A 55,910-nucleotide genomic window follows, 5' to 3' on the forward strand; every position below is an offset into this window, starting at 1 on the left:
TGTGCGAAGGTGGCGGAATTGGTAGACGCGCTAGCTTCAGGTGTTAGTGCCCCCCGGGTGTGAGGGTTCGAGTCCCTCTCTTCGCACCATGCTTTATCAGACAGCATGTAAATCCAGACTGATAACCCGATGTGCGAAGGTGGCGGAATTGGTAGACGCGCTAGCTTCAGGTGTTAGTGCCCCCCGGGTGTGAGGGTTCGAGTCCCTCTCTTCGCACCATGCTTCTGGCATGTAAAACGCAGAAAATGCGCTCCAACCGCATTTAAAAACCAGCTGGAGAAAATCAGTGTGCGAAGGTGGCGGAATTGGTAGACGCGCTAGCTTCAGGTGTTAGTGTCCCACGGATGTGAGGGTTCGAGTCCCTCTCTTCGCACCATTCATTATGCAAAAGGCCCATCACGAAAGTGACGGGCCTTTTGTTTTTACCCCTTGTTATGACTATGCTTTTGACGACTCACCGCCCATCGTCATGCCAAGGAATACATATGATACTGGATACCGACATTCACAACTTCTACGAGCATCTGGTGCTCAAGGAGATTGAGAAGCAGGGGCTCAGCCAGACGCTGAGCGCCAACCAGATGGCCGATCTCTGCTGCCTGACCCTGAACCAGCTCCCCTCCCACTATATTCGCCACGACGTCGACATGATCTACTTCCTGACCGATGCCAAGCGCAACGAGATGGAAAAGAACGTCATCACCTCCCTCAAACAGGCGCTGGAAAAGGTGCAGAGCGCACCGGCCACCTCGTCATAACCAGGGCTGCTGCCAGACAAGGGCCGCCACTCCGGTCATGCCGGCCACCGGCAACAGGATCAGCGCTGGTCTCAGCCTGGGTTCGAACATGACCCAGGCGGCCAGCAAGAAGCCCAGACTCCATACCCCGTACTCCCTCTCCTGACCCCAGATCAGGATGGCCAGCAGCCCGATCAGCAGCATGGCCCTCACTATCCATCTCATGACACACTCCCCGCCAACAACTGATAACAATTATCATTTGTATTTTGGGAGTATGCAATCGGACTTTCCTATCGGAGTCGAATGTCCCGTCGGGGCAGACAGAGCACTCAAAAACGGGTTATGAGATCAACTAAATTGTAAGTTTTTCAATCAAAATTGCATTTTTGCCAAATCAGTTGGGATTTGTCCCCCCTGGTTTGTGGTAGATTGCGGCCTCTTTTTGGGTGGGCCCCTCGGGATACGTGTATCCACAGGACGAGAGGGACCGACCTTGGCGAGCAAGAGTTTAGGAAGTATCTATGCAAAACCAACACAACCACATCCGATTGCCGGGCATGTCGCAGGTGTTTGCCTGTCTGGCCATTTTCCTGGCCCTGGCCTTCTCCTTCACCAGCGTGCTCGACCTGCCGATCCAGTTGGCACTGTTCATCGCCTGGTTCGTCATCATGGGGCTCGGCATCAAGCTAGGCCATGATTACAAATCCCTCGAGCAGGCGGCCGTCGACGGCGTCGCCAAGGGGATGGGGGCCATCCTGATCCTGGTCTCCGTCGGTGCCCTGGTCGGCACCTGGATTGCCGGCGGCATAGTCCCCAGCATCATCTACTTCGGCCTCAAGGTGATTCACCCGTCCATCTTCCTGCTGGCGACCCTGATCATCTGCTCCCTCACCTCGCTGGCCACCGGTACCTCCTGGGGCTCGGCCGCCACCGCCGGCATCGCCATGATGGGCATAGGCCACAGCCTGGGGGTGCCAGCGCCGCTGGTAGCCGGTGCCGTGCTCTCCGGTGTCTACTTCGGTGACAAGCTCTCTCCGCTCTCCGACTCCGTGGTGCTGGCCTCGACCATGTCCAACGTCGACGTGATGGAGCACATCAAGGGGATGCTGCCCATCAGCCTGTTCTCCTACGTCATCACCGCCGCCCTGTTCACCGTGGTCGGCATGCAGTACTCCGGCAACGTCAGTCTGGAGCAGGTCAACCTGGTGATGGAGGCGCTCGACAAGCAGTTCAACATCACCCCGCTGGCCATAGTGCCCGTGGTGCTGGTGCTGGGCCTGTTGGCCAACCGCAAGCCCGCCTTCCCCGTGATCAGCTTCGGCGCCCTGCTGGGCCTTGTCTGGGCCATCCTGTTCCAGGACATGGACCCGGTGAAGGCGATGCACTCCGCCTACAGCCCGTTCGCCATCACCTCCGGCGTCGACTTCATCGACAACATCCTGGGCCGTGGCGGCATGGAGTCCATGCTGGGCTCGGTGGCGGTCATCATCTTCGGTCTGGGCTTTGGCGGCCTGCTGGAGAAGGTCGGCATCCTGGAAGTGATCGCCAGCGCCTTCGAGAAACGCATCAAGGGTGCCGGCAGCCTGACTACCCACACCATAGGCACCGCCTTCCTGGCCAACGTGTTCGGCTCGGCCATGTATGTGTCGCTGATCCTGACCCCCAAGATCATGGCCAAGAACTACGACCGGCTGGGGCTGGCGCGCAAGAACCTCTCCCGCAACGCCGAGTTTGGCGGCACCCTCACCTGCGGCATGGTGCCCTGGAGCGACAACGGCATCTTCATGGCCGGGGTACTGGGAGTGGCCACCCTCGACTACCTGCCCTACATGTGGCTCAGCTTCACCTGCATCATTGTGACCATCACCCTCGCCTATCTGGGCAAGGCGGTGAACCGGATCCCGGTGATCGAAGCGGCCAGCTCCCGCTAACCGCCGGAAAAATCATGACAAAGGCGCCAACACGGCGCCTTTTGTCTGGGCGCGATTCGAGGTTAAGCTGGCACTCACCTTGATCGCACGCGGCAGGACGCCCAGATGAACTTCACCTTTCGACAGATCCGCTATTTCGTGGCGGTGGCCGACAGCTTCTCGGTCAGCCGCGCCGCTGCCGAGCTGCACATCTCCCAGTCGGCGGTCACCAGCGCCATCCGCGAGCTGGAGAGCGAGCTCGGCGCCCCCCTGTTCGAGCGCAATCCACGTGGCGTCAGCCTCACCACCCAGGGCCACCAGTTTCTGCTGCACGCCCGTCGCATCCTCGGCGCCATGACTGAGGCGAGCCACTCCCTCAAGGCGGTAGCCCAGCAGGATCAGGGGCGGCTCACCATAGGGGTGACGACGCTGGTGGCCGGCTACTACCTGTCGGAGGCGCTCGGCCGCTTTCGCCGCGCCTTCCCGGCGGTACAGATCGAGGTGAAGGAGGACGAGCAGCCCTATCTCGAGCACCAGATCGTCAACGGCGAGGTGGACGTGGGGATCCTGATGACCAACCGCACCATCCGCCAGGAGGCGTTCGATACCGAGCTGCTGACCCGCTCGCCGCTGCGGGTCTGGCTCGCCGCCAACCACCCGCTCTGCGCCGAGTCGACCCTCTCTCTCAAGGCGCTCGGTGAGGAGCCCATGATCTCGCTGACCGCCGATCAACTGGACCAGATCATCCGCGGCGGCCTGCGCCGCTACGGCATAGCGCCGCGCATCGTGCTGCGTACCGCCTCGGTGGAAGCGGTGCGCAGCCTGGTGGCGAGCCAGCTCGGGCTCGCCCTGCTGCCGGATTTTGCCTACCGCCCCTGGTCCCTGGAGCAGGAGCGGGTCGAGGCTCGTGCCATCAAGGAGCCGATTCCCGCCATCGACATCGGCCTGGTGTGGCGACGTGGCTCCCGGCTGGAGTGGACCGCCCGCGAGTTTATCGACATTGCGCGGGATCAGAGCCGGCTGCGGGCCCGGCAGGCACTCCCTCGCTAACCCTCTCTTGCCGGGCGACCACTAAAATTCAGATTCATCTGCACTCGATATCGATTTAGCAGATACCTCTGGCGTTAAAAATTGAAATTCTCATTGCTCAGCGCTTCTCCTACGCTCATGACTGGTTAACAGGATGTTAATTGTCAGCGTGGCATCACCACAGTGCCCGCCCCAGCAAGGAGAGCAAGATGAAACTGACCCCCCTCACCCTGGCCCTGATCCCCGCCCTGCTGGCAGGACAGACCCAGGCAGCCCCCACCACCCTCGGCAAGGGTGAAGGCCAGCTCAACATAGTGGCCTGGGCCGGCTACGTGGAGCGCGGCGAGACCGACAAGAACTACGACTGGGTAACCGGCTTCGAGAAAGAGACCGGCTGCAAGGTCAACGTCAAGACGGCCGCCACCTCGGACGAGATGGTGGCGTTGATGAACGAGGGGGGCTTCGATCTGGTGACCGCCTCCGGCGACGCCAGCCTGCGCCTCATCGCCGGCGGCAAGGTGCAGGCGCTCAACCTGGCGCTCATCCCGAGCTACGGCAAGATAGACCCCCGCCTGCAGAATGCCCCCTGGCACACGGTGGACGGCAAGCACTATGGCGTGCCCTACCAGTGGGGCGGCAACATATTGATGTACAACACCAAGGTGTTCCCCAAGGCACCCGACTCCTGGAGCGTGGTGTTCGAGGAGCAGACACTGCCGGACGGCAAGTCCAACAAGGGGCGGGTGCAGGCGTTCGACGGCCCGATCCACATCGCCGATGCTGCCCTCTATCTGATGAGCCACCAGCCGGCGCTCGGCATCAAGGATCCTTACGAGCTGAACGAAGATCAGTACAAGGCTGCCCTCGACCTGCTGCGCCAGCAGCGTCAGCTGGTGGGGCGCTACTGGCACGATGCCTTCGTCCAGATCGACGACTTCAAGAACGAGGGGGTAGTGGCCTCCGGCTCCTGGCCGTTCCAGGCCAATACCCTGATCGCAGACAAGCAACCCATCGCCACCACAGTGCCCAAGGAAGGGGTCACCGGCTGGGCCGACACCAGCATGGTGCACAGCGACGCCAAGAACCTCACCTGTGCCTACAAATGGCTGGAGCACTCCCTCAACAACAAGCTGCAGGGAGATCTCGCCTCCTGGTTCGGTTCCGTGCCCGTGGTGCCGGCCGCCTGCGAGGGCAATGCCCTGCTCGGGAAAGAGGGGTGCAAGACCAACGGCATCGACAACTTCGATCGGGTTCGCTTCTGGCGAACTCCCGTCTCCCAGTGCAAGAGCCAGGGAACCTGCGTGCCTTACTACCGCTGGGTCTCGGACTATATCGCCATTCTGGGTGGCCGCTGAAGTTGCCTTGAGTAAATGCCGATATGGGGCCGGACAGGAGTCCGGCCCGCTTCCCACACAGACAAGGACGTCCCATGAACGCCGTACAATTTGACCGGGTCAGCCGCCACTATGGCGAGGTGAAGGCGGTCGACGACATCTCCTTCCAGATCCAGGCCGGCGAGTTCTTCACCCTGCTGGGGCCAAGCGGTTCCGGCAAGACCACCTGCCTGCGGATGATCGCGGGCTTCGAATACCCGAGCGAGGGGGAGATCCGGCTGTTCGGCGAACCCTGCTCTACCGTGCCCCCCTACGACCGCAACCTCAATACCGTGTTTCAGGACTACGCCCTGTTTCCCAACATGGATGTGCGCGACAACATAGGCTACGGCCTGATGCTCAAGGGCATGGCCAAGGCGGAGCGCTACCGCAAGGTGGATGAGATGCTGGAGCTGGTGCGCCTGCCCGGCGTCGGCAACCGCAAGCCCGGCCAGCTCTCCGGCGGCCAGCGCCAGCGCATCGCCATCGCCCGGGCGCTGATCAACCAGCCGCGTATCCTCTTGCTGGACGAGCCGCTGGGGGCGCTCGACCTCAAGCTGCGCGAGCAGATGCAACTCGAGCTCAAAGCCTTGCAGCGCCAGCTCGGCATCACCTTCATCTTCGTCACCCACGATCAGCAGGAGGCGCTCTCCATGAGCGACCGCATCTGCATCTTCAATCAGGGCAAGATCGAGCAGATCGCCGCGCCGGATACCATCTACGATGCCCCTGCCACCCCCTTCGTCGCCCGCTTCGTCGGCACCGTCAACCTGTTCGAGGGAGAGCAGGCCCGCCGCCTGTGCGGCGATGAGCGCCAGATGATAGTGCGCCCGGAGCGGATCCGCCTCGCCGAGGCCGGTACGCCCGGCTGGTCCGGGGAGGTGCGCGAGGTGGAGTATCTCGGCCCCTTCGTGCGCTATCGGGTCGATCTCGGCGAACAGCTCGAACTTATCGTCAACCACCCCAACGAGGGCCAGGCCCGCCTGCCCCGTGGCACCCGGGTCAGCCTCAGCTGGCCGGAGCAGGCGATCCACCGTCTGCACACCGCCCACCAGGGAGCTCAACCATGAGCGCCCCCCACAGTGCGAGCCTTGCCATGAGCCAAGCTACCGACTCCGTTCGCGTCAGGCCGCTGCGGCGCCTCTCCACCCTGCTCTACGGCCGCTCCGGTCTGCTGCTGGCCATTCTGCTGGGGCCGCCCCTGCTCTGGCTCGGCATCATCTACGTCGGCTCCCTGCTGATGCTGCTCTCCAACGCCTTCTTCGGGCTGGACGAGTTCAGCGGCCAGATCCGTCACGAGCTGGGACTGCAGAACTTCGTCGCCCTGCTGCGGGCGGAGAATCTGGACGTGATCCTGCGTACCGTCGGCATGTCGCTGCTGGTAACCCTGGCCTGCGCCCTGCTCGGCTTCCCGGTGGCCTACTACATGGCGCGCTACACCAGCGGCAAGACCCGGGCCCTGTTCTACGTCGGCATCATGCTGCCGCTCTGGTCCAGCTATCTGGTGCGGGTCTACGCCTGGAAGCTGATCCTGGCCAAGGAGGGGGTCGTCAGCTGGCTGGCAGACACTCTGGGGCTGGACTGGCTGCTCGACGCCATCCTCTCGCTGCCGGTGATCGGCGGGCCGTCGCTGTCGTTCTCGCGCATCGGTACCTTCATCGTGTTCGTCTACGTCTGGCTGCCCTTCATGATCCTGCCCATCCAGGCGGCGGTGGAGCGGATCCCGCGCTCTTTGCTTGAGGCGAGCGGCGATCTCGGGGCGACGCCTGCCCAGACCTTCCGCACCCTGATCCTGCCGCTGGCCCTGCCCGGCGTGGTGGCGGGCTCCATCTTCACCTTCTCCCTGACGCTGGGGGACTACATCATCCCCGGCATCATAGGCAACTCCACCATGTACATAGGTCAGGTGGTCTACATGCAGCAGGGCACGGCGGGCAACCTGCCCTTCGCCGCCGCCTTCTCGCTGGTGCCCATCCTCATCATCGCCATCTACCTCACCATCGCGAAACGCCTGGGGGCCTTCGATGCGCTCTAATCAGCCCATGAAACGGGACCATGGCAGCCAGCCCTCCGGCCTGCTCAAGTACGCGGCCATCGGCGGCCTCCTGTTCCTGCACTTTCCGATCCTGTTCATCTTCCTCTACGCCTTCACCAGCGAGAGCAAGAGCTACCAGTTCCCGCCGCCCGGGCTCACCCTCAAGTGGTTCGAGGTGACCCTCAACCGCCCCGACGTGTGGCGTGCCATCCAGCTGTCGCTGGAGGTGGCCGGGCTCGCTACCCTGGTGGCCATGGTGCTTGGCACCCTGGCGGCGGGGGCCATCGCCCGCAGCCGCTTCTTCGGCCAGGAGGTGGTGTCGCTCTTGCTGGTACTGCCCATCGCCCTGCCCGGCATCGTCACCGGTATCGCGCTGCGCTCCGCCTATGGGGTGATGGAGATACCCTTCAGCTTCTGGACCATCGTCATCGGCCACGCCACCTTCTGCGTGGTGGTGGTCTACAACAATGCCCTGGCGCGCTTTCGCCGCACCAACCAGAGCCTTATCGAGGCGTCGATGGATCTCGGTGCCGACGGCTTCCAGACTCTGCGCTACGTGATCCTGCCCAACCTCGCCACCGCCCTGCTGGCGGGTGGCATGCTGGCGTTTGCGCTGAGCTTTGACGAGGTGATCGTCACTACCTTCACCGCCGGCCAGCAGACCACGCTGCCGATCTGGATGTATCAGGAGCTGATCCGGCCACGGGACAGGCCGGTCACCAACGTGGTGGCGCTCATCATAGTGGCCTTCACCACCATTCCCATTCTGCTTGCCTACTACCTCACCCGCGACGGCCAGGACGTCGCCGGCAGTGGCAAATAACGACTCAACGCGTGCGCAAGGATGCAACCATGAAACTCTCTACCCAACTCTTGATCGACGGTCAGTTCGTCACCGGTGACGGCCCGGCCGAGCCCATCCTCAACCCCGCCACCGGGGAGCTTCTCGCCTCGGTGCCAGAAGCCTCGTTCGAGCAGGTGAACCGGGCGGTGAACGGCGCCCAGCGCGCCTTCGCCCAGTGGAGCCGCACCACCCCGGCCCAGCGCAGTACCCTGCTGCTGCGCCTGGCCGATGCCATCGAGCGCCACGCCGAGGAGTTCGCGGCGCTGGAATCCCTCAACTGCGGCAAGCCCTATCTGGCGGTGCTGAACGACGAGCTGCCGGCGGTGGTGGACTGTTTCCGCTTTTTCGCCGGCGCGGCTCGCTGCCTGCAGGGGCCACTCGCCGGGGAGTATATCGAGGGACACACCAGCATGATCCGCCGCGACCCCATCGGCGTGGTGGGCAGTATCGCCCCCTGGAACTACCCCCTGATGATGGCGGCCTGGAAGATGGCCCCGGTGCTCGCCGCCGGCAATACGGTGGTGCTCAAGCCCTCCGAGCAGACCCCCCTCACCGCCCTGCGCCTGGCGGAGCTCGCCAGCGAGCTCTTCCCCCGTGGCGTCATCAACATCGTCTGCGGCCGGGGCGAGAGCGTGGGGGCGCCGCTGGTGGAGCACCCGCTGGTGCGCATGGTGTCGCTGACCGGTGACATCGCCACCGGCCAGAAGATCCTGCAGAGCGCCGCCCGTACCATGAAGCGCACCCACCTTGAGCTGGGGGGCAAGGCGCCGGTCATCATCTTCGACGATGCGGATCTGGAGGCCGTGGTGGCGGGCATTCGCACCTTCGGCTTCTACAACGCCGGCCAGGACTGCACCGCCGCCTGCCGCATCTATGCCCAGGGCAAGATCTACGACAAGTTCGTCGCCGCCATGACCGAGGCGGTGGCCTCCATCAAGGTGGGCGGTCCGCGCGAGGAGGGGGTGGAGATGGGGCCACTCATCTCTGACCGGCAGCGCAACCGGGTGGCCAGCTTCGTGGAGCGGGCCCAGAGCAGCGGTCACGTGGAGGTGACGGCGGGGGGCAAGATCCGCCCAGGCAACGGCTTCTTCTTCGAGCCGACCCTGATCGCCCACGCCCGTCAGGAGGATGAAATCGTGCGCCGGGAGGTGTTCGGCCCCGTGGTGTCGGTGACCCGCTTCAGCGACGCCGAGCAGGTAGTGCAGTGGGCCAACGACTCGGACTACGGCCTCGCCAGCTCGGTCTGGACCAAGGATCTGAGCCTTGCCAGCAAGGTGGCCAGCCACCTGCAGTACGGCTGCACCTGGATCAACACCCACTTCATGCTCACCTCCGAGATGCCCCACGGCGGCATGAAGATGTCCGGCTACGGCAAGGATCTCTCCCTCTACGCCCTAGAGGACTACACGGTGCCGCGGCATATCATGGTGAAGTTGTAGAGACGCTATGGGAGGCGCTCGACCGAACACCTGGCCTGTCACGAGCCCTCCCTGGCCGGGAGGGCTCATTCGTCTTGGAAATACAGTGCATTGCACCGGGCAAGAGAGATGCGGCTGCGCCGCATAAGGCAATGGGGGCACGGTATTGACTCCCCTGACCCTCGCCGAGGCGAGGGGCGCGGCCAACCACCGAGACGCCCCCCGGTTGGGGATTGTCCCTCCCCTCATCCCAGGCCCCATAATGGCCGCTCATTGGAGGAGGCCTTCATGTTTATCCTTGAGACCGAACGCCTGAGGCTGCGCGATATGCGCCTCGACGACGAGGCAGCCTTCGTGACCATCATCCAGGACGAGCGCTATCAGCGCTTCTACAGCGAGGAGGATGGCCGGGCGCAGAAGTACCGGGAGCTGACCCGACTGTTTGTCGAGCAGGCCGGCGAGCGCCCCCGGCGCGCCTATCAGCTGGCGATAGAGCATAAGGCGACGAATGCCCTGATCGGCACAGTCTGCCTGCGTCTGGAGAGTGATCAGCAGGCCTCGATGGGGTGCGGCATGGCGCGCCACAGCCAGGGACGCGGACTGATGCAGGAGGCGGCCTCGGCCCTGACGGGCTTCGGGTTTGCATCGCTCGGGGCGCACCGTATCTATGCCGAGACCCTGTCCCGGAACCGGGCTGCCATACGGCTCTGCTCCTCGCTCGGGATGCGCCAGGAGGCGCACTTTCGCGAGCATCGCTACTTCAAGGGGCAGTGGTGGGGCACAGTAGTGTTTGCCCTGCTGCGAAGCGAATGGTCCCATCAGGGCTGCGCGGCGCCCACAGAGCCGGCCACTTGCGGCTCACCCCATCCCCCAACCGGGCCGACTGATGAGTCGGCCTGCCCCCCACAGTGATGACCCACACAGGAAGATGATATGTTGAGCAACCGACACCTTGGCCTTCACGCGTTGAGGTCATCAGCGAGCCGACCAGTGCGCTGGCTGCTGTGGTCCACCCTGCTGATGATCTGCTGTCTCGCGGGAAAGGCCCAGAGCCAGCCACAGACAGACGCCAATCCGACAGGCTACGCCCTGCTCTATACCGGCCCCATCTCGGACCCGGACAGCAACGAGGCAATCGCCGCCGTGGTCAAACAGGCCGGCCTCCCCGTGGTTTATCTCGACAACCTGAGCGATCTCCCGGCCAAGCTGGCGGGCGCCCGTCTGTTTATCATCGGCGGGACCGAAGATGACGTAGAGCCCCTGGTTCATCGGTTCACCCCAGCCATCGCCGGGGCGCTCAAACGCTATCTGAGTCAGGGCGGGCGCTATCTGGGGATCTGCGGCGGTGCCTTTGTCGCTTCTCTGGGTTGGGCCGACGAGGGCAATTATGTGAAGGCGCTCGGTTTGGTGCCGGCCGAGTCAGACGACTACGACGGTGACTTCTCTCCCAAGATCCATGACATTCGCTGGCTCGGGGAGGTGCGCCGCATGTACTACCAGGCCGGCCCCACCTTCGCCCTGCAGCCAGGTACCGAACCGGTGCGTGAGCTTGCCTACTTCGACGATGGCCGGCTCGCCGCCTTAATCGGCGCCTATGGTAAAGGAAAAGTGGCCGTCTCCGGGCCCCATCCGGAAGCCCCCGACAGCTGGAAAGCCGAAGCACAAGATGGCGATACCATGGATACAAACATCCCGCTGGCCGTGCAGCTGGTGCAGGAGCTCCTCTCCGATCGCCCCGTCCTGACACCTCGCTAGCGCCGGCATCAGTTCGCCAGATCCCAGGGACACACCTTGGCCAGCCCCTCCTTGCCACTGCTGGCCAGCGCCTGCTGCACCATCCGCTTGTAGCGATTCTTGATGTGCGCAGGCAGGGCCGGCACCAGCAGGCGTTCGTCAAATTCAGGCAGGGCCTGCGGCGGCAACACGGCCTGCTCCTCCGGGGTCAGCGGGGGGCGGGCCGATCCATTGCTGCCGGAAACCGTCGGTGTGCCCATCAACATGCGGCTCTGCAGGGGTTCGCTCAACAGGAAGTCGATCAGCAGGTAGGCCGCCTTGAGCCTGGCCGGATCATCCCCGACATCCCGCGCAATCGAGAGGGCATCAAGGGCATAGATGGCCCCCTCCCTTACCATGGCGATGCGCCACTGCTGACCGTTTTGCCGATTGCACTCCACCAGCTCCAGCCCCCAGGTGGTGGCCAGGCGCTGATGGCGCAGATCCTCGCACCGATTGGCCTGATTGAACCAGAAGCCCCGGCTCGCCTTGAGCCGCCGGGTCAGTTGCCCTTCAACCTCGTTCTGCAACGGGCTATCGGCCAGCATTTCGCCGCTGGCAAAGAGGGCGGGTGACTTGCCAAGGGAGAGCAGCACGGAGAAGAGCAAGGGCTCAAACTGATCGCAGAAAACCGCAAATTGCCCCTGCCGCGTCGGCTCGGCCAACGCCTGCCAGCTGGTGGGCGGGGTGTTTTCCTGCTTGCTGTCGTAAGCCAGACTGAACATGGCATAGGAGAAGGGCACGGAATAGTTGCGCTCCCCCAACTTGTCATACTCGGTATTCTTGAGGGCCGGCCTCACCTCCTGGTAATGGCGCAAACGGCCAAAGTCGATGGGCAGCAGCAGCTTGAAGAGTGGTTGATGATGCGCCTTGTAGAAGTAGCTGGTCGGCATCACCACGTCGGCACTGCGGGTGCGCAGAGCACGATAGACGCTGTCAAAGTCGGTGAGCAGCGGTTCGATCCGGGTCACTGTCGCCTCCACCCCCTCGCGCTTGGCGTACTCGGCAAATTGCTGTTCATATCCGGCGGGCAGATACCCCCACTCCAGCAGCCTGAGCTGCACCGGGGCAGCCAGGGCCGACCCCATACAACAGCAGGCCAACAAGACGAGACTACGCATGATCACTACTCCCACAACTGGTTCTTCAGGGAGTATAGGCTTCTGTGGAACGGGAAAACGGCAGGCGGCAGGCAGCGGATGGATATCCCCGCGCAATGTATTGAACAGGTAGAATGTGTGCAAGCTGCACGGCACCGACGGCATGGTCGGGCAGGGAAATGAAAGGCGGTCTATCGGAAGAGAGGATCTGTCGCGCTTCGCGGCGCGGGAGTGTGGCGCAGGAGTGCGCTGCGAACTGACCGCGCCGAGGATCTGCCGTATGGCGATCCATGGCAGGCTTGCACCTTTGAGCTCGGTGGCCGGATGGCCGGAGCCGGAGCGGACGCCCGCCAACGACGACAGGGAGGCCTCGGCCTCCCTGTTTTGTCTCGCATGGGGGTCCGGTTGCCCGGGGATCCCTTAGCGCTGACGCCCGCTGCCGATACCGAACGGAATGCGGTAGTCGCTGCTCTGCTCACCCAGGCTCACGGTCAGGTTGCCCTGGGTACGGCTCGGGATCTGCACCTGTTGGCTGCCCATCAGGTTGGCGTGCACGGAGGCAACCACATCACCAGACTCGTCACGAACTTCCAGCATGGGGTTGGCCTTGCCTTCGACGGCAGCGGTGGCGTGCCAGTTCACAAACAGCACACCCGGGACGGCGTTGAAGTCAGCCGGAACGGAAGCCTGGGCAAAACCTGCGGTCATCAGGCCTGCAACGGCCAGCATCTTGATTACGTTTTTCATGTTCATTCACTCTCTTGGTTTCTATGTCATTGCCTGGGCCGACGGCCCCGAATCAATGCATCCATGCAAGAGGTTATTCAAATAGTGTGTAGTTCTTTCACCAACATCAGACCTCCTATTTGAAGGTCTCACAGCCTTGAACGACCAGTTATTTGGCCGCTTGGCGTTCCTGCCTAAGCGTTGAGTGAATATTAAACATCCAGGCTCGTCATTGTTAGCGAGATAAACTGGCCTAGATGTTCAAAAAATCTGAAGTGGCTGTACATCCCGGGTTCAGCCAATGACGGACAAGAAAAAGGGCAGGATAACCTGCCCTTGGTGTTGGAAAGTGCGCGCTGGCCGGTACCACTAGCCACCAGCCAGCTCTGCTGCCGTCATGGGCCGCAGCACCTTGCAGGGATTGCCGGCCGCCACCACGCCCGCCGGCACATCCTTGGTCACCACGGAGCCAGCGCCGATCACGCTGTTGTCCCCAATGGTCACGCCGGGGCAGATGACGACACTGCCACCGATCCAGACGTTGTGGCCGATCCGCACCGGCTTGCCAAACTCCACCCCCTTGATGCGCGGCGCCACCGCCACTGGGTGAGCGGCCGTGTAGATCTGCACCCCGGGCGCCAGCAGCACGTTGTCGCCGATGTGCACCTCGCACACGTCGAGGATGGTGCAGCCCACGTTGGCGTAGAAGTTCTCTCCCACGAAGATGTTGGCCCCGTAGTCGCAAAAGAAGGGCGGGTTGATGGCGCACTCCTTGCCGCGGCCGCCCAGCAGTTCATGGAGCAGGGCATCGCGCGCCGGTTTCTCCTGCCAGTGGGTGTTGAAGGTGTGATAGAGCCTGCGGCAGCGCTCGCGCGCGGCTTTGAGCTCGGAGTCGCCCGCATCATAGGGCTCCCCTGCCACCATCTTCTGCCACTCGGGGCCGCGCACCGCCGCCTTCATCATCACCTCGCTCATCGCCTACTCCACCAGCCAGATCAGGGATTCATAAGGGCGCAGCATACAGGATTGCGGCCGGGCCGGGCTATCCGGGTAGTTGCCAAGCAGCAGACGCCCCTTGCCGGTGGCCAGCTCCTCCGGCAGTGCGAAGCTGATCGGCTCGCCGTAGAAGTTGCTCACCACCAGCAGGGTCTGACCGTTGGCGCGGCGGGCATAGGCCCAGATCTGCGGGTGCCCCGCCAGCAGCTCCTGATAATCCCCGTGAGTGAAGATGGGATGACTCTTGCGCAGGCGGATCAAATCCCGGTAGTGCCAGAACACCGAGTCGGTGTCGGCCAGCGCCGCCTCGGCATTGATCGCGGGATAGTTGGCGGCGGGCTTGAGCCAGGGGATGCCGGCCGTGAAGCCCGCATTGGCCGCAGCGCTCCACTGCATGGGCGTGCGGGAGTTGTCGCGAGACTTGGCGCCAAGAATGGCCAGGATCTCGGCCTCGCTCATCCCTTCGGCCTGCTTGATGGCGAAGATGTTGCGGCTCTCCACGTCCTGATAGTCATCGATGCGCTGATAGTCAGGGTTGGTCATGCCGATCTCCTCCCCCTGATAGATGTAGGGGGTGCCCTGCAAGCCGTGCAGTGTGCTGGCCAGCATCTTGGCCGCTACCACTCTATGTTCGCCCTCGTCACCGAAGCGGGAGACGATGCGCGGCTGGTCGTGGTTGCACCAGAACAGCGCCGACCACCCCTTGCCGTGCATGCCGCTCTGCCAGTGGTTGAAGATGCGCTTGAGTTCGAGGAAATCGAACGGCGCCTTGGTCCACTTGTCGCCATTGGGGTAGTCCACCTTGAGGTGGTGGAAGTTGAACACCATGGAGAGCTCGGAGCCATCCAGCGCGCCATAGCGCTGGCAGTGCTCCAGACTGGTGGAGGACATCTCCCCCACCGTCATGGCGCCCACCGGGGCGAACACGTCGCGGCTAACATCCTGCAAAAATTCGTGGATGCGCGGCCCGTCGGTGTAGAAGCGGCGGCCATCGCCACTGTCGTCGCTCGGGAAGCGCTGATCCTTGGAGATGAGGTTGATGACATCGAGGCGGAAACCGTCCACTCCCTTCTTGGCCCAGAAGTGGATGATGCTTTTGACCTCGGCGCGCACGGCCGGGTTCTCCCAGTTGAGATCCGCCTGCTCGCGGGCAAACAGGTGCAGGTAATACTGGCCGGTGGCCTTATCCAGCTCCCAGGCGCTGCCGCCAAACTTGGATTGCCAGTTGTTCGGCACACCACCCTCCACCGGGTCTTTCCAGATGTAGTAGTCGCGGTAGGGGCTGTTCTTGTCCCCCAGCGCCGACTTGAACCAGGCGTGCTCGGTGGAGGTGTGGTTGACCACGATGTCCATCACGATCCGAATGTCGCGCGCGTGGGCGGCGGCCAAGAGCGCCTCGAAGTCGGCCATGGTGCCGTAGGCGGGATCAATATTCAGGTAGTCGGCGATGTCGTAGCCGTTGTCCACCTGCGGCGAGACGTAAACCGGGGTCAGCCAGAGGGCGTCGACGCCGAGGGTCTTGAGATAGTCGAGGCGGGCCATGATCCCCTTGAGATCGCCAGTGCCGCGCGCGCCACTGTCCTGAAAGCTTTTGGGGTAGATCTGGTAAATCACGGCGCTTTGCCACCAGGGTGTTTGGCTCATGGGTCTTGCTCTTGTCTCGAATGAAAAAGGGAGAGGGCGACCCCGGCGGGTCGCCCTGATGCGTGGAGTCAGGCGCTGGCTTGAGCCAGCTTGCCGGCCGCCTGCTGGCGCTGGTAAACCAGCAGAGTCAGCACGATAGGCACAACGATGGCCACCAGCATGGCGATGGCATAGACGGCCCAGTATTGCGGCTGGATGGAGAGGATGCCCGGCAGGCCCCCTACCCCGATGCCGTTGGCCATTACCCCGGCGAAGCCGCAGATGAGGGCCGCAAGGCTCGAGCCCACCATGGCGCACAGCATGGGGAACTTGTACTTGAGGTTGATGCCGTACATGGCCGGCTCGGTCACCCCCAGATAGGCGGAGATGGCGGCAGGCACCGAGATTTCCCGTTCGTTCTCCTTGCGGCTGATCAGGATGATGCCGACCACCGCAGACGCCTGGGCGATATTGGAGAGGGCGATCAGCGGCCAGATCGGGGTGCCACCCATGCTCTGCATCAACTGCAGATCCACCGCGTTGGTGGTGTGGTGGATGCCGGTGATGACCAAGGGCGCGTAGAGGAAGCCGAACAGAGCAGCGCCGATGGGGGCAAAGGAGCCAGTCATGGCGGCCTTGGCGGCAAAGCCGACGCCGTCACCCAGCCAGCGACCGAACGGACCGATAAAGGCGTGGGCCACGATCACCGCCAGCAGCAGGGAGATGAAGGGAACTATGACCAGGTAGAGGTAGGCCGGAATGATCCGCTTGAGATTGGTCTCCACCCAGGCAAGGAAGACACCCGCCAGCAGGGCCGGGATGACCTGCGCCTGATAACCCACCTTCTGGATGACGAACAGACCAAAGTCCCACACCTCGGGAGTCTGCTGGCCGATGCCGTAGGCGTTCATCAGCTGCGGGGAGACCAGGGTGATACCGAGCACGATACCCAGGATCTCGGAGCCGCCCATCTTCTTCACCGCAGACCAGCAGACGCCCACCGGCAGGAAGTGGAAGATGGCCTCACCCAGCAGCCAGAGGAAGGCGTGCACCTGAGCCCAGAACTGGCTGATCTCGGTGAGGGTATGAGTGCCATCGTCGAACATCTTGATGTCGCCGATGACGTTGCGAAAGCCCAGGATCAGACCGCCGGTGATGATGGCCGGCAGCAGCGGCACGAAGATCTCCGCCAGGTGGGAGATGCCCCGCTCCAGCGGATTCATGTTCTGGCGCGCCGCCTGCTTGGCGGCCTCCTTGCTGCCGCCGCTGACGCCGATCTCTTCGGTCAGCGCCTTGTACCACTGCTCCACCTCGTTGCCGATGACCACCTGGAACTGGCCACCCTGGGTGAAGCTTCCCTTCACCGCCGGTATGGTTTCGATGGCCTTGCTGTCGGCCTTGGCCGGATCGTTGAGGACGAAGCGCAACCGGGTCAGGCAGTGGCTGACGGTTGCGATGTTCTCCTTGCCACCGATCTTGTCGATGAGCGTGGCCAGATGTTGTGCGTTGATCTTGGACATGAGCCTTCCCTCTGTGACTCCATTGATATTGGTCTGCGTCGCCCTTTTGGGCCAGTCTGTGGGCCCGAGCGTTTTTGGTATCGTTCCCATTTAGCATGCCGCCAATTGGTCACGATCAAAATGGGAACGTTCCCAATTCGTGGTCGAGGTCACAAAAAGCGCGTTTTTTGTGCGGCGCTAGGTGATGGAGTTCACAAAGAGCGGCAGGGAGCTATGGTCGCCAGCGGACGCTGATCCTGCTCGATCTGGCCGAGCAGCTGGCGCGCAGCCTGCTCGCCTGCCCCCTTGTAGCCGAGATCCAGGCTGAGGGCGTTGGGGAAGAGAAAGGTGAGCATGGGGTTGTTGCCAAGACCGGTCACCAGCACCTCGCTGCGCCCCTGCTCCTGTAGGTACTTGGCGGCACCTATGGCCAGGGTGTCGCTGGCGCAGACCAGGGCACCCGTGGTCGGGGTGAGCAGTTCCCCCGCCAGCCGGTAGCCGCTCTGCAGGCTGAGATCGCCGAGGGCGCTGCGCGCCGTCAGCCCCTGTTCGGCGCAGTAGCCGAGGTAGGCATCGAGCCGGCGCTGACCGGTGGTGAGGTCGGCGGTGTCCACCCCCAGGTAAGCAATCTCGCGAATGCCGCGGTTAGCGAGCTGGTCCAGCATGGTGCGCACCGCACCGGCATCGTCGAAACAGACCGAGGAGAAGCCGGGATGATCGCGAGCCACCAGCACCAGCTTCTCCCTGAGCGGCGCCATGGCGGCATAGTCCAGGTCGTTGAAGGCGAACAGAATGATGCCATCCACCCCGCGCCGCTCCAGCACCGCCAGATGCTCCTGCACCTTGGCAGGGGAGAACTTGCTCTCCATCAGCACGGCGTCGTAGCCGCGCCGGTAGAGGGTCTCCAACATGCCGCGCACCGCCTGGTTTTCCGAGCTGGAGTCGAGCCGCGAGACGATGATCCCCACCACCTGCTGGCTCTGGCTGCGCATGGCCCGCGCCGACTTGCTCGGCACGAAGCCGTGCTCGGCGATGATCTGCTCCACCCGCTCGCGGGTCGCCTGCTTCACCTTGGGATCCTGGTTGAGCACCCGGGAGACGGTCGACTTGCCGACACCACTGAGTCGGGCGATATCGAGGATGGTCAGTTTTTTGTCCATGAAGTGGCTCACAGGGGCTCGGCGGTGGAATTGCCCACATTGTTGTGATTAACCCCTGTGAATACAAGCCCATGGCGTTAGAATGCCCTTTTGGCGCCGGCGCATGCCGTGCCACCCGCCATCGCACAGGACGCGCATCATGGGTCTATTCGCCAGTCTGCTTCAATCTCTCTCCGTCACGGGCCCCGCCTATCGCACAGGAGATCCATCATGACTCTGTTGGCCAGTCTGCACTTCTCCCTCTCCATCACGGGCCCCATCTGCGTGGTGCTGCTGCTCGGCATCTGGCTCAAGCAGCTGGGCCTGCTGCCGGACAGCTTCGTCGAGTCCGCTTCCCGCCTGGTGTTCCAGGTCACCCTGCCGGCGCTCCTGTTTCTCAGCATGGTGCGCACCGATTTCTCCACCATGCCGAGCCCCTGGCTCATCGTCTACGGCCTGCTCGGCACCCTCGCCGGCTTTCTGGTGCTGGAGCTGCTGGCGGCCCGCTTCATCCCCGAGCGGCGCCAGCGCGGCATCTTCGTGCAAGGGAGCTTTCGCGGCAACATGGGGATCATGGGGCTGGCCTATGTGCAGAACGCCTATGGCGCCGAGGGGATCGGCGCCGCCGCCCTGCTGGTGGGCTCGGTCACCGTGCTCTACAACGTGCTTGCGGTGATCACCCTGACCCGCAGCCTGGGGGGCAGCAAGGGGATCAAACCGATCCTCAGGGGGATCGCCAAAAACCCGTTGATCATCGCCATCCTGGCGGCCCTGCCGTTTGGCCTGCTCGGCATCGAGCTGCCCCAGCTGGTGATCACCACGGGCAACTACTTCGCCAACATGACCCTGCCGCTGGCGCTGCTCTGCACCGGCGCCAGCCTCAACCTCAAGGCCCTGCGCGGCGGTGCCCTGCTGACCGGCTGGGCCACCGCCAACCGGCTGCTGTGCATCCCGGTGCTGCTGGTGATGGGCGCCTGGGCGCTCGGCTTCAGCCCGCAGGCCCTTGGCATCCTGTTTCTCATCAGCTCCACCCCCACCGCCGCCGCCAGCTATGTGATGACCCGCGCCATGGGGGGCGACAGCGCCCTGGCGGCCAACATCATCGCCACCACCACGCTGGGCTCGCTCGTCACCACCAGCCTGGGGGCCACCCTGATGAACTACCTGGGGCTGATGGGCTAGCCAGCAGCAAACGTGCTGACCCTCACCCCTTCATCATCCCCTTGACCTTGCCGCGGGCGGCAGCTTTACGCTGACTCTCAATCAACAGAGGAGATATCCCATGACCATCGAACTCACCGTCTCCGGCATGTCCTGCGGTGGCTGCGCCGCCAGCCTGCAAAAAGCCCTGCTGGCCCAACCCGCCGTCAGCAGCGCCAGCGTCGACTTTGCCAGCAGCAAGGCCGTCATCGAGAGCGAGCTGAGCAAGGACGAGCTGATCGCCCTGATCGAAACCAAAGGCTTCTCGGCGAGTTAAATTATCTCCATATAGGTATGAAACAGGTTAAAATTCTGTACCCAGCTGTTTTTTGGTGAGAGTCATCACAAACCCCTGCAACAGAAAGCGCAAACTTGCTGCAATTTTTATCACCCAGAAGGAATTGCAGCATGACTCTCCCGATCCGCAAAACCCTGCTCGCCGCCGTCCTCGGCCTGACCCTCTCCCCGATGGCCATGGCCCTGCCCAACGTCCATATCCTGGCCACCGGCGGCACCATTGCCGGGGCGGGGCAGTCCGCCACCCAGTCCAACTACGAGGCCGGCAAGGTGGCCATCGAGACGCTGATCGCCGCCGTGCCCGAGATGAAGAACGTGGCCGACGTGCAGGGTGAGCAGGTGGTGAAGATCGGCTCCCAGGACATGAACGACGAGGTGTGGCTCAAGCTCGCCAAGCGGGTCAACGAGCTGCTGGCCAGGGATGACGTGGACGGCATCGTCATCACCCACGGCACCGACACCATGGAAGAGACCGCCTACTTCCTCAATCTGACCGTCAAGAGCGACAAGCCGGTGGTACTGGTCGGCGCCATGCGTCCCTCCACCGCCATGAGCGCCGACGGCCCGATGAACCTCTACAACGCTGTGGTGACCGCTTCCGACCCCGCCTCCAAGGGGCGTGGCGTCATGGTGGCGATGAACGACACCGTGCTCGATGCCCGCGACGTCACCAAGACCAACACCACAGGGGTGCAGACCTTCGCCTCCCCCAACTTCGGCCCGCTCGGCTACATCCACAACGGCAAGATCGACTATCAGCGCAGCCCGGCCCGCCAGCACACCAGCAAGACCCCGTTTGACGTGAGCAAGCTCGACAAGCTGCCCCAGGTCGGCATCGTCTACAGCTACGCCAACGCTTCTGCTCTGCCGGCCAAGGCCCTGGTGGATGCCAAGTTCGATGGCATCGTCAGCGCCGGGGTGGGCAACGGCAACCTCTACCACACCCTGTTCGACACCCTGGCTAAGGCGAGCAAGGACGGTATCCGCGTCGTGCGCTCCGCCCGCGTGCCGACCGGCTCCACCACCCTGGATGCCGAGATCGATGACGCCAAGTACGGCTTCGTCGCCGCCGAGACCCTGAATCCGCAGAAGGCGCGGGTGCTACTGATGCTTGCCCTGACCCAGAGCAAGGATCCGGCCCAGATCCAGCGCTGGTTCCAGCAGTTCTGACCGCCCTGCCCGGCATCGGCCGGCAGAGGGAATGACCATAAAAAGGGCGGGATACTATCCCGCCCTTGTTCGTGGCACATCAGCCCATGACCAGCCAGCCGCAGAAGCCAAGATAGATCAGCCCCACCCAGGCGAGCCTGCCCGCCGTCATCCGCTCCCGACTAAACCCCCACCACAACAGCACGACCGCCAGCAGGGTCACCAGCGAGGAGACCATCATGGTGCTGTCTAGCAGCCAGGGGGTGAACAACAGGCAGAACGCCTTGGGAATGGTGCCCTGGATCATCATGGCCCCCGAGATATTGGCCAGCGCCAGCCGGTGCTTGCCCTGCCGCACCCAGATCAGCACGTTCATCAGCTCGGGCATCTCGGTCGCCACCGGGCTCAGTAACAGGGCCGCCAGCACCGGTGAGAGACCGAACAGCTCGCCCATGCTCTCCAACTGGTGAACGAACAGCTGGGCCGCCAGCGCCACCACCACCAGCGCCACCAGGGTCTGCAGCAGCACCTTGCCGAGCGCCGGGATCTCGGCGCCCGGATCCAGCTTGAGGGGCTCTGGCAGCTCGACCTCGTGGCTGTCGGTCTGTTTCAGCTCGCGCCGCACATAGACCAGATACACCAGCACGAACAGCGGGGCCAGCCAGGTTTTACCGGTGAAGGCCACCATGCCGAGCAGCACGGCCAGCAGGAAGATGCCGACGAACCAGGCCTGGTCTCGCCCTATCTCCCGTTGCACCTCGCCATCGATGGCCCTGTGCTCCCGGCTCATGCACAGCAGCAGGGTCACGCCGACGGCGGCATAACCTATGGTGGCCAACACCAGCGGGCCGCCGAGGGCGGCACCTATGCCTATCTGCTGCTGAGCGGGGGCATCCCCCATCAGCAAGGCGGTCAGGGTGACGATGCATTCGGGCAGGGCCGTGCCGAGGGCCGCCAGCAGGGAGCCGGTGGCACTCTGGGATAACTTGAAGTGGTGGCCGGTCCATTCGATGCCATTGACGAAATATTCGCAGGCCAGATAGATGGTGACGGCAGAGAGCAGAAATAACAGCAGGGTGATCAGCATGATGAGTAACCGCCAGGCGAGCAGAACAACCAATGGACCCGATATGGCTCGCCCGGCTGGCTTGCATATCGAGGCCAAAGGTCTTGCAGAGCGATGGATACCATCGCCGCCCATGCCATGGATCTGAAGATCCAAGAATGTTGACATGAGCCCTGCCCGGATCACGGGCGGGTTGCTACTCCCCTATGACAGTGCGGGCTTTTTACCAAGTTGACCGCCACCCCACAAGGCAAACTAATGATCATTGACTCAACAAGTTGTAAGGGAATGTAACCGTCCACCCACCGGCTTTGCCATCCGGATCCACTCCAATGCCGGTAAGCTCCTCGCCTTGGCACACCGTTTGCTTTGAGATGACTACTGTCCACACTGATTTGGGAAGGGTGAACGATGAAACGGTGGATCCAACATTTCTATCAACTGAACCGCCTCAACTGGCTGATGGTCTGGCTGCTGCTCTGCTGCAGCATCATTCTGCTGTTTCCGGCCGGTTTGATGCAGGGCGCCGTCAGCCAGTGGGCCGCCACACACGCCGCCTGGCTCGGGGTCGGCATGCTGATCGCCATCTCCTACTTCTGCAGTCAGGGCTTCCTGATCGCCTGGGAGTGGGCCTGTGACGAGTGGCAGTCGCGCCGCCAGCAGGATCAGCTGGCCCAGATGATCTCCTTCCTCGACTTCAACGAGAAGGCGGTGCTGCGCGAGTTCGTGCTGCAACGTAAAAGCGTCATAAACTTGCCGATCACCGAGCCCGCCGTCAAAAACTTGATGGATGCCGGTGTGCTCACCTACGCCTATGGCAAGCCGGCCCGGGAGAAAGAGGACGAGAACCAGATCCGCGCCCTGATGATCGCCCTGCCGGCCCGGCCGCTGCTCACCTACAAGGTGCTGGGGCTGTCGCGCGGCAAGATGAGTGACGAGCAGGTGGAGCAGATCATGAACGCCAGACCCAAGTTCGCACAGAAAAGCTTCCAGCGCTGATCGTCGTTCCCGCCAATAAAAAGAGCCGGCCCTGTGGCCGGCTCTGTCGTTTCTGCCCCGTTACTGGGTTCTGGCCTTGAGATACCCGGCGTAGTCGGGGATCTGCACGCTGAACGCCTGGCGCATGTGGGGGCTGTCCATGATGAAATCGGCCGTCGCCTCGTTGGTGGCGACCGGGATGTTCCAGACTGCCGCGAGGCGCAGCAAGGCCTTCACGTCCGGATCGTGGGGCACCGCATTGAGGGGATCCCAGAAGAAGATCAGCACGTCGATCTTGCCCTCGGCTATCAGGGCGCCAAGCTGCTGGTCGCCCCCCATGGGGCCGGAGAAGAGACAGGTGATGGGCAGCTGTGCCTGCTTGCCGAGCATGGTGCCTGTGGTGCCGGTGGCGTAGAGGTGGTGGAGCTTGAGCTCCTCCTTGCGCCGCATCACCCAGTTCAGCAGAGGGGTTTTCATGTTGTCGTGAGCCACCAGCGCCACTCGCTTGTGGGGCGCCATCTCACGGGCGATCTGTTCCATGGACATCATCCGTAGCATTGTTGTTTGAATAGAGCCGTATCCTAATCGAAAGCGGCGCCCGTTGCCTTGCCGGGCGCCGTAACTGTGATCACTTCGACTGTTCAATCCACTGCTTGTTCTTCTGCTCCAGCACCGAGATGGGCAGCATGCCGTATTCCAGTACATGGTGGTGGAACGCCTTGAGGTCAAAGCCTGCGCCCAGCGCCTGCTCAGCCGACTCCCGCATCCGGATCAGCGCCAGCTGGCCCGCCTTGTAGGAGGTCGCCTGGCCGGTGTAGGCCATGTAGCGCGGCACCTCGGAACTGATGTCCCCGTCCCCCAGCGCCGAGTTCTCCTTCATGTAGCTGGCGGCCTGGTCGTGGTTCCAGCCATACCAGTGGATGCCGGTATCCACCACCAGCCGCATCGCCCTCAGCATCTCCTCGTTGAGGCGGCCGAAGTACTGCAGCTGGTTGTTGAAGGCGGACGATCCCTCGACCTTCACGTCTCCCACCGCTGGATCGTAGAGACCGCGCCCCTGATAGAGCCCCATGTCGTGATCCGCCAGGTATTCGGTGTAGAGTGCCCAGCCCTCCGCATAGGCGGTGTAGGAGGCGTTCGCCACGTACTGCGGGAAGTCGGGATCCTTGGCGGCCAGCTCCTGGGCGATGGTGATCTGGAAGTGGTGACCCGGCGCCGCCTCGTGGGCCAGCAGGGTGCTGATGTTCCAGCTCTGCAGACCATAGGGGTAGTAGGTGTTGAGGAAGAAGCGCCCCTTGCGGCCCGTCTGCGGGTTGCCGTCCTGATACCAGGCCACCCCGCCGTATGGCGCGTCCTTATAGGAGACAGGCACCACCTCGTAATCCAGCTTGGGAATGGTGCGCTCGGCATCGAAGAAGTCCGGCAGCACCAGCGCGGCCTTGCTCTTGAAGGCGTTGTACTCCTGTAGTGCCCGCTCGTGCTCGGCCAGCGCCTGCTGCTGCGACCCGCTCAAGGTCGCACCGGCAACGTTGCCGGGGTTGAGGCCGGCCGACCAGACCGCCAGCGGGTTCTGATAGAAGAAGGCCGGCTCGTTCAGGTAGCGGAAGAAGGCGTAGATCTGGCCGCTCTGCTTGCTATGGGCCACGTCGTCGCTGTCGCACTTGCCGACGGTATGGCACACCTTGACCATGGCGCCGAAGATCCGCGCCACCTCGCTCAGCCCCAGCTCATGCACCTGCTCCGGCGTCATGTCGGTGGTGGTGTGCTTCTTCAGCAGCCAGCGATACCAGTCGCGCCCGTTGGTCATGCCGCAGAAGCCGTCGTCGCACTCACCGCTGCCAAGGCGCACCGCATAGGCGCCGCCATGCTGGTAATCCAGGTAGTCGCGCAGCGCCAGATAGCGGCCGTTGATGCTGTCCAGCACCCCCTTGTACTCGGTGCGCAGCGCCTCGTCCGCCTCTCCCGGCAGCTGCTGCCAGCCGAGGTAGGAACCGGCGATCGCCTCGCCCTCCAGCTTGCTGTCGAGCTGGGCCAGCAGCCGGTCCACCAGCTCGTCTGGCAGGGTATTGCCCTGGGCGCTGCCCAGTTCGAACTGGTGCTTCACCTCGGCAAGGTAGCCGTCATAGGCCTTGAGCCAGCTGAGGTGCTCCTGATACCAGGCCAGTGGTGCGGTTGCGGCCCTCGCCTTGCTGGCCACAACCGGTGCCGCTGCCGGGCGATCGATGTCGCGCCGCCAGGTGGCATCCCCCGGCGCAACCCGCTCGGCCGAACTCTGCTCGAAGTAGTCGAAGCCGGGCTCGACGGTGCGGGCAGCTTTGCCGCTGGCCGGTGCGGCCCCCACCTCATCGGCCAGATCAACCACCCGGTTGCTGAAGTGGTGGATCGGGATCTGGGACTGGGGCAGATCGTAACCGGTCAGGTTGATCTGCAGATCCCAGCGGATCATGTCGTAGAACAACCTATCACGTTCGCTCAGCACGCTCACGTCCAGGGCATCCAGCCGCTTGAGCAGGGCGCTGTCGAGGGTCTTGCGCTTGGCGATGCTGGCGGCATCGATGGCAAAACCGTAGGGGTCGAGCGCCTGGCTCTCGCGCAGGGCCTCGTCCATGGTCTGCATCAGGTAGGTCTTGGTGGCGGCGGGATCCGCCGGCGCGTTGGAGCTGTTGTCATTGCAGGCAGTAAGCGAGAGTGCGATGGCACAAGCCAGCGCCAGTTTGTTGGGCAAGAAGTGCATGGTGTAGTCCTTTAACCGTTGTTATTGTTTGCCCCCGAAAAGGGGTTCCAATAGTGCACCTCTCTCGCTCGCTTTTTTGCGACATGATTAACAAAAATAAGCTTACTTTTCATGATGATAAGGCCCATGAAAAGCTATGCAGACGGACATTAAAAAACCCGCCTGAGCGGGTTTTTTAATCGTTTTTTCATGCCATAACTATTCAGGACGAGCCGTGATGCAGCTGGGACTGCTGATAGTTCTCCAGCCCGATGCGATCGATGAGATCGAGCTGGGTCTCCAGCCAGTCCACGTGCTCCTCTTCATCTTCCAGAATATCCTGAAACAGGTCGCGGCTGATGTAGTCCTGCACCGACTCGGCATAGGCGATGGCCACCTTCAGATCCGGGATGGCATCCATCTCCAGCGACAGGTCACAGCGCAGCATCTCCTCCACCGTCTCGCCGATGCGCAGCTTGCCCAGATCCTGCAAGTTGGGCAGCCCTTCCAGAAACAGCACCCGCTTGACCAGCTCGTCGGCGTGTTTCATCTCATCGATGGACTCGTGATACTCCTTGTGCCCGAGCGCCTTGAGGCCCCAGTCATCATAGATGCGGGCATGCAGAAAATATTGGTTGATGGCTATCAGCTCATTGGCCAGCACCTTGTTGAGGTGGGCGATGATCTTGGGATCTCCTTTCATCGACAGTGCTCCTTGGTTCGTGCCTGAGGCTTAGATCCTTAGAGCTTAGTCCAGAAAGATGACAACAGGAGGTCCGGCGAGCTTGCTCGCCAGTGGGAAGGGATTGAAAAGACGGGCCGGTTTTGCCGGCGACGAGCTCTGCTCAGGCCACCTCGTAGTAGAGCGGCGCCTGATCCAGCTCGGCCTTGTCGAGTTCGGCGGCGATGATCTCCATGGTCATGCGCACGCATTTGCCACACTGGGCGCCGACGTCGAGCGACTGCTTGAGCTGGCGAAACTCGGTCTTGCCTGCCTGTACCGCCTTGCGGATCTGGGAATCTGTAATGCCGCGGCACAAACAGACGTACATAGTGTTTACCTCATGCTGGATTGCCATGAAATCTAAATGAGAATGGTTCGTAGTGCAAATAACGATTGGTAATAAGATCCCCGCTTGCCAGCCATCAACCCCTTGGTGACAATGCCCTGTCACTGAGGGAAACATCATGCTCAAGAAACTGTTCACTGCCCTGTTTGGCGGCCAGCCCGCTCCCGCCGCCGAAGTCACCCCCACCGAATATGCCGGCTACCTCATCTATCCCGAGCCCATGGCCGAAGGGGGTCAGTATCGGCTGGCGGGCCGCATCACCAAGGAGCTGGACGGCGTGCTGCAGACCCACCGTTTCATCCGCTCCGATCTGTTTGCCAACCCCGCCGATGCGGAGCGCTTCATGGTGCAGAAGGCGCACACCTTCATCGACCAGATGGGGGATCGCATGTTCGAGCCCCGCAAACCGGCCGACAGCGCCGCCTCATGATGCCGGCTGCGCTCGACGAGTTGCGCCAGGCGCTGGCCCGCGCCGGTGAACGGCGGCTGATCTGGCTGGAAGGTGACGAGGCCGATTGCATCGCCCGAGCCGAGGCGCTGCTAAGCGGCATCAGCTACTGGCTGGGAGATGGCCCGAGCGAGCACAACCCGCAGCCGGCAGCCAAGGCGCTGCAGCGACTCGGTCAGGAGTGCGACACGCTTGTGTTTAATGCGTTCAGCGGTTTTCACCCCGATGCGTTCGGGGCGCTGGCGGGCACCTTGCGGGCGGGCGGCCTACTGCTGCTGCTGACCCCGCCGCGAGCCCAATGGCCTGCCTGGCCGGATCCGGACCGGGTTCGGCTGGTGGCACAACCGGAAGATATGGCGCTGGCAGGCCACGGCTTTCTCGCCCGGCTGGTGCGACTGCTGGCGGGCGACCCTGCCCTCGAGCTGACGCCCCCTGCCACGCCGACCCCGTGGCAGCCGGTTGGGCCAGCGCAGCCATTGAGCAGCGATCAGGCCCGCGCCCTGCCCGCCATCCACAAGGTGTTGCACGGTCACCGCCGCCGCCCGCTGGTGTTGAGCGCGGATCGAGGCCGCGGCAAGAGCAGCCTGCTGGGGCTGGCCGTCGCCGAGCTGCTGCGCCAACAACCCGACCTGCAGATCCTGGTGACGGCCCCCTCCCAGGCTACGGTCGCCACCCTGTTTGCCCACGCAGCTCTCGCCCTTGAAGATGCGCCGCAACTGCTGGCAGGGCTCAGCTACTGTTCGCCGGATCGGCTGGTGCACGAGCCGTTGCAGCCCGATCTGCTGCTGGTGGACGAAGCCGCCGCCATTCCCACCCCGCTGCTGGAGGCCATGCTGGCCCGGCACGGTCGCATCGTCTTCGCCACCACAGAACATGGCTACGAGGGCACCGGGCGCGGTTTTCACCTGCGCTTCAAGCGGGTACTCGATCGCGAGACACCCGGCTGGCAGGAGATCCACCTGGCCGAGCCGATCCGCTGGAGCAGCCGGGATCCGCTGGAGCCGCTGGTTTTCCGACTGCTCGGCCTCAACGCCGAGGTCGAGACGCCGCCAGCGCCCACCCAGCCTGGCTGGCGCCGGCTCGAGCAGGATGCACTGGCTGCCGACGAGGGGCTGCTCCATCGGGTGTTCGGCCTGCTGGTGCTGGCCCACTACCAGACCACACCGAGCGATCTACGCTACCTGCTGGAGAGCCCCGCCCTCGACATCCACCTGCTGGAGCAGGGTCCGCATCTGCTCGGGGTGGCGCTGGTGGCCCGGGAAGGAGAGATAGATCCTGAGCTGGCCGAGGCGATCTGGGCCGGCCGACGCCGTCCGCGCGGTCATCTGCTGCCCCAGTCGCTGCTGACGCACGCCGGCTTCAAGACCGCAGGTGCGCGCAGCTACGCCCGGGTGATGCGCATCGCCATCCATCCGGCGCTGCATCGCCACGGGCTGGGGTCGCTCCTGCTGGCCCATCTCGAACAGCATTATCAGGCGGCAGGGCTCGACTATCTGGGCTCCGCCTTCTCGGCCAGCGCCGACTTGTTGCCATTCTGGCACAAGGCCGGGCTCAGGGTGCTGCGCATCGGCCTGCAGCGGGATGCCGCCAGCGGCAGCCACGCTGCCCTGCTGCTCAAGGCGCTGCAACCGGCTCGCACCGCCGAGCTGGCCGACTGGCACCAACGCTTCGTGCGCCAGCTGCCCACCCTGCTGGCGGGCGAGCTGAAAACCCTTGAATCCGAGCTGGTGTGGCAGTGCCTGCAGGATGCGGAGGCCAGCTCGAGCGGGCTCGATGCCTTTGATAAGGATGAGCTGGCCTGCTTTGCCCACCACCACAAGCCGTTCGAGCTGTGCCAACCCAGCCTGCAACGCTGGCTGGCGGGCAACCTGACGAAACTGGCACAGCTTGACCCCGCCGAGCGGCAACTGCTGATCGCCACCATCTGGCAATATGCCGACTGGGGAGCGCTGGCGGCCAGGCTGCAACTGGCGGGCAAGCCGGCGGTCATCAAGGCGCTGCGCGGCCTGCTGGCCCGGCTGTTGCCGCCCGCTACCACTCGATAGGCTCGCCTCGCCAGTCGAGGTAACTCAGCTCGCCATCCGCTGTCAGCCGCGCCATCAGCGTCACCAAATGCGAGGCAGCCTGTTGCGGGCTGTGCAGGCTGCCGGCGGCCAAGTTGCCGTGAAACGGTCGCGAGAGCGCGGTATCCACCGTGCCCGGATGAAACGCCAGCAACTTGACGCCGGGCGCCCGTCTGGCGAGCTCGATGGCGGCACACTTGAGCAGCATGTTGAGGGCCGCCTTGGCGGCGCGATAGCCATACCAGCCCCCGGCACGGTTGTCGCCGATGCTGCCGACCCGGGCACTGAGCACCGCCAGGGTACAGGGGCTCGACCCCAGCAGGGGCAGCAGCTGGCTGATCCAGCGCAGCGGCAGCAGGGCGTTGGTCTGGTAGAGCTGGGTCATGGCCTCGAGGTTGAGCACCTCGAGCCGCTTCTCCGGCCGGATGCTTCCCTGCTGCAGCAGGCCGTTGCAGATCACCAGCCAGCGAGGCCTCGGCGCCAGCTCGCCGATACGGGCCACCACCTCTGCCAGCTGTTCATCACTGTAATCGCAGCGCAGCCAGTGCAGCTTGTGGCTATTGACCCCCGCCGGTTGCGGCTGGCGACTGACGGCGATGACGGGCGCGGCGCCCGCCGCCAGCCAGTGCTCGACCAGGGCGCTTCCCAGCCCTCCGCCGGCGCCGATCACCACGACACTCTCTTCCATGACGAGCCCCCTTGTGGCGAGTGTGATGGCCTTCTCCATCGCCCCGCGCTTTTCCTGATAGGCTGATACGCGCCTTCCAGCCTGCGGGATCAAGCGGTTATGGAGGCGATCTTGTGTGGATCCCGCCGTCGTCGGCGGATCCATTCCTATACTGAGGGAAAACCGCAGCGGGTGCTGCCAGCGCAACCAGAAGCACGAGAGTGACCATGATGTCCAAAGACGGGGAAGAGCGTAAATCCATCCTGACCGAGAGCGGCACCAACGAGCTCGAGATCATCGAATTCCACCTCAAGAAGCAGCTGCCCGATGGCCGCGAGAAAATAGCCTACTACGGCATCAACGTCGCCAAGGTGCGCGAGGTGATCCGGGTGCCGGAAACCACCGACTACCCCAACGCCCAGCGTCACATGGTGGGGGTCTTCTCCCTGCGCGAGCGGCTGATCCCGCTGGTGGATCTGGCCGGCTGGCTTGGTATCAAAACCAACCCGGACAACAGCAACAAGGTGGTCATCGTCACCGATTTCAACAAGATGGCGAACGGCTTCCTCATCGACAGCGTCAGCAGGATCCACCGGGTCTCCTGGGAGGATGTGGAGTCCCCCAGCCAGTTCCTGGAGGCGGGCGAGAATGACTGCGTGGTGGCGGTGGTCAGGCGCGACGGCAACCTCATCATGATCCTCGACTTCGAGAAGATCATCGCCGACATCAACCCCGAGCTGAGCATGGAGAAGTACGATGTGACCCAGGATCGCAAGGTCATCATCGACGATCGCATGATGGCCATGCGCCAGGCCAAAACCATCCTGGTGGTGGACGACTCCGCCTTCATCCGCAAGATGATCGAGACCACCCTGCGCACCGCGGGCTACAACGTGGTGACCGCCAAGGACGGGGGCGACGGGCTGGAGATGCTGATGGAGTTCGATCGTCTGTCGCAGGAGGAGAAGATCCCGGTGGCCGAGTTCGTCAGCGGCATCATCACCGACGTGGAGATGCCCCGCATGGACGGCATGCACCTGCTCAAGCGGCTGCGCGACACCCCCGCCTTCAAGACCATTCCCATCGTCATGTTCTCGTCGCTGATGAGCGATGACAACCGCCAGAAGGCGCTGCAGCTGGGAGCCAACGACACCATCACCAAACCGGAGCTGGGCCGCATGGTCGGCATGATGGACAACTTCCTGCTCGGCATCCCCATTCCCAAACCGGGCAACCTGTGAGGCCGCCGGTCGGCCACGCAAGCAAAAGGGCGCCGAGGCGCCCTTTTGCTTGCGTGATGGATCAGCCCAGCCAGAGATAGAGCTGGTGAGCCGCCACCCCGGCACACAAGCCACCGACGGTGTGGGCCACGATGGCGCGGGAGGTGAGATGACGATAGCCGAGTGCATCCAGCATGGCAGTGTGGGTGCTCAGGAAGCCGCTCCAACACATGCCCATGGCGGTGAACACCGCCACCTCGTTGCCGGTGATCCAGCCCTTGCCGATGAAGGGAGGCACCAGCGACATGGCGGCCCCGACCGCCCCCAGCGAGGTGACCGGGAAGGCTACCAGCTCGGCGTGGGTGAAGCCGAACAGCAGCTCGAACAGCCAGCCCACCTTGGCCGCCAGCACCGGCAGCAGCGCCACCCCCTGGAAGGCCTCGCCGGTATACCCCTGCTCGCCCGGGCCGAAGGTCAGCAGCATCACGAAGGTGCTGATGATGAGCACCCCGGGGATCACCGCCATCCCCAGCTCCACCCCGGACTTGCCACCGTCCAGCAGGGCGTTGAGCACCCGCAGCCATGTAGGCGCCGCCTCCCGGCTCAGGCCGGGTTTGGCCCCCACGCTCGCCACCTCGTCGGCGATCGGGGTCTCCCCCACCAGCGGGCGGATCATCCGCTGCATCAAGCGGGTCGACACCACGGAGCCAATGAGGGCGCCGAGCAGGCCGATCAGCGCCGCGCTGGCGGTGGACTCGCCCCCCGGCAACTGCAGGGTGGCCATGAAGGTCACCACGATCAACCCCATGCCGAAGGCGGTGCCGAAGTTGGTGAGCGAGACCAGCTGCCAGGGGGTGAAGCCCTTGCGAAAGCGGCTGTCTCTGGCGAGGCTGATCACCGCCGGGTTGTCGGAGAAGAAGGTCATCAGGGCCGCCAGTGCGGTGCGGCCCGGCAGCCGGAACACCGGCTTCATCAGCGGCGCCAGCAGCACCTCCAGCAAGCGGATCACCCCGAACTCGCTGAGCAGCTGGCTGAGCGCGCCAGACAGCACGGTAATGCCCATGATGAAGAGCACGGTATTGAGCAGCAGCTGGTGGGCGGTGTTGAACAGGGTGTTGACCAGGGCGGAGAGGCCCATCTGGCTGCCGAGGTAGCCAAACAGGCTGCCGAGGATGGCCAGCACCAATACCGGCTCCAGCCAGCGGCGAAGGGAGGCCGCCCCCTGGTGAGAATCTTTAACTGCTTGATTTTCCATACCAATCCTGAAATCTGTCGCTGTGTGGTGAGTATTGTTGTTATGGCACCCATAAAGCAGGAGCCCTTGTCTTGCGACAAGGGCTCCTTGCATTGATTCTTCTGCCGGGCTCGAGCTGTGCCATGCGGACTGACTGTCCACCACGCTGGCGACTGAACCGGGGAGGAGAAAACGGGTGGCCGGACGATCCTGTCCAGTCTGCCTGTCTCGCGCCAGCGCACCGGCACCACGGCCTGCCTGGCGACGAAACGGGGCGGCAGTATAGCAACTGGGGCCGGTCGGCGAAACAAGGGGCGACCGGAGCGGATTGCCGCTCAGCGCCTGCGCGGGTAAGCTTCCCCATCGGCAATCGACTCCGTCATTCACCATCCGGCAGCAACATGGGCAGCACCATGAACGACCTCGTGACCTATATCAGGGCCATCCATCGCCAGGCAGGACCGGCGATACTCGTCCGCCAGCAGAGCGAACAACACAGCGAGCAGGACGAGAGCGGCACCCTGACCCACCACCGGCAGACCCATTACTGGTTCGCCAACGGCGTGGTCATCTGCCACCAGCTGGAGCTGGACGAAGAGCCCTCCTCACAAGTCTGCCCGGAGTGCTGGATCAGCTACCGGGTGGTCGCCAGCCCCATCCCCATCACCCCTGTGCGCAAGCTGTTCCACAACCCCTGCCAGGAGGCCTTCTGGCTCAAGATGCAGGAGATCACGCCAGCCGGCTGACCTGCTCGGCCAGTGACCGGCGCGCCGTCAATACTGCTTGGTCTTGGCGGCAAACCCCGCCAGGAACAGCCCGGTCAGGAACATGCCGCAGAAGGCCTCGATGGCCGACAGCAGCTGGAGCGGGGAGGAGGTCTGGGAGATGTCGCCATAGCCCAAGGTCACGAAAGTGACGATGCTGAAATAGAGCGAGCGTCCAAGATGGTCATGGGTGACCGATCCCGGCGCCAGATAATAGGTCAGGGTCGCCAGCAGGATCACCCCCATCGACAGCAGCAGGCTGCGGATCGGCCGCTCGCCGAAGCCCCAGGTGATGAAGCTGATGAACTTGGCGGCGCATTTCAGGTAGCACAGCAGGGTGAGCCAGCCTTTCTTGAGCAAGCCGCTGCGCAGCCAGCACTCCTTGAACAGCTCCCTGGGGCTCGCCAGCGACTTCATCTCGTGCAGCTTCTCCTTGTAGTAGCACTCGCCGGCATCGACGGTGTCGCCCACGCTGGAGAAGAGCCGCTTGGCGTTGCGATAGAGCTTGCTGGCCTCACTGTGATCGACCCGGCCATTCTCGTTGTAGGCCACCTGCACCTTGTCCAGGTTGGTGTGCTCCATGGTGGCGTCGAAGTTCTTGGCCCGCACGTTGAAGTTTTTCAGCACCGCCCGGGAGGAGTGAAAGCGGATCTCTTCACACTCGATAGTGAAGTCCTGAAACACCCCGTCCTCCAGCGCCAGCTCCCGCTTCTTGGCCCAGGCCCTGTGGTCCCACAGCAGGGAGTCGAACAGATCGAGCCCGATCACCCCGCCGTTGACCCTCACCCCCTTGGCCGAGCAGTGCCACAGATAGACCTTGGAGTTGTTGACGGCGCCATCCAGCGAGAGCTCGTCCAGGCAGGTGAAGTCGAGCAGCCGGCCGGAGATGATGGGGCTTTTGAGCTCGACGCCGCCAATGTTGAGCAGCCGGTGCCTGCCCAGCACCTGGGCCTCCCCCTTGTTGTTCTCGGAGACCGAGAGCAGGCTCTGCACCCGCTTCACCTCGTCCTTGCCGTGTTTGCCGGCCAGCCACATGCAATAGGGTTCAAAGCGCGTCTCGGCGCGGATCAGCCCGCTCTTGCGCAGGGACTCCAGCGCGCTCGAGGCGGTCTCATAGAGTCTGATCTTGTCGTCGCTCATGTAGAGGCACAGGCTCAGCACGCAGCGGGAGCTGATGAAGCGGGCGATGCCGATCTGGAAGATCACCTGCTTGTCGATCTTCTGCTCCGTCATCCAGTCGTCGAAATGGGGCAGCGATGCCACCAGCAGATCCCAGATCAGGGGGTAGTCGTTGGCCCGGCGCCACTCGTTGAACTGTTCGGGGGAAAGCTGCCAAAGCTCTGTTGCATTCATGCATGACCTCACTCAAGAAAGCGATCCTGTTTTCCTGCGCCCACCGATGCGACAGAGGCCGCCAGGGCAAGATGGGCAGAATAGGGACTCATCACGCCATCATACTAGGCGGGCGGGGGAAGTCACTGGCGGGAACGGTACGGCAGGGGCGCTGCGACAACTTGCCGCCGAGCTGGCGAGATCTTGCTCAATGGGGCACCGGATGCCGGAAAACGGGCAAAGAAAAAGCCCAGCATTGCTGCTGGGCTTTTGAATTGGCTCCTCCTGCTGGGCTCGAACCAGCGACCTGCGGATTAACAGTCCGTCGCTCTACCGACTGAGCTAAGGAGGAATTATAAGTGGTGCCCAGAGACGGAATCGAACCGCCGACACGGGGATTTTCAATCCCCTGCTCTACCGACTGAGCTATCTGGGCAAATGGTGCCGGCTACCGGAATCGAACTGGTGACCTACTGATTACAAGTCAGTTGCTCTACCTACTGAGCTAAGCCGGCACACTTTAAACCATTGTGCATGAACAAGTTTTTCTTTCACGACACCAAAATTTGGTGCCCAGAGACGGAATCGAACCGCCGACACGGGGATTTTCAATCCCCTGCTCTACCGACTGAGCTATCTGGGCGTGGGCGCTATTAAACGGATTTTAAGGCAGGTGGTCAACGGGAAATTTCACTTTTTGTCTCGTTCGTCTCTTTTTTGCTCAGGATCATCCATTTCCAGCACTTCTTCCTGCTCGGCGCGGTTCTGGCGGCCCCAGACTCTGGGCTCCTCCCCTTTCAGCAGGCGGGCGATGTTCTCGTGATGGCGGATCAGAATGAGGCAGGAGAGCAGCGACACCGGCAGCGTGTATTCCGGCTTGAGCAGGTAGGTAAAGAGCGGGGTCAGCAACACGGTAATGATGGAGGCCAGCGACGAATAGCCGCTCACCAGCAGCACCAGCAGCCAGGTGCCGATCACCGCGCCCCCCATGGTGAAGCCGATGGGCATCATGGTGCCGAGCGCAGTGGCTACCCCCTTGCCGCCACGGAAGTGAAAGAAGATGGGGTACATGTGGCCGAGACAGGCAGCCACCCCGATAAAGCCGAGGTAGACGGGTTTGATCTGCAGATACCAGGCGAGGTAGACGGGAGCCGTGCCCTTGAGCACATCGAGCAGCAGCACCACCACGGCCGCCAGCCGACCACCGAGGCGCAGCACATTGGTGGCCCCCGGGTTGTGGGAGCCGTGATCACGGGGATCCGGCAGACCCGTGATGCGGGAAACCAGCACAGCACTGGACAGCGAGCCGCCCAGGTAGGCCAGAATAATCATCAAAATCGTCAGGGCCGTCATCTTGGTCGTTTTTACCACGATATGAATGGGGTATGATGCGGGCCACATTCTCTGGCGCCTGCGTGGGGTTGCCCACCGCGTGTCGCCCAAACCGGCCGCCGGCACTCATCCGCTGGCCAGGCCTGCATCCCTGCGCTGTCATCACAGCCCATCAAGAGTAAAGAAGAAGTACTGTCATGGACAAGGTGTTTATTCGCGGACTCGAGGTTTTGACCACTATCGGTGTATACGAGTGGGAGAAAGGCATTCGCCAGAAGCTCTGTTTCGACCTCGAGATGGGGTTCGACAACCGCCCCGCCGCCGCAACCGACGATATCAATCTGGCACTGGATTACGCCACCCTCTCTCGCAAGATCTGTGATCACGTCGCCAGCAAGGTGGTGGAGCTGGTCGAGACCATGGCCGAACAGGTCGCCATGCTGGTGCTGGCCGACGAACGGGTGCAGTGGGTCAAGGTCACCCTGACCAAGCCGGGTGCCGTCCCCAATGCCGCCGGTGTCGGCGTCGAGATCCTGCGTCACCGCACCCCGGCCGCGAGCGCCAACTGATGACCCGCATCTATATCAGCCTGGGTTCCAGCCAGATGACAGGGAGCACCGCATGACTCGTGTCTATATCAGCCTGGGATCCAACATCGAGCGGGAACGCCATATTCGCGCCGGCCTCGATGCGCTGCAGGCCGAGTTTGGCGAGCTGCAGGTTTCCCGGGTGTTCGAGAGCGAGGCGGTTGGCTTCAACGGCCGCCCCTTCTACAACCTGGTGGTGGGTGCCGACACCGAGCTGCCGCTGGCGACCCTGTGTCAGCGACTGCGCGCCATGGAGTTCGCCCACGGCCGCGAGCCGGATGCCAAGAAGTTCGCCCCGCGCACTCTGGATCTCGATCTGCTGCTCTACGGCGAGCTGATCTGCGAGACGCCGCTGGTGCTGCCACGCGGCGAGATCCTCACCAACGCCTTCGTGCTCTGGCCACTGGCAGAGCTGGCGCCCAAGTTCTGCCACCCCGTCGATGGCCGCACCATCGGCGAGCTGTGGGCGTGCTACGACAAGGCCTCCCAACGGCTCTGCCCCATCCCCTTTCACTGGGAAGCGGGCGCATTGCAGCACCACTGAACGACAAGGGCACCCACGGGTGCCCTTGTTGCTGATGGACGGAGCTGATAACGGATAAGAAACCGTGATTGGGCCTGCGCCACGGCAAGTGGCAGGATGGCCGCCATCACAGGAGGACCCCATGCCACTCGATACCATTCACGACTTCAACTGCCGGCTGCTGGCCGAACTGCCCCATCAGCGTTTCGAGCACGAGCCCATCCTCGACTACGCCACCGATGAAAAGGTGAGAGCCCGCCTCGGCTGGCAGGCCGAGTTCAGCAAGACCCTGTTTCTCAAGTTCAAGGATGGCCGCTTCGCCTTGTTGCTGACCCACAGGGACGGCCGGCTCGACAACAAGGCGGTCAAGGCGGCGCTCGGCGCCAAGCCCTCCATCTGCACCGCCGACGAGATGCAGGCCGAAATCGGCTGCCTGCCGGGCGCGGTCTGCCCCTTCCTGCCCCGCGCCGACATCCCGCTGCTGGTGGATCCGGTGCTCATGACCCACCACGCCTTTACCTGGACCCCAGGCCACCCCGAGCAGACCTTCCTGCTGGAAACCGCTCACCTGTCCGGGCTGCTGGCCCAGCTGCCCTGCCAGGTGAACTACCTGCCGGCCCCCTGAGCCCGCGGCTCAGCGCTTGTCCCGTGCCAGCTGGGCGAAGATCAGCGCCGCCAGCATCGACATCAGGCCGATGCAGAGGTAGGTGAGGTGAAAGCCTCCCAGCCACTGGCCATCCGCCGCCGACGAGCCGGCAGAGAAGAGCCCCAGCAGGCTGGCGGCGATGGCCACCCCCAGGCTCATGGAGAGCTGCATCACCACCGACAGCAATCCGTTGCCGCTGCTGGCGAACTCCGGGCTGAGATCCTGCAGGGTCAGGGTGTTCATGGCGGAGAACTGCAGCGAGTTGATGGCGCCGAACACCATCAGCCAGCCCAGCAGCACCCCGTAGGGGAGCTGGTTGTCGATGAGGGAGAAGCTGGCGATCATCACCCCGAGCGCCAGGGTGTTGCCGATCAGGATGCGGCGATAGCCGATGCGCGGAATGAGCTTGTTCACCAGCGTCTTGGTCAGCATGGCCCCCAGCACGGTGGGGATCATGGTCATCCCCGCCTTGCTCGGCGAGAAGCCGAGCCCCAGTTGCAGAAACAGCGGGGTGAGAAACGGCATGGCGCCGCTGCCGAGGCGGGCGAACAGGTTGCCCCAGATGCCGATGGCGAAGGTGCTGGTCTTGAACAGCCCCAGCCCGAACAGCGGCTCCTCGGCATTGGCGGCGTAGAGCCAGTAGCTCGCCATGGCTGCCAGCCCGAACAACAGGGCAAACAGCGCCCAGCCGGTGGAGATGCTGTGCTCCCCCAGCCCCTGCAGGCCCACCGACACCAGCACCATGCCGGCGCTGAACATCACGAATCCCTGCCAGTCGAACTTGGCCGTGCTCTGGCGCAAGTCCGGCATGAAATACCAGCTGGCGATAAAGCCGAGCAACCCCACCGGCAGGTTGATGAGAAACACCCAGTGCCAGCTCGCCACTTCCACCAGCCAGCCCCCCAGTGCCGGACCGATGAGCGGCCCCACCAAGCCGGGGATGGTGACGAACGACATCACCCGCAGCAGCTCGTGCTTGCTGTAGACCCGCAGTACCGCCAGCCTGCCGACCGGCATCAGCAGGGCGCCACCGATCCCTTGCAGCACCCGGGCGGCCACCAGCACCGGCAGGGAGTTGGCGGCGGCGCAAGCCAGAGAGCCCAGGGTAAACAGCAGGATGGCGGCCAGATAGATGCGGCGGGTACCGAATCTGTCCGCCAGCCAGCCGGAAGCGGGAATGAGCAGCGCCACCGTCAGCATGTAGGCGATGATCACCGACTGCATCTGCAGCGGGCTCTCGCCCAGGGTCTCGGCCATGCTGGGCAGGGCGGTGTTGAGGATGGTGCCATCCAGCGTCTGCATGAAGAAACCGACCGCCGTGAGCGGCGGCAGCCATTTGCGCTGGGCAGGGGTCACCATGTGTGTGCTATCGGGCATCTGCAGCCACCTCCTCTTCAGACAAAAAAAGACCCGCACAAGCGCGGGTCATCTCATTGCATCAGGCATCAGGCTGGCCGAGCATGGCTCTGAGCTGCTCTTCCAGGCTGGGCTCGGGGGCCTTGAGGGTATCAAGGAACAACCGCTCTATGCCCACCTTGTCCTGACTCTTCACGATGAACACCAGCCGGGACTGGGCCTTGCCTTCCGGCCACTCTCCCAGCGCCTGCAGCGGATAGAGCTGGCCATGGACGCCGTGGATCACCACCGGCTGGCTCTCGCCTTCCAACTGCAAGATGCCCTTGAGCCGCAGCAGCGCATCGCCGTATTGCGCCTGCACCGCGTCGATGGCGGCCAGCAGGCGGGAGGGCTTGAGCGGCTCGCCGATGCGCAGGGAGAAACTTTCGATATTGCCGTGCTCGAAGTGGGTCGGCGCGGCCGTGCCCACCTTGGCGGCAAACGGCTTCATCTTCGGCTGCATCGGCGAGGCCAGCCCCTGTTTCGGGGATTCGGTGCGCAGCCAGGCCAGCAGCTGGCGCACGTCGCGCCCGGCCGCTTCGTTGTAGGCCCCCAGCTTCTCCAGCACGGCGGGCGAGAGCACACCATTGCTGACCCGCTCGATGGGGGCCGCCGGGTTGAGAGTCGCCAGCTGGGCCTCCACCCGTACCAGCGTCTCCTCATCCACCAGATCGCCCTTGCTCACCACCAGCAGATCCGCCAACGCCACCTGTTTCACCGCTTCATACTGAGCCACCAGCTGCTGCTCGATATGGCCGGCATCCACTACTGTGACGGTGCCGTCGAAGCGGTAACGCTGGGCGATAAAGCCCTCCTCCCTCAACGTGAACAGCACGGGGGCCGGATCGGCGAGGCCTGTGGTCTCGATGATGAGTCGCTTGAACGGTTTGATCTTGCGCTGAATGGCCTTCATAAACAGCCCCTGCAGCGCCTCCACCAGGGAGCCCTGCACCGAGCAGCAGATGCAGCCGGAATCGAGCAGCACCACCTGCTCGTCCACCTGCTGCACCAGGTGGTGATCCAGCCCCACCGAGCCGAACTCGTTGATCAGCACCGCGCACTCGCCGAGCTCCGGCTGCTTGACCCAGTGGTTGAGCAGGGTGGTCTTGCCGCTGCCGAGAAAGCCGGTCAGCAGGGTCACGGGGATGCGAGTATCTTGCATATCGGTCATGTCAAATCCTTACCGGTTGGCAAACAGGTCGGCGAGCCAGCGGTTTTCGAAGCGGCCGTGGGGGTCGAGCTCGCCCTTGAGGGCCAGGAAGTCGTGCCAGCGCGGCAGCAGGGCCGGGAAGTCGTAGAGATCCATCGCCAGGTGCTTGCCAAAGTGCGGGATGCCACCAAGCGGCACCAGCAGTTGCTGCAGCTCGCGCATCTGCTCCATGGAGCCGTTGACGAAGGTGCCGTCCGCCGCCAGATAGACCAGGAACCCGATCCAGCAGACAGACTGATCGTAGGCGGCGCTGAGCCAGGCTTCGGAGGGGCCGGTGCAGCGCAGGATAAAGGGGTAGTGCAGCACGCCGGGGTTGGCCTGCTGCCACGCCTGCAGGGTCTCCAGCGCCTCGTTCATGCGATTAAGCGGCACCGCCACTTCGCAGTTGATCTGGGGCGCCGGGATCCCCTTGCAGAGGATCTGGTAGACGTTGCCCACCAGATCGGAGGCATCCTTGAAGCGGCGCACCGTCTCGAAGTGCTCACCGGCCAGCGCCTCATCCTTGGTGTCCTTGGCCATCTTCTGCAGAGTCGCATCTATGGTGGCATTCATGCGGGCATCGATGTCGCCCTCCAGCAGCAGCGGCTCGCTGCCACCGGCGCGGTAGCGGGCCACCTCCTCCTCGGAGGCGGGGTCTACCAGCCAGATGTGGCTCTCGCCGGTCCAGGCGAACCACCAGCTTTTCACGAAGGCGTGCTCGCGGTTGAGCCGCTCGTTGTGTTCCAGCAGGAAGGGGTAGTCGGTGGTGAACTTGGTGCAGCGCATGATGCGGTTGGGCACAGTCTGCAAGGTGACGTCGAGCAGGATGCCGAGCATGCCCATCCCCATCACGAAGGCGCCAAAGCGCGAGTCGGTGCGATCCACCCGGATGATGTCGCCACTGGCCAACATCACGGTCAGGGCCGCCACCGCATCGCAGAGGGCGGACTGGTGCAGCCCCTGGCCGTGAGTGCCGGTGCTGAGCGCACCGCCCAGGGTCTGGATGCCGATGACGCCGGGGGAAGCCGGCAGCATCCGCTCCATGGCGATGAGATCGGCGTAGACGGTGTCGAGCGGGGTGCCCGCCTGATAGGTGACGGTGTCGGCGGTCTGCGCCAACTGGCCACGCAGGTGGTGCAAGTCCACCAGCAGCGCCTGGCTACCCTCGGCATAGACGCTGTGGATGGGTTCGAAGGAGAGGCCGGAGCCGATGAGGCGCAGCTTGCGCTCGGGGTTTTCCCGCAGCAGTTGCTGCAGTTCGTCGCGATTCTTCGGACGCCACACCTGTTCCAGCGCACCGAGGGGATTGGTCCTGGACCAGTTGAACAGCACCTCCCGCTGACCTATCGCCTTGATGCTGTGAAATGCCTGGAACCTGACCGTCATACCGCCCCTCATCTTTATTGACGTCAAAATGAGCACCAATTCTACCGAAAAGCGGACCACAAGGCATGAAAAACAAGCCCCTACAGTCGGGGGTGGATAGGGGAGAGCGCCTCTCCCCTCGCCTCAGCGCGTCTGCTGGGTCAGTGCCAGCAGCATGCCGAATCCCACCAGCAGCCCCCCAAACACCCGATCGATCCAGTGGCGCACCGCCAACAGCCGACCCCGTACCGAGTCAGTGGAGAAGAAGATCGCCACCGCGCTGAACCAGACGGCGTGGGCCAGCACGATGAAGGCGCCGTAACCGAGCTGGACCGCCAGCGGTGTCTGCGGCTGCACCACCTGCATGAACAGGCTGACGATGAAGATGGTGGTCTTGGGGTTGAGCACATTGGTCAGGAAACCGGTGCGCAGCGCCCCCAGGCTGGAGAGGGCGGGCTGGTCGGCCAGCACCTCGGCGGTCGCCGGTTTGGCCCGCAGCATCTTGATGCCGAGGAAGATGAGGTAGGCGGCCCCCGCCAGCTTGATGAGGTTGAACAGCCAGAGCGACTGCTGGATCAACAGCCCCACCCCGAGCAGTGTGTAGGTGACGTGCACGCAGACCCCGGCACCTATGCCGAGCGCCGTCAGCACACCGCTGCGGCGCGAGAGCAGCAGGCTGTTACGCGACACCATGGCGAAGTCGGGCCCGGGGCTGATGACGGCAAAGAAGGTAATGGCCACTACGGCTAACAGTTCGGTCATGAAAATAGTCCTGATCAGATGGAATATCGGCTATTTTATTTGGCCATAGTACCAATAACGAACGATAACTTCTGACATGAACGGTGAGAATAATTCACAGAAAAGCCTGTCGTTGCCCGCCCTGACCGCGCTGCGTTGCTTCGAGGTGGCGGCCCGCACAGAACACTTCAGCCGCGCCGCCGACGAGCTGCACCTCACCCACGGCGCCGTCAGCCGGGCGGTGCGCATGCTGGAGGAAGATCTGGGGGTCATGCTGTTCGAGCGGCGCCAGCGCCGGGTCTTTCTGACCGAGGCGGGCGAACGGCTCTATCAGGCGGTCAGGGAGGGGCTGGGCGGTATTCGCCAGACGGCGCAGGCACTGCGCCAGCAGGGACGGCCGACGTCGCTGGTCATCTCCTGCGAACCGACCCTGCTGATGCGCTGGCTGATCCCGCGCTGGCCCGCCTTCCAGGCCCTGCACCCCGAGCTGGACGTACACCTGATGGCCGGTGGCGGCGCCCTCAACTTCGGCAGCGGCATCGATCTCGCCATCCGGCGCAACGACTTCCAGTGGCCCGCCGAGCTCTACAGCCAGCCGCTGTTCGAAGAGCTGACCGGGCCGGTCTGCCAGCCGGGCAAGGTGGCGCAGTTCTTCGAGACGGGGGCAAACGGCCCGGCCCTGCGCCCTGGCGCCCCCCGCCTGCACACCAAGACCCGGCCGGGGGCCTGGCAGGAGTGGTTGCAGCACGCCGGCCAGTTTGCCTGCGAGGAGGCACCGGGGCAGACCTTCGAGCACTTCTACTTCAGCCTGCAGGCGGCGGTTGCCGGGCTGGGAGTCGCCATCGGCCCCTACCGGCAGGTGTGCGACGACATAGACGCCGGCCTGCTGGTAGCGCCGCTCGGCTTCATTGCGGATGGCACCGGCTATCACCTGCTCGCCCCCGCTCCGCCCGCCCCTGGCAGTGCCCACGCCAAGCTCGCGGAGTGGCTGCACGCCCTCACCTGACGACTCAGGCCGAGAGCGCCTGCCGCGCGGGATCGACGCAGGAGTGGCGCAGCACCTCCTGAAATTCGCGCAACGGCAGCGGGCGGCCAAACAGATAGCCCTGCAGGTAGTCGACCCCCTTGCCCCTCAGGTAGTCGGCCTGCCGGCGCGTCTCCACCCCCTCGGCCACCAGCGCGAGGCCGAGCCGGGTTCCCAGATCGATCACGTTGTCGACTATGTGCTCGGAGAGAGATTCGGTGCCGATCCTGCCGATAAATGACTTGTCTATCTTGAGATAGTCCACATGGAACTGCTGCAGATAGTGCAGGCTGGAGTGGCCGGTACCAAAGTCGTCGATGGCCAGCCTGACCCCCATCTCGTCGAGCCGGCGAAACAGTGCCAGCGTCTTGGGATCCGCCACCAGCAACTCCCGCTCGGTCAACTCCAGCACCAGCACCACTTGGCCAGGCGCGAAGTGATCGAGGAAGCGCCGGCACCCGGCAAGCAGTGTCATGTCGCGGCAATGGCCGGCACTGATGTTGAAGCTGATGTGAAAGCCATCGGGCACCAGCTCTCGCGCCATGCTCAGCTCGCGGGCCACCTCCTCCATCAGCAGGGTGGTCATCGGCACGATCAGGCCGCTCGCCTCCGCCTGGGGGATGAAGAGATCGGGGCGGATCAACCCGGCCGTCGGGTGCTGCCAGCGCATCAACACCTCGCCTCCCATCACCCGACCACTCCCCGCCTCCACCAGCGGTTGCAGATAGGGTACGAACTCCCGGTTGCGCAGGGCACGGGCCAGCTCGATCCCGGGGGAACGGGGTCGCCCCAGCAACCACCAGATGAGCAGGGCAAAGCCGAAGCAGATCCCCAGCAGCAGCAGAATGGCCCAGGGGCGGGTCTGCCAGAGGGAGCGCCAGAGCGAAGGGAGATCGTGCCCGGCATAGATGGAGAGCGGGTAGCGGGCAGAGCGGATCTCATGACCGGCCAGCATGGAGGGCGCCTGCGGCTCTTCACTCAGCACGCCCCGCTCATCCAGCCACTGCTTGCCCACGTGCAGCAGCAGGGTGCAGGGGTGGCCACTCAGCACCAGCATGAAGCGCAGGTAGTCGCCGTCTATGGTGCTGAAGATGGCGCCCTTGCCCTCGCTGTCGCGCAGCGCCAGCAGGGGGTGATCGGCCCTCACCTGATTGCCGGCCATCAACCGCAGCCGGCCACCGCTGTAATGCTCGAGCCGATCCGGCCACTGGATAGCACCAAACAGCGAGTTGCAGTAGATCCCCTGCTCCCCCACCAGGTTGACGGTGCGCACGAAGGGCACCAGCGCCACCTGCTGGCGCAGGGTGAACAGGGCCTGCTCGCACGGTTTGTCAACGAAGGGACGCAAGGCCTGGTTGGCCCCCTCTGCGTGGGTCAGCATGGTCTCCATCAGGGTGACCGCCTGCCGGGCCGAGCGTTGCGACTGGCGATCCAGCGTCTGCAGATGACCGTGGTAGATGGTCCACAGCCCGAGCGAAAAGGGCAGCATGAACAGCAGCAAGGTGCATCCGAACCTTAGCCAGGTGCGGGAGAAATCCAGGTTGAGCGGCGACATCGACATGGCGGAACCATACAGCAAACATGGCAGCCCACCTTAACAGCCGATGCTGAATCAGGCCCTAACATGCGCAAAGATTGACCAGCTGCTGACAGCGAGACAAACAAAAGCCCCGGCACGGGCCGGGGCTTGGAGTCAGTACGGATGCGCCCTGTCGGCGCCTCCCCTTATACCGCTTGCTGCAGGATCACCGCATCGGCCTTCTTGGTGTAGGAGGCGATCTCGTTGAAGTTGAGGTAGCGATAGGTGTCGGCGGCAGTGGCATCCAGCGACTTGGCATACTGCAGGTACTCGGCCACGGTCGGGATCTTGCCGAGGATGGCGGCAACCGCAGCCAGTTCGGCGGAGGCCAAGTAGACGTTGGCACCCTTGCCCAGACGGTTCGGGAAGTTGCGGGTGGAGGTGGAGACCACGGAGGCCCCTTCCGCTACCCGCGCCTGGTTGCCCATGCAGAGGGAACAGCCGGGTATTTCGATGCGGGCACCGACCCGGCCGAAGATGCCGTAGTAGCCCTCTTCGGTCAGCTGATCCTTGTCCATCTTGGTGGGCGGGGCGATCCACATGCGGGTCGGCAGCTCGCCCTGGTACTTCTCGAGCAGTTTGCCGGCGGCGCGGAAGTGGCCGATGTTGGTCATGCAGGAACCGATGAACACCTCGTCGATCTGGTCGCCAGCCACGCTGCTCAGCAGGCGGGCATCGTCCGGATCGTTCGGCGCACACAGGATCGGCTCCTTGATGGTGGCCAGATCGATCTCGATGATCTCGGCGTACTCTGCGTCCTTGTCCGCTTCCATCAGCACCGGGTTGGCCAGCCACTCTTCCATCCCCTTGATGCGGCGGGTAATGGTGCGCACGTCGCCGTAACCTTCGGAGAGCATCCATTTGAGCATCACGATGTTGGACTTCAGATACTCGATGATCGGCTCTTTATCCAGCTTGATGGTGCAACCGGCGGCGGAGCGCTCGGCGCTGGCGTCCGCCAGCTCGAATGCCTGCTCCACCTTCAGGGTCGGCAGACCTTCGATCTCGAGGATGCGGCCGGAGAAGATGTTCTTCTTGCCCGCTTTCTCGACGGTCAGCAGCCCTTTCTGGATGGCGGCGTAGGGGATGGCATGGACCAGGTCACGCAAGGTGATGCCCGGCTGCAGCTCGCCCTTGAAGCGCACCAGCACGGATTCCGGCATATCCAGCGGCATCACGCCGGTGGCGGCGGCGAAGGCCACGAGGCCAGAGCCCGCCGGGAAGGAGATCCCGATGGGGAAACGGGTGTGGGAGTCACCACCGGTACCCACGGTATCCGGCAGCAGCATGCGGTTCAGCCAGGAGTGGATGACGCCGTCACCCGGACGCAGGGAAACACCGCCGCGGTTCATGATGAAGTCCGGCAAGGTGTGGTGGGTCTGTACGTCGATGGGCTTGGGATAGGCCGCGGTGTGGCAGAAGGACTGCATGGTCAGATCGGCGGAGAAGCCGAGGCAGGCCAAGTCTTTGAGCTCGTCGCGGGTCATCGGGCCCGTGGTGTCCTGGGAACCGACCGTGGTCATCTTGGGTTCGCAGTAGGTGCCCGGGCGGATGCCCTTCACGCCGCACGCCTTGCCCACCATCTTCTGGGCCAGGGTGAAGCCCTTGCCGGTGTCGGCGACAGGCTGCGGACGACGGAACACGGTGGAGAACGGCAGACCCAGCGCCTCGCGGGCCTTGTCGGTCAGGCCACGGCCGATGATCAGCGGAATACGGCCACCGGCGCGCACTTCGTCGATCAGCACGTCGGTCTTCAGTTCAAACTGGGCCAGCACCTGGTCGGTGCCGTGCTTGCAGATCTTGCCCTGGTACGGGTAGATGTCGATCACATCGCCCATTTCCAGCTTGGAGACATCCACTTCGATGGGCAGGGCGCCGGCATCTTCCATGGTGTTGAAGAAGATGGGGGCAATCTTGCCGCCGAGGCAAACGCCGCCGGCACGCTTGTTCGGCACGAACGGAATGTCGTCACCCATGAACCAGAGCACCGAGTTGGTGGCAGATTTGCGGGAAGAGCCGGTACCGACCACGTCACCCACGTAAGCCAGCGGGAAACCTTTCTCTTTCAGGGCATCGATGGTCTTGATGGGGCCGATGACGCCATCCTTGTCCGGGGTGATGCCGGGACGGGCGTTCTTCAGCATGGCCAGCGCGTGCAGCGGAATGTCCGGGCGGGACCAGGCGTCCGGCGCCGGTGACAGATCGTCAGTGTTGGTTTCGCCGGTCACCTTGAACACGGTGACGGTGATCTTCTCGGCCAATTCGGGGCGGGAGAGGAACCACTCGGCGTCGGCCCAGGATTGCATCACCTGCTTGGCGTGGGCATTGCCGGCCTTGGCCTTCTCTTCCACGTCGTGGAAGGAGTCGAACATCAGCAGGGTGTGGGAGAGGCCCTTGGCGGCAAGAGGAGCCAGGGTCGCGTCGTCCAGCAGGTCGATCAGCGGCTGAATGTTGTAACCACCCTGCATGGTACCGAGCAGCTCGACGGCTTCGGCAGCGGTGAGGATGGGAGAGTGGGCTTCGCCCTTGGCAACGGCGGTGAGGAAACCGGCTTTCACATAGGCCGCTTCATCAACGCCTGGGGGAATACGGGAGGACAACAGCTCTTTCAGAAAGTCTTGTTCACCGGCGGGCGGGTTCTTGAGCAGTTCAACCAGGGCGGCGACCTGCTCTGCGTCCAGAGGTTTGGCAACCACGCCTTCGGCGGCACGTTCTGCGACGTGTTTACGGTATGTTTCAAGCACGACTAATTCCTCTTTGGTCTTTTTTTGGGGTTCGCCCACGCTCGCGGCGATCGTCCTTGCGGGACACCCGTAGGGTGCCCCCCACTATATAAGTTTTAACGACTAATTAAAATCCAAAGCCTGTACAGATATTCATCAAAACAACATAACCATCTAAACTTGCTGATGTTTTACAAGCGGATAAATGGCACACCAGAAATAAGTTAACAAAAAGGCATCATTTTCCCGTTATTCGAACGTGCTGCCCAATTGCAGATAGAACATGTCGTTGCCCCCCTCCGCCATGCCGTAGCCGAGGAAGATGGGGCCGAGAAAGCTCTCCACCCCCACGTAGACGGAGCCGGCGGTGAAGGAGCTCTCCACGCTGATATCCCTGCCGCTGTTCCACACCCCACCCTGCTCGATGGAGCCCCCCAGATAGAGCGGGGCCCGCAGCGCGCCGAAGTCGTTGTCAGCCACCCGGTAGATGTAACGCAGCCCGCCAAACAGGCTGTAGCGGCCGCTCAGCTGGTAGCGCTGGAAGCCGGACATGCGGAACAGTCCGCCAAGATCCTGCACGAACAGCGGGTACTCCTCCTGGGAGGTGGAGCCCCCTCCCTCCAGCAGCAGGTTGAGGCTGTGTCTGTCCCAGGACCAGGGCTTGATCATCGCCAGGTGGTAGTTGACCCCCTCGTAGCGATCATTGATGTCACTGCTGTCATCCAGCCGGACGGCGGAGTAACCCCCCTTGATGTCCCAGTAGGCGCCCTGATAGGGGAAGTAGCGGCTGTCGAGTGTGTCGTGCTCGAAGCGGACATAGGGGCCCCAGGAGGAGGCATCCACCTTGGCATCCGCCACGTTGCGAATGTCGATGTCCCCCATTTTTCCCTCCAGCCCGAGCGAGAGACGGCTCCAGGGCTGACGATTCCAGCCCACCGCCAGATCGACGCTGGTGAAGCTGTATTCGGAATCGACATAGCTCACCCCATCGGCCGCCCGCGTCTCCTCGGGCATGAAGATGCGGCGCTGGGTCTTGTCATAGGCCAGGCTCGCCTCGCCGAAGAAGGTCTGGGAGGGCTCCAGCGGAGTATAGAAGTCGGTCTTGAAGTGCTTGGCGGTACCGAGCGATGCCTCGGTCAGCCACTCGCCCCCCCAGTCGTTGACGTTGGTGAGGGTGTAGGACATGCCCACGTTGTAGTTGGAGCTGCTCTCGAAATCATCGGAGAAGCCGAACTGGAAGTTGAGGTAGCCCGGCCCCCAGTTCTTCTCGCTGGCGTCGACCACCAGCACGTTCTCGCCACCCCGCTCCACCACCTCGTAGGTGATGCGATCGAACGACTCCAGCGCATAGAGCCGGCGAATGCCCGCCTCCAGGCTCTCGTTGGTCTGGATCTTGTCGGGACGCACCTTCAGCATGGCGCGCACCGTCTCGTCGGAGAGACGGGACTTGTTGATGATCTCCACCTTGTCGATGTAGTAGGCGGGCTGACCGCTGCGCTCGGCACGCCGGCTCAGCTTCTGGTTGCGATAGGCGGCATAGGCGGCCGGCGAGAGGGAGAGCTTGTCGAGCCGGGCCGAGGCGCGGTTGGCCACCTCCTCCCCGAGCTTGATCCCCTCCGGCATCAGGGCGAAGTCGGCAATGCCCATGTTGCCGAACTCGGGCGTCAGCAGAATGTCGTCTGGCCCCATCAACGCCTTCTGTTTCTCGGTGCCGACCTGGGTCATGTAGGTGGTGAGCTGGTCGATCATGGCGAGCCCCGATTTCAGAGACTCGCGGGTGCGCAGCCTGGCGCTGATGTCCACCGCGATCACCACGTCGGCCCCCATCGCCTTGGCCACGTCCACCGGCATGTTGTTGACGGTACCGCCATCGGCAAGGATGTGCCCCTCCCACTCCACCGGTTTGAGGGCGCCGGGAATGGACATGGAGGCCTGCATCGCCTTGGCCAGGCTGCCGTGGTCCAGCACGAAGGGGGTCACCGTCTCCATGTCGGTGGCCATGGCGCGGTAGGGAATGGGCAGATCGTTGAAGCTCTTCTGTACCGGCAGGTTGGAGGTGGCGTGGCGCAGCAGGCTGGCCATGGACTGGCCCTGGAAGAAGCCGTCGGGGAACTGGACCGAGTCGCCGTTGATGCCGATGTCGGTGCGCAGCTGGTACTGTTCGCTCTGCTGCTTCTTGCGCAGGGAGAGTTCGTCGCGCCCTACCTTGTCCTGATAGCCCTTGTTCCAGTCGATGGCCAGGGTGGTGCGCTCCACCTCTTCGGCGCTGAGCCCCATGGCGTACATGCCCGCCACGTAGGAGCCCATGCTGGTGCCCACTATGATGTCGACCGGGATGCGCTTCTGCTCCAGCACCTTGAGGATGCCGATGTGGGCCGAGCCCTTGGCGCCGCCGCCGCTGAGTACCAGGGCAATTTTGGGCCGTTCGGGCTGGGCCGCCGCCATCAGCGGCAGACAGGCCAGCAAAATCAGGAACAGGGGGTTCCATCCTCGACGAAAGATGCGCATATGATTTTCCATTGAATCCAGGGCGAGCCAGCTAGGCAGTGAAGCCTACTATAAGGTGCGCAAAGCGAACCGCAACAGTTGGCAGGGGTTATCGGCGCGCATTCCGACGCAGGCGGGTACGGCCCGGCCAGGCAGCGATGTGAGCGCAAACGTAATCCATCAATAAAGTGGGCCGGCCTATCAAGGGTGGCGCCGGGCTGCCGCTAATATGTGCTCAATCCCGCGTTCATCCATCCGAGTCACTCTTATGCTTGCAAGCCTGACACTCAAACAGAAAATCCTGGCCACGGTCACCCTCGCCGTGGTGCTCTCCTGCCTGCTGGTGGGCTACTTCAGCCAGCGCTCGGCCCAGCAACTGATCGAAACCCGCATGTTCGAGCAGGAGCTGCCCAACCTGACCCAGCGCATCGGCAAGGAGATCGAGAAGGATCTCACCTCGGTCGCCGGCGCCGCCAGACAGCTGGCCAACGATCGCTTCGTGCTGGACTGGGTCGAGCGCGGCATGCCCAAGGAGCAGGAGTCCATCCTCATCAACCAGCTCAAGGATATGACGAGCCAGTATGGTCTGGTCACCGCCTCCTTCGCCGATCGCCAGAGCGCCGCCTACTACAACCAGGATGGCTTCCTGCGCAACCTCACCCCGGAGCAGGACGCCTGGTTCTATGGCTACACCAAGAGCCAGCAAGACCTGATGCTCAGCATCTTTCGTGAGAGCAACGGCGAGGTTAAGCTGTTCGTCAACTTCCAGCAACTCAATGGCCGCGGCCTCGCCGGTCTCGCCAAGTCCCTCGACAGCATGGTCAGTATGCTCGCCAACTTCCGCATCGGTGACAGCGGCTTCGTCTTTATGACCGATGGCAGCGGCAAGGTGAAGCTGCACCCCGACGCCAGCCGTATCGACCGGGACAGCCTGACCCAGCTGGCAAGCGGCAGCGGCAACCTGCTGGCCAAGCAACCCTTTGCCGCCACCCACGCCGAGGTGGATGGTCAGCCGGTGGTGCTGGCCAGCAGCTACATCCCCCTGCTCGACTGGTACCTGGTGGCCCAGGTACCGGAAGCGGAGATCTATGCCGAACTGGACCGCGCCCGCCTGCACATCCTGCTGGTGAGCCTGACCATCGCCGCCGGCATGGGCCTGCTCGGCATGCTGCTGGCCGGCTCGGTGAGCCGCCCGCTCAACCAGCTGGCCCGCCTGTTCCGCGAACTCGGCAGCGGCGACGGCGACCTGACCCAGCGTCTCAAGGTGGAAGGGCGGGATGAACTGGCCCAGGTGGCTACCGGTTTCAACAACTTCGTCGCCAAGATCCACGGCTCCATCGAGCAGGTGGCCGACAACTCCCGCCAGCTCGCCGCCACCGCCAACGAGGTGGCTGCCAAGGCCCAGCTGACCCAGCACAACTGCACCGCCCAGCGGGATCGCACCGTGCAGGTAGCCACCGCCATCCACGAGATGGGGGCCACCGTGAGTGAAATCGCCGGCAATGCGTCGCTGGCGGCTGACGTGGCCAAGCAGGCCAACGAGCAAGCCGATGCAGGGGCCGGCGTGGTCGCCCAGGCCCGCCACGGCATCGTCGGCCTCTCCGGCGAGATTGAAGGGGTGGCCGGGGTCATCGAGTCACTGGCCAGTCAGACCGACTCCATCGGCAGCATCCTCGACACCATCCGCAGCATCTCGGAGCAGACCAACCTGCTGGCGCTCAACGCCGCCATCGAGGCGGCCCGCGCCGGCGAGCAGGGCCGTGGCTTCGCGGTGGTGGCCGACGAGGTGCGCAACCTCGCCAGCCGCTCCGCCGCCTCCACCGCCGAGATCCAGGGCATGATCAACCGGCTGCAGGAGCAGAGCGCCCGTGCCGTCAGCGCCATGGCCCAGGGCCGCAACCAGAGCCTGGAAGTGGTCACCCAGGCCGATGCCGCCAACGGCGCCCTCGGCCAGATCACCGCCCATATCACCCAGATCAGCGACATGAACATCCAGGTCGCCACCGCCACCGAGGAGCAGTCCAGCGTGGTGGGCGAGATCAATCGCAACGTAGAGGACATCAACCAGCTCACCATGGAGACCGCCGACATCGCCCACCAGCTGACCGAGTCGAGCCGCAGCCTGCAGCACCTCTCCGGCGAGCTGGACAAGCTGGTCGGCAACTTCCGACTTTGAGGCTTTTGACATCACAAGGGGCGCATGGCGCCCCTTTTTGTTGGCCGTTTGTTAACAAAGGCTCAAGTTGGCGCCAGATCCGTCGATTTATACTGTGATAACTCACATCGTCATGATCAGCGAGGAGAGCCCATGCTAGAGGGTAAACTGACAATCAAGAGCCAGTTGATACTGGCTGTCGCCGTGCCCTGTCTGGCGCTGCTGCTGGTGGGCGCCGCCAGCCTTCGCAGCATGGGCGCTATCGAACGACAGGCCACCGAGCTCTACGAGAACACCGCCACCCCGATGCGGGCCATGGCAGAGGTAGTGTCGCGCATCCCCCGCATGCGGGTGGGGCTCGACATGATGCTGCTGCAAGAAACCTCGCTCAAGGATGAAAAAGGGGTGTTGACCCGGGTCAAGGAGACACGGGAAGAGGACATCCCCGAGATGCGCCAGGCCATGCAGCTAGCGGTCAACGCCCAGGTCGATCCTGCCGCGCGGCAAAATGCCCAGCAGCTGTTCGAACAATTCGAGGCGATGGAAAAGAGTGAGTTGCAGCCCATGCTGGCCGCCATGGAGCAGGGTGACATGGAGAGTGCACGGCGCATCTACAAGGAGCGCTACGCGGTGACCTACGGCACCATGCGCAAGAGTGCCAATACCCAGCTCGACGAACTGATGAAGCTGGCCCAGCAGCGTCACGCCATCAGTCAGCAGAGCTTCGCACGGGGCGAAAGCCAGATGCTCGCCATCATAGGAGGCGCACTCGTCATCTGCCTGCTGGTCTCCTTTCTGGTACTGCGTGGCCTGCGCAATCGCGTCAGCTTCCTGCAGCAGTACATTGGCTATGCCGCCGAACACCTGGCGCTGGATTCCCGTGCCCAGCTGAAGGGCAATGACGAGCTGGCGGAGATCACGGTGAGCTTCAATCACTTCGTCAGCAAGATCCACAGCGCCATCGAGCAGGTAGCCCGCAACTCCCATCAACTGGCCGCCACCGCCGACGAGGTGGCCGCCAAGGCCCAGCTCACCCAGCACAACTGCACCGCCCAGCGGGATCGCACCGTGCAGGTGGCCACCGCCATCCATGAGATGGGGGCCACTGTAAGCGAAATCGCCGGCAATGCCTCCCTCGCCGCAGAGGTGGCGAGACAGGCCAATGAGCAGGCGGATGCGGGGGCCGGCGTGGTTGCTCAGGCCCGCCACGGCATCGTCGGCCTCTCCGGCGAGATTGAAGGGGTGGCCGGGGTCATCGAGTCGCTGGCCAGCCAGACCGACTCCATCGGCAGCATCCTCGACACCATTCGCAGCATCTCGGAGCAGACCAACCTGCTGGCGCTCAACGCCGCCATCGAGGCCGCCCGTGCCGGCGAGCAGGGCCGTGGCTTCGCAGTGGTGGCCGACGAGGTGCGCAACCTCGCCAGTCGCTCCGCCGCCTCCACCGCCGAGATCCAGGGCATGATCAACCGGCTGCAGGAGCAGAGCGCCCGCGCGGTCAGCGCCATGACCCAGGGCCGCAACCAGAGCCTGGAAGTGGTTACCCAGGCCGATGCGGCCAACGGCGCACTCGGCCAGATCACCGCCCACATCACCCAGATCAGCGACATGAACATCCAGGTCGCTACCGCCACCGAGGAGCAATCGAGCGTGGTGGGCGAGATCAACCGCAACGTGGAAGACATCAACCAGCTCACCATGGAGACCGCCGACATCGCCCACCAGCTCACCGAGTCGAGCCGCAGCCTGCAGCACCTCTCCGGCGAGCTGGACAAGCTGGTCGGCAACTTCCGGCTGTAACTCTTGGCGGCCACTTCATCACCCGACAGAGGGCGCTGCGGCGCCCTCTGTCGCCACCACGGCAAGCCGTGACGCAGGTGCTTGTGCGCCGCCTCCACCGGCTTCTGAAAATGCCCCATAATCAGGAAAATGAGAGGAGGAGTTATGGGCAAGCTGGTAGTGATGATAGTGCTGGGGGGGCTGCTCAGCGCCTGCAGCAGCGGGCCGGTGCGGGTGCACGGTGCCGACGTGAGCGTGGACGATACCCGGATCCGGGTCAGCGACGGGGATCGGGGTGGCTACGGCACCTTCTGCCCGCCCGGCCAGGCGAAGAAGGGGCGCTGCTGACAACCAGCCGTCTGCCGCTGAAAAACAAAAAGCCGCTCGATTGAGCGGCTTTTTCATGGTGCGGGAAGAGAATTACTTCTTCTTCTTGGCCTTGGCGTTCGGCAGGTCGGTGATGGAGCCTTCGAACACTTCGGCAGCCAGGCCCACGGACTCGTGCAGAGTCGGGTGAGCGTGGATGGTCAGAGCGATGTCTTCGGCGTCGGCACCCATCTCGATGGCCAGACCGATTTCACCCAGCAGTTCACCACCGTTGGTACCCACGATGGCACCACCGATGACGCGGCCGCTCTCCTTGTCGAAGATCAGCTTGGTCATGCCGTCGGAGCAGTCGGACGCGATGGCGCGACCAGAAGCAGCCCACGGGAAGGTGGCGACTTCGAAGTTCAGGCCCTGTTGCTTGGCTTCCTTCTCGGTCAGACCCACCCAGGCCATCTCCGGCTCGGTGTAGGCGATGGACGGGATCACTTTCGGGTCGAAGTAGTGCTTCTTGCCGGCGATGACTTCGGCAGCCACGTGGCCTTCGTGCACACCCTTGTGAGCCAGCATCGGCTGACCGACGATGTCGCCGATGGCGTGGATGTGCGCCACGTTGGTACGCAGCTGCTTGTCCACCTCGATGAAACCGCGCTCGGTCACGGCAACGCCGGCCTTCTCGGCATCCAGCATCTTGCCGTTCGGCACACGACCTACGGCAACCAGCACGTTGTCGTAACGAACCGGCTCGGCCGGGGCGTGCTTGCCTTCATAGGAGACGTACAGGCCGTCTTCGCGCGCTTCAACTGCGGTTACCTTGGTCTCCAGCATGATGTTGAATTTCTTGGCAACGCGCTTGGTGTAGATCTTGACGATGTCTTTGTCGGCAGCCGGTACCAGCTGGTCGGCAAATTCCACCACGTCGATCTCGGAGCCCAGGGAGGAGTACACGGTACCCATCTCCAGACCGATGATGCCGCCACCGATAACCAGCAGCTTGCCCGGAACGGTAGTCAGCTCCAGCGCATCGGTAGAGTCCCATACACGGGGGTCGTCATGGGGGATGAACGGCAGCTTCACCGGACGGGAACCGGCGGCGATGATGGCGTTGTCGAAGGTGACGGTGGTCTTGCCGTCGGCGCCTTCCACTTCCAGGGTGTTCGGGCCGGTGAACTTGCCAAAGCCGTTCACAACCTGGACTTTACGCATCTTGGCCATGCCGGCCAGACCGCCGGTCAGCTGGTTGATGACCTTCTCTTTCCACAGACGCACCTTGTCGATGTCGGTCTGCGGGGCACCGAAGACGATGCCGTGCTCGGCCAGCGCCTTGGCTTCTTCAATGACTTTGGCGACGTGCAGCAGCGCCTTGGACGGGATGCAGCCCACGTTCAGGCAGACGCCCCCCAGGGTGGAGTAACGCTCGACGATAATGGTATCCAGACCCAAGTCAGCCGCACGGAAGGCAGCGGAATAACCGGCAGGGCCAGCACCCAGTACTACGACCTGGGTTTTGATTTCTTTACTCATCATGACCTCTTTGTCGTTCTTATATCCCCGGACAGCGCAGTCTTAAGCCAGGACAAGGCGGCTGCAGCCGTGAAAAAAACGGGGCAAGTTTACAATCCTGTTAACGAAATGAGAAGTAAAAAGGGCAGGCT

49 protein-coding genes, 7 tRNA genes and 1 riboswitch are annotated in these 55,910 nt (G+C 63.4%); of the genes, 28 read left to right on the top strand and 28 right to left on the bottom strand.

The features are described 5' to 3' along the window. The first annotated feature begins 3 nt into the window (after positions 1–3). The 4 genes from AB5Y95_RS06505 to AB5Y95_RS06520 all read left to right on the top strand — a co-directional run bounded on the left by AB5Y95_RS06505 (position 4) and on the right by AB5Y95_RS06520 (position 758). Positions 4–89, top strand: a tRNA-Leu gene (locus AB5Y95_RS06505). Positions 90–133: 44 nt separating this feature from the next. After that, positions 134–219: transfer RNA gene (locus tag AB5Y95_RS06510), tRNA-Leu, on the top strand. A 71-nt stretch (positions 220–290) separates the two neighbouring features. Beyond that, a tRNA-Leu gene (locus tag AB5Y95_RS06515) sits at positions 291–376 on the top strand. Positions 377–485: 109 nt separating this feature from the next. Further along, on the top strand, positions 486–758 hold the full coding sequence (locus AB5Y95_RS06520) for a late competence development ComFB family protein (protein WP_005305474.1): 273 nt from the start codon (positions 486–488) through the stop codon (positions 756–758). Here the strand turns inward: AB5Y95_RS06520 and AB5Y95_RS06525 are convergent. Then, positions 753–962, bottom strand: a complete 210-nt coding sequence (locus AB5Y95_RS06525) for a hypothetical protein (protein ID WP_017766456.1) — start codon at positions 960–962, stop codon at positions 753–755. The two genes, AB5Y95_RS06520 and AB5Y95_RS06525, sit on opposite strands and share 6 nt — an antisense overlap. Before the next feature lie 299 nt (positions 963–1,261). On the opposite strand from AB5Y95_RS06525, the gene nhaC reads away from it, so the two are divergent. The 9 genes from nhaC (at position 1,262) to AB5Y95_RS06570 (ending at position 11,104) form a co-directional block, all read left to right on the top strand. Beyond that, positions 1,262–2,671: a Na+/H+ antiporter NhaC gene (gene nhaC / locus AB5Y95_RS06530; RefSeq protein WP_005305478.1), complete on the top strand. Its 1,410-nt coding sequence runs from the start codon at positions 1,262–1,264 to the stop codon at positions 2,669–2,671. Between the two features lie 105 nt (positions 2,672–2,776). Next, entirely contained in the window at positions 2,777–3,700 is a 924-nt protein-coding gene (locus AB5Y95_RS06535) for a LysR family transcriptional regulator (protein ID WP_252603520.1), read from the top strand. Positions 3,701–3,888: 188 nt separating this feature from the next. Next, positions 3,889–5,034, top strand: a complete 1,146-nt coding sequence (locus tag AB5Y95_RS06540; RefSeq protein WP_017779090.1) for an ABC transporter substrate-binding protein — start codon at positions 3,889–3,891, stop codon at positions 5,032–5,034. 74 nt (positions 5,035–5,108) lie between these two features. Next, positions 5,109–6,122 (top strand): ABC transporter ATP-binding protein, encoded by a 1,014-nt coding sequence (locus tag AB5Y95_RS06545; protein ID WP_368160150.1) that lies wholly within the window; start codon positions 5,109–5,111, stop codon positions 6,120–6,122. Beyond that, the gene (locus tag AB5Y95_RS06550; protein WP_005305490.1) at positions 6,119–7,087 is read left to right on the top strand and encodes an ABC transporter permease; all 969 of its coding nucleotides are present in this window, start codon (positions 6,119–6,121) and stop codon (positions 7,085–7,087) included. The genes AB5Y95_RS06545 and AB5Y95_RS06550 overlap by 4 nt, the downstream gene beginning before the upstream one ends. A gap of 7 nt (positions 7,088–7,094) precedes the next feature. Beyond that, the gene (locus tag AB5Y95_RS06555; protein WP_010636002.1) at positions 7,095–7,910 is read left to right on the top strand and encodes an ABC transporter permease; all 816 of its coding nucleotides are present in this window, start codon (positions 7,095–7,097) and stop codon (positions 7,908–7,910) included. A gap of 29 nt (positions 7,911–7,939) precedes the next feature. Next, entirely contained in the window at positions 7,940–9,370 is a 1,431-nt protein-coding gene (locus tag AB5Y95_RS06560) for a gamma-aminobutyraldehyde dehydrogenase (RefSeq protein WP_368160154.1), read from the top strand. Between the two features lie 267 nt (positions 9,371–9,637). Continuing rightward, positions 9,638–10,261: a GNAT family N-acetyltransferase gene (locus tag AB5Y95_RS06565; RefSeq protein WP_368160157.1), complete on the top strand. Its 624-nt coding sequence runs from the start codon at positions 9,638–9,640 to the stop codon at positions 10,259–10,261. Between the two features lie 78 nt (positions 10,262–10,339). Then, complete coding sequence (locus AB5Y95_RS06570) at positions 10,340–11,104, top strand: hypothetical protein (protein ID WP_368160160.1); 765 nt, start codon at positions 10,340–10,342, stop codon at positions 11,102–11,104. 8 nt (positions 11,105–11,112) lie between these two features. Here the strand turns inward: AB5Y95_RS06570 and AB5Y95_RS06575 are convergent, their stop codons facing one another. The 6 genes from AB5Y95_RS06575 to treR all read right to left on the bottom strand — a co-directional run bounded on the left by AB5Y95_RS06575 (position 11,113) and on the right by treR (position 18,226). Beyond that, on the bottom strand, positions 11,113–12,210 hold the full coding sequence (locus AB5Y95_RS06575; RefSeq protein WP_025201092.1) for a PotD/PotF family extracellular solute-binding protein: 1,098 nt from the start codon (positions 12,208–12,210) through the stop codon (positions 11,113–11,115). 432 nt (positions 12,211–12,642) lie between these two features. Beyond that, the gene (locus AB5Y95_RS06580) at positions 12,643–12,975 is read right to left on the bottom strand and encodes a hypothetical protein (protein WP_195879311.1); all 333 of its coding nucleotides are present in this window, start codon (positions 12,973–12,975) and stop codon (positions 12,643–12,645) included. 342 nt (positions 12,976–13,317) lie between these two features. Next, complete coding sequence (locus AB5Y95_RS06585; RefSeq protein ID WP_126880590.1) at positions 13,318–13,923, bottom strand: sugar O-acetyltransferase; 606 nt, start codon at positions 13,921–13,923, stop codon at positions 13,318–13,320. A gap of 3 nt (positions 13,924–13,926) precedes the next feature. Beyond that, a complete protein-coding gene (gene treC / locus AB5Y95_RS06590) occupies positions 13,927–15,588 on the bottom strand; it encodes an alpha,alpha-phosphotrehalase (RefSeq protein ID WP_368160163.1) in 1,662 nt (553 codons plus the stop codon). Positions 15,589–15,656: 68 nt separating this feature from the next. Next, the gene (gene treB, locus AB5Y95_RS06595) at positions 15,657–17,087 is read right to left on the bottom strand and encodes a PTS trehalose transporter subunit IIBC (RefSeq protein WP_019840679.1); all 1,431 of its coding nucleotides are present in this window, start codon (positions 17,085–17,087) and stop codon (positions 15,657–15,659) included. A 191-nt stretch (positions 17,088–17,278) separates the two neighbouring features. Next, the gene (gene treR, locus AB5Y95_RS06600) at positions 17,279–18,226 is read right to left on the bottom strand and encodes a trehalose operon repressor TreR (protein ID WP_368160168.1); all 948 of its coding nucleotides are present in this window, start codon (positions 18,224–18,226) and stop codon (positions 17,279–17,281) included. 210 nt (positions 18,227–18,436) lie between these two features. On the opposite strand from treR, the gene AB5Y95_RS06605 reads away from it, so the two are divergent. The 3 genes from AB5Y95_RS06605 (at position 18,437) to ansB (ending at position 20,872) form a co-directional block, all read left to right on the top strand. Beyond that, positions 18,437–19,387, top strand: a complete 951-nt coding sequence (locus tag AB5Y95_RS06605) for an AEC family transporter (RefSeq protein ID WP_368160170.1) — start codon at positions 18,437–18,439, stop codon at positions 19,385–19,387. 100 nt (positions 19,388–19,487) lie between these two features. Next, entirely contained in the window at positions 19,488–19,682 is a 195-nt protein-coding gene (locus tag AB5Y95_RS06610; protein ID WP_019840677.1) for a heavy-metal-associated domain-containing protein, read from the top strand. A gap of 131 nt (positions 19,683–19,813) precedes the next feature. Then, positions 19,814–20,872 carry an L-asparaginase 2 gene (ansB, locus tag AB5Y95_RS06615; RefSeq protein WP_368160173.1) on the top strand — a complete coding sequence of 353 codons (1,059 nt, stop codon included), beginning with the start codon at positions 19,814–19,816 and terminating at the stop codon, positions 20,870–20,872. Positions 20,873–20,951: 79 nt separating this feature from the next. Here the strand turns inward: ansB and AB5Y95_RS06620 are convergent, their stop codons facing one another. Further along, positions 20,952–21,938, bottom strand: coding sequence for a sodium:calcium antiporter (locus AB5Y95_RS06620; protein ID WP_279971735.1), 987 nt, complete (start codon positions 21,936–21,938; stop codon positions 20,952–20,954). Positions 21,939–22,027: 89 nt separating this feature from the next. Next, a riboswitch (yybP-ykoY riboswitch) is annotated at positions 22,028–22,134 on the bottom strand. Positions 22,135–22,328: 194 nt separating this feature from the next. Here AB5Y95_RS06620 and AB5Y95_RS06625 point away from each other — a divergent pair. Beyond that, the gene (locus AB5Y95_RS06625) at positions 22,329–22,916 is read left to right on the top strand and encodes a superinfection exclusion B family protein (protein ID WP_005305531.1); all 588 of its coding nucleotides are present in this window, start codon (positions 22,329–22,331) and stop codon (positions 22,914–22,916) included. Between the two features lie 60 nt (positions 22,917–22,976). On the opposite strand, the gene AB5Y95_RS06630 is transcribed toward AB5Y95_RS06625, so the two are convergent. The 4 genes from AB5Y95_RS06630 to AB5Y95_RS06645 form a co-directional block, all read right to left on the bottom strand. Beyond that, positions 22,977–23,435: a methylglyoxal synthase gene (locus AB5Y95_RS06630; protein WP_005305534.1), complete on the bottom strand. Its 459-nt coding sequence runs from the start codon at positions 23,433–23,435 to the stop codon at positions 22,977–22,979. Between the two features lie 88 nt (positions 23,436–23,523). Continuing rightward, positions 23,524–25,629 carry a DUF885 family protein gene (locus AB5Y95_RS06635; RefSeq protein ID WP_368160177.1) on the bottom strand — a complete coding sequence of 702 codons (2,106 nt, stop codon included), beginning with the start codon at positions 25,627–25,629 and terminating at the stop codon, positions 23,524–23,526. A gap of 202 nt (positions 25,630–25,831) precedes the next feature. After that, positions 25,832–26,311, bottom strand: a complete 480-nt coding sequence (bfr, locus tag AB5Y95_RS06640) for a bacterioferritin (protein WP_005314068.1) — start codon at positions 26,309–26,311, stop codon at positions 25,832–25,834. Between the two features lie 142 nt (positions 26,312–26,453). Beyond that, the gene (locus AB5Y95_RS06645) at positions 26,454–26,660 is read right to left on the bottom strand and encodes a bacterioferritin-associated ferredoxin (protein WP_329271945.1); all 207 of its coding nucleotides are present in this window, start codon (positions 26,658–26,660) and stop codon (positions 26,454–26,456) included. A 136-nt stretch (positions 26,661–26,796) separates the two neighbouring features. Here AB5Y95_RS06645 and AB5Y95_RS06650 point away from each other — a divergent pair, with 136 nt between their 5' ends. Continuing rightward, positions 26,797–27,108 (top strand): HlyU family transcriptional regulator, encoded by a 312-nt coding sequence (locus AB5Y95_RS06650; RefSeq protein ID WP_201971916.1) that lies wholly within the window; start codon positions 26,797–26,799, stop codon positions 27,106–27,108. Next, positions 27,105–29,171 (top strand): tRNA(Met) cytidine acetyltransferase TmcA, encoded by a 2,067-nt coding sequence (locus tag AB5Y95_RS06655; protein WP_368160180.1) that lies wholly within the window; start codon positions 27,105–27,107, stop codon positions 29,169–29,171. Before AB5Y95_RS06650 ends, AB5Y95_RS06655 begins: the two co-directional genes overlap by 4 nt. Here the strand turns inward: AB5Y95_RS06655 and AB5Y95_RS06660 are convergent. Continuing rightward, positions 29,158–29,877, bottom strand: a complete 720-nt coding sequence (locus AB5Y95_RS06660; RefSeq protein ID WP_368160183.1) for an SDR family NAD(P)-dependent oxidoreductase — start codon at positions 29,875–29,877, stop codon at positions 29,158–29,160. The genes AB5Y95_RS06655 and AB5Y95_RS06660 overlap by 14 nt on opposite strands. A 206-nt stretch (positions 29,878–30,083) precedes the next feature. Here AB5Y95_RS06660 and AB5Y95_RS06665 point away from each other — a divergent pair, with 206 nt between their 5' ends. Then, entirely contained in the window at positions 30,084–31,097 is a 1,014-nt protein-coding gene (locus AB5Y95_RS06665) for a chemotaxis protein CheV (protein WP_368160186.1), read from the top strand. A 61-nt stretch (positions 31,098–31,158) separates the two neighbouring features. Here AB5Y95_RS06665 and AB5Y95_RS06670 read toward each other — a convergent pair whose 3' ends face one another. Continuing rightward, positions 31,159–32,331, bottom strand: a complete 1,173-nt coding sequence (locus AB5Y95_RS06670; RefSeq protein WP_026142035.1) for a nucleoside recognition domain-containing protein — start codon at positions 32,329–32,331, stop codon at positions 31,159–31,161. A gap of 380 nt (positions 32,332–32,711) precedes the next feature. Here AB5Y95_RS06670 and AB5Y95_RS06675 point away from each other — a divergent pair, with 380 nt between their 5' ends. Next, complete coding sequence (locus AB5Y95_RS06675) at positions 32,712–33,056, top strand: hypothetical protein (RefSeq protein WP_082033484.1); 345 nt, start codon at positions 32,712–32,714, stop codon at positions 33,054–33,056. A 27-nt stretch (positions 33,057–33,083) separates the two neighbouring features. On the opposite strand, the gene AB5Y95_RS06680 is transcribed toward AB5Y95_RS06675, so the two are convergent. From AB5Y95_RS06680 to plsY, 6 genes are all read right to left on the bottom strand, one after another. After that, entirely contained in the window at positions 33,084–34,427 is a 1,344-nt protein-coding gene (locus AB5Y95_RS06680; RefSeq protein WP_042006215.1) for a potassium channel family protein, read from the bottom strand. Positions 34,428–34,682: 255 nt separating this feature from the next. Beyond that, positions 34,683–34,758, bottom strand: a tRNA-Asn gene (locus tag AB5Y95_RS06685). Between the two features lie 8 nt (positions 34,759–34,766). Continuing rightward, positions 34,767–34,842 (bottom strand) — tRNA-Phe (locus AB5Y95_RS06690). Between the two features lie 3 nt (positions 34,843–34,845). Next, positions 34,846–34,921 (bottom strand) — tRNA-Thr (locus AB5Y95_RS06695). Between the two features lie 52 nt (positions 34,922–34,973). After that, positions 34,974–35,049 (bottom strand) — tRNA-Phe (locus tag AB5Y95_RS06700). Positions 35,050–35,096: 47 nt separating this feature from the next. Beyond that, complete coding sequence (gene plsY, locus AB5Y95_RS06705; RefSeq protein WP_016352149.1) at positions 35,097–35,759, bottom strand: glycerol-3-phosphate 1-O-acyltransferase PlsY; 663 nt, start codon at positions 35,757–35,759, stop codon at positions 35,097–35,099. 176 nt (positions 35,760–35,935) lie between these two features. On the opposite strand from plsY, the gene folB reads away from it, so the two are divergent. The 3 genes from folB to AB5Y95_RS06720 all read left to right on the top strand — a co-directional run bounded on the left by folB (position 35,936) and on the right by AB5Y95_RS06720 (position 37,473). Then, a complete protein-coding gene (folB, locus tag AB5Y95_RS06710) occupies positions 35,936–36,307 on the top strand; it encodes a dihydroneopterin aldolase (protein ID WP_010635977.1) in 372 nt (123 codons plus the stop codon). 52 nt (positions 36,308–36,359) lie between these two features. Next, complete coding sequence (folK, locus tag AB5Y95_RS06715) at positions 36,360–36,869, top strand: 2-amino-4-hydroxy-6-hydroxymethyldihydropteridine diphosphokinase (protein ID WP_117405598.1); 510 nt, start codon at positions 36,360–36,362, stop codon at positions 36,867–36,869. Between the two features lie 121 nt (positions 36,870–36,990). Continuing rightward, positions 36,991–37,473 carry a YbaK/EbsC family protein gene (locus AB5Y95_RS06720; protein WP_368160192.1) on the top strand — a complete coding sequence of 161 codons (483 nt, stop codon included), beginning with the start codon at positions 36,991–36,993 and terminating at the stop codon, positions 37,471–37,473. Between the two features lie 9 nt (positions 37,474–37,482). On the opposite strand, the gene mdtD is transcribed toward AB5Y95_RS06720, so the two are convergent. The 4 genes from mdtD to AB5Y95_RS06740 form a co-directional block, all read right to left on the bottom strand. Further along, the gene (mdtD, locus tag AB5Y95_RS06725) at positions 37,483–38,871 is read right to left on the bottom strand and encodes a multidrug transporter subunit MdtD (RefSeq protein ID WP_005305583.1); all 1,389 of its coding nucleotides are present in this window, start codon (positions 38,869–38,871) and stop codon (positions 37,483–37,485) included. Between the two features lie 61 nt (positions 38,872–38,932). Then, positions 38,933–40,060 (bottom strand): GTP-binding protein, encoded by a 1,128-nt coding sequence (locus AB5Y95_RS06730; protein WP_368160195.1) that lies wholly within the window; start codon positions 40,058–40,060, stop codon positions 38,933–38,935. 9 nt (positions 40,061–40,069) lie between these two features. Beyond that, a complete protein-coding gene (locus tag AB5Y95_RS06735) occupies positions 40,070–41,464 on the bottom strand; it encodes a D-arabinono-1,4-lactone oxidase (RefSeq protein ID WP_368160198.1) in 1,395 nt (464 codons plus the stop codon). Positions 41,465–41,587: 123 nt separating this feature from the next. Beyond that, positions 41,588–42,205: a LysE family translocator gene (locus AB5Y95_RS06740; protein WP_010635972.1), complete on the bottom strand. Its 618-nt coding sequence runs from the start codon at positions 42,203–42,205 to the stop codon at positions 41,588–41,590. Positions 42,206–42,281: 76 nt separating this feature from the next. Between AB5Y95_RS06740 and AB5Y95_RS06745 the strand changes: the two genes are divergently transcribed. Next, positions 42,282–43,190 (top strand): LysR family transcriptional regulator, encoded by a 909-nt coding sequence (locus AB5Y95_RS06745; protein WP_368160201.1) that lies wholly within the window; start codon positions 42,282–42,284, stop codon positions 43,188–43,190. 4 nt (positions 43,191–43,194) lie between these two features. Here AB5Y95_RS06745 and AB5Y95_RS06750 read toward each other — a convergent pair whose 3' ends face one another. From AB5Y95_RS06750 to AB5Y95_RS06760, 3 genes are all read right to left on the bottom strand, one after another. Next, positions 43,195–44,769 carry an EAL domain-containing protein gene (locus tag AB5Y95_RS06750; RefSeq protein WP_368160204.1) on the bottom strand — a complete coding sequence of 525 codons (1,575 nt, stop codon included), beginning with the start codon at positions 44,767–44,769 and terminating at the stop codon, positions 43,195–43,197. Positions 44,770–44,933: 164 nt separating this feature from the next. Further along, complete coding sequence (acnB, locus tag AB5Y95_RS06755; RefSeq protein ID WP_005305603.1) at positions 44,934–47,531, bottom strand: bifunctional aconitate hydratase 2/2-methylisocitrate dehydratase; 2,598 nt, start codon at positions 47,529–47,531, stop codon at positions 44,934–44,936. 228 nt (positions 47,532–47,759) lie between these two features. Further along, complete coding sequence (locus AB5Y95_RS06760) at positions 47,760–50,018, bottom strand: patatin-like phospholipase family protein (RefSeq protein WP_010635968.1); 2,259 nt, start codon at positions 50,016–50,018, stop codon at positions 47,760–47,762. Between the two features lie 247 nt (positions 50,019–50,265). On the opposite strand from AB5Y95_RS06760, the gene AB5Y95_RS06765 reads away from it, so the two are divergent. The 3 genes from AB5Y95_RS06765 to AB5Y95_RS06775 all read left to right on the top strand — a co-directional run bounded on the left by AB5Y95_RS06765 (position 50,266) and on the right by AB5Y95_RS06775 (position 54,279). Next, positions 50,266–52,173, top strand: a complete 1,908-nt coding sequence (locus tag AB5Y95_RS06765) for a methyl-accepting chemotaxis protein (protein WP_368160206.1) — start codon at positions 50,266–50,268, stop codon at positions 52,171–52,173. A 132-nt stretch (positions 52,174–52,305) separates the two neighbouring features. Beyond that, positions 52,306–53,952: a methyl-accepting chemotaxis protein gene (locus AB5Y95_RS06770; protein WP_017779058.1), complete on the top strand. Its 1,647-nt coding sequence runs from the start codon at positions 52,306–52,308 to the stop codon at positions 53,950–53,952. A gap of 144 nt (positions 53,953–54,096) precedes the next feature. Continuing rightward, entirely contained in the window at positions 54,097–54,279 is a 183-nt protein-coding gene (locus tag AB5Y95_RS06775; protein WP_017779057.1) for a hypothetical protein, read from the top strand. 72 nt (positions 54,280–54,351) lie between these two features. Here AB5Y95_RS06775 and lpdA read toward each other — a convergent pair whose 3' ends face one another. Beyond that, the gene (lpdA, locus tag AB5Y95_RS06780; RefSeq protein ID WP_005305622.1) at positions 54,352–55,779 is read right to left on the bottom strand and encodes a dihydrolipoyl dehydrogenase; all 1,428 of its coding nucleotides are present in this window, start codon (positions 55,777–55,779) and stop codon (positions 54,352–54,354) included. Positions 55,780–55,910: the final 131 nt, after the last annotated feature.

The organism is Aeromonas sp. R5-3, from assembly GCF_040908225.1.
GTDB classification, from domain to species: domain Bacteria; phylum Pseudomonadota; class Gammaproteobacteria; order Enterobacterales; family Aeromonadaceae; genus Aeromonas; species Aeromonas dhakensis.

Excerpts from the sequence above, each read along its gene's own strand:
- AB5Y95_RS06520 (WP_005305474.1), top strand. The coding sequence starts at position 486 with ATGATACTGGATACCGACATTCACAACTTCTACGAGCATCTGGTGCTC.
- AB5Y95_RS06525 (WP_017766456.1), bottom strand. The coding sequence starts at position 962 with ATGAGATGGATAGTGAGGGCCATGCTGCTGATCGGGCTGCTGGCCATC.
- nhaC (WP_005305478.1), top strand. The coding sequence starts at position 1,262 with ATGCAAAACCAACACAACCACATCCGATTGCCGGGCATGTCGCAGGTG.
- AB5Y95_RS06535 (WP_252603520.1), top strand. The coding sequence starts at position 2,777 with ATGAACTTCACCTTTCGACAGATCCGCTATTTCGTGGCGGTGGCCGAC.
- AB5Y95_RS06540 (WP_017779090.1), top strand. The coding sequence starts at position 3,889 with ATGAAACTGACCCCCCTCACCCTGGCCCTGATCCCCGCCCTGCTGGCA.
- AB5Y95_RS06545 (WP_368160150.1), top strand. The coding sequence starts at position 5,109 with ATGAACGCCGTACAATTTGACCGGGTCAGCCGCCACTATGGCGAGGTG.
- AB5Y95_RS06550 (WP_005305490.1), top strand. The coding sequence starts at position 6,119 with ATGAGCGCCCCCCACAGTGCGAGCCTTGCCATGAGCCAAGCTACCGAC.
- AB5Y95_RS06555 (WP_010636002.1), top strand. The coding sequence starts at position 7,095 with ATGAAACGGGACCATGGCAGCCAGCCCTCCGGCCTGCTCAAGTACGCG.
- AB5Y95_RS06560 (WP_368160154.1), top strand. The coding sequence starts at position 7,940 with ATGAAACTCTCTACCCAACTCTTGATCGACGGTCAGTTCGTCACCGGT.
- AB5Y95_RS06565 (WP_368160157.1), top strand. The coding sequence starts at position 9,638 with ATGTTTATCCTTGAGACCGAACGCCTGAGGCTGCGCGATATGCGCCTC.
- AB5Y95_RS06575 (WP_025201092.1), bottom strand. The coding sequence starts at position 12,210 with ATGGGGTCGGCCCTGGCTGCCCCGGTGCAGCTCAGGCTGCTGGAGTGG.
- AB5Y95_RS06580 (WP_195879311.1), bottom strand. The coding sequence starts at position 12,975 with ATGAACATGAAAAACGTAATCAAGATGCTGGCCGTTGCAGGCCTGATG.
- AB5Y95_RS06585 (WP_126880590.1), bottom strand. The coding sequence starts at position 13,923 with ATGAGCGAGGTGATGATGAAGGCGGCGGTGCGCGGCCCCGAGTGGCAG.
- treC (WP_368160163.1), bottom strand. The coding sequence starts at position 15,588 with ATGAGCCAAACACCCTGGTGGCAAAGCGCCGTGATTTACCAGATCTAC.
- treB (WP_019840679.1), bottom strand. The coding sequence starts at position 17,087 with ATGTCCAAGATCAACGCACAACATCTGGCCACGCTCATCGACAAGATC.
- treR (WP_368160168.1), bottom strand. The coding sequence starts at position 18,226 with ATGGACAAAAAACTGACCATCCTCGATATCGCCCGACTCAGTGGTGTC.
- AB5Y95_RS06605 (WP_368160170.1), top strand. The coding sequence starts at position 18,437 with ATGACTCTGTTGGCCAGTCTGCACTTCTCCCTCTCCATCACGGGCCCC.
- AB5Y95_RS06610 (WP_019840677.1), top strand. The coding sequence starts at position 19,488 with ATGACCATCGAACTCACCGTCTCCGGCATGTCCTGCGGTGGCTGCGCC.
- ansB (WP_368160173.1), top strand. The coding sequence starts at position 19,814 with ATGACTCTCCCGATCCGCAAAACCCTGCTCGCCGCCGTCCTCGGCCTG.
- AB5Y95_RS06620 (WP_279971735.1), bottom strand. The coding sequence starts at position 21,938 with ATGCTGATCACCCTGCTGTTATTTCTGCTCTCTGCCGTCACCATCTAT.
- AB5Y95_RS06625 (WP_005305531.1), top strand. The coding sequence starts at position 22,329 with ATGAAACGGTGGATCCAACATTTCTATCAACTGAACCGCCTCAACTGG.
- AB5Y95_RS06630 (WP_005305534.1), bottom strand. The coding sequence starts at position 23,435 with ATGGAACAGATCGCCCGTGAGATGGCGCCCCACAAGCGAGTGGCGCTG.
- AB5Y95_RS06635 (WP_368160177.1), bottom strand. The coding sequence starts at position 25,629 with ATGCACTTCTTGCCCAACAAACTGGCGCTGGCTTGTGCCATCGCACTC.
- bfr (WP_005314068.1), bottom strand. The coding sequence starts at position 26,311 with ATGAAAGGAGATCCCAAGATCATCGCCCACCTCAACAAGGTGCTGGCC.
- AB5Y95_RS06645 (WP_329271945.1), bottom strand. The coding sequence starts at position 26,660 with ATGTACGTCTGTTTGTGCCGCGGCATTACAGATTCCCAGATCCGCAAG.
- AB5Y95_RS06650 (WP_201971916.1), top strand. The coding sequence starts at position 26,797 with ATGCTCAAGAAACTGTTCACTGCCCTGTTTGGCGGCCAGCCCGCTCCC.
- AB5Y95_RS06655 (WP_368160180.1), top strand. The coding sequence starts at position 27,105 with ATGATGCCGGCTGCGCTCGACGAGTTGCGCCAGGCGCTGGCCCGCGCC.
- AB5Y95_RS06660 (WP_368160183.1), bottom strand. The coding sequence starts at position 29,877 with ATGGAAGAGAGTGTCGTGGTGATCGGCGCCGGCGGAGGGCTGGGAAGC.
- AB5Y95_RS06665 (WP_368160186.1), top strand. The coding sequence starts at position 30,084 with ATGATGTCCAAAGACGGGGAAGAGCGTAAATCCATCCTGACCGAGAGC.
- AB5Y95_RS06670 (WP_026142035.1), bottom strand. The coding sequence starts at position 32,331 with ATGGAAAATCAAGCAGTTAAAGATTCTCACCAGGGGGCGGCCTCCCTT.
- AB5Y95_RS06675 (WP_082033484.1), top strand. The coding sequence starts at position 32,712 with ATGGGCAGCACCATGAACGACCTCGTGACCTATATCAGGGCCATCCAT.
- AB5Y95_RS06680 (WP_042006215.1), bottom strand. The coding sequence starts at position 34,427 with ATGAATGCAACAGAGCTTTGGCAGCTTTCCCCCGAACAGTTCAACGAG.
- plsY (WP_016352149.1), bottom strand. The coding sequence starts at position 35,759 with ATGACGGCCCTGACGATTTTGATGATTATTCTGGCCTACCTGGGCGGC.
- folB (WP_010635977.1), top strand. The coding sequence starts at position 35,936 with ATGGACAAGGTGTTTATTCGCGGACTCGAGGTTTTGACCACTATCGGT.
- folK (WP_117405598.1), top strand. The coding sequence starts at position 36,360 with ATGACTCGTGTCTATATCAGCCTGGGATCCAACATCGAGCGGGAACGC.
- AB5Y95_RS06720 (WP_368160192.1), top strand. The coding sequence starts at position 36,991 with ATGCCACTCGATACCATTCACGACTTCAACTGCCGGCTGCTGGCCGAA.
- mdtD (WP_005305583.1), bottom strand. The coding sequence starts at position 38,871 with ATGCCCGATAGCACACACATGGTGACCCCTGCCCAGCGCAAATGGCTG.
- AB5Y95_RS06730 (WP_368160195.1), bottom strand. The coding sequence starts at position 40,060 with ATGACCGATATGCAAGATACTCGCATCCCCGTGACCCTGCTGACCGGC.
- AB5Y95_RS06735 (WP_368160198.1), bottom strand. The coding sequence starts at position 41,464 with ATGACGGTCAGGTTCCAGGCATTTCACAGCATCAAGGCGATAGGTCAG.
- AB5Y95_RS06740 (WP_010635972.1), bottom strand. The coding sequence starts at position 42,205 with ATGACCGAACTGTTAGCCGTAGTGGCCATTACCTTCTTTGCCGTCATC.
- AB5Y95_RS06745 (WP_368160201.1), top strand. The coding sequence starts at position 42,282 with ATGAACGGTGAGAATAATTCACAGAAAAGCCTGTCGTTGCCCGCCCTG.
- AB5Y95_RS06750 (WP_368160204.1), bottom strand. The coding sequence starts at position 44,769 with ATGTCGATGTCGCCGCTCAACCTGGATTTCTCCCGCACCTGGCTAAGG.
- AB5Y95_RS06760 (WP_010635968.1), bottom strand. The coding sequence starts at position 50,018 with ATGCGCATCTTTCGTCGAGGATGGAACCCCCTGTTCCTGATTTTGCTG.
- AB5Y95_RS06765 (WP_368160206.1), top strand. The coding sequence starts at position 50,266 with ATGCTTGCAAGCCTGACACTCAAACAGAAAATCCTGGCCACGGTCACC.
- AB5Y95_RS06770 (WP_017779058.1), top strand. The coding sequence starts at position 52,306 with ATGCTAGAGGGTAAACTGACAATCAAGAGCCAGTTGATACTGGCTGTC.
- AB5Y95_RS06775 (WP_017779057.1), top strand. The coding sequence starts at position 54,097 with ATGGGCAAGCTGGTAGTGATGATAGTGCTGGGGGGGCTGCTCAGCGCC.
- lpdA (WP_005305622.1), bottom strand. The coding sequence starts at position 55,779 with ATGAGTAAAGAAATCAAAACCCAGGTCGTAGTACTGGGTGCTGGCCCT.